Consider the following 56761-nt stretch of genomic DNA (forward strand, 5'->3'; position numbering starts at 1 on the left):
CATGACTTACCGCCGACTCGCAGACGGCGAAGGCGGAACCGGTCGCCGCGGCGGCCGTCCGCACGCTGGCGCTCGGCGTCGAGCGGTAGCCGGGCGGGGGGGGGCCCCCCCCCCCCCCGGCCCCCCGACCCCACCCCCGAACCTCCCGCGCCCCCACCGGGCGGCCGACCCCAAGCCGGCCCTCAGCCCCCAGCCCCCAGCCCCCTCAGAACCCCCGCACCGCCCGCGCCAGCCTCGTCCCCGCCCGAGCCCTCGGCCCGCTCCCGCCCTGCCTCCGCCGCGGATGCACCGTGTTCGCCAGCAGCACCAGAAACGTGTCCGTGACCCGGTCCACCACCAGCGACGTCCCCGTGAACCCCGTATGCCCCGCCGCCCCCCGCCCCGCCAACTCCCCCATGAACCACGCCTGATCGACCGCGAACCCCAACCCCGGCCGGTCCAACAGCAGGTCCACGAAGTCCGCGCCGAGGATCCGCGCCGTCCCGTACGACCCCCCGTTCAGCAGCGTCCGGCAGAACACGGCGAGGTCATGCCCCGTAGAGAACAACCCGGCATGACCGGCCACCCCGCCCAGCGCCCACGCGTTCTCGTCGTGCACCTCCCCCCGCAGCATCCCCCGGTCCACCTTCGCCCAAGGACGCCGCTGATCCTCGGTCGCCGCGGCCCCCGGACACGGCCCGAAGTCCGTCGCGGCCATCCCCAGCGGCCGGGTGATCCCTTCGTGGATCAGCACGTCGAGGGTCCGCCCGGTGATCCGCTCCAGCACCTGTTGCAGCACCAGCATGTTGAGGTCGGAGTAGATGTGAGTGCCGGGCTCGCTCACCGGCTCCTCCGCGCGCAGCGCCGCCAGCCGCTCGGCGTCATCGGCGTACGCGTACAGAGGGAGTTCGGGGCGTAGTCCCGACGTATGGGTGAGCAGTTGCCGCACCGTCGTCCCGTACCGCCGCAAGCCGCCGAACTCGGGAAGGTACGCGCTCACCAGGGCATCGATCCCGAGCCGCCCCCGCTCGATCTGCTGCACAGCGGCGACAGAGGTGAACAGCTTGGTGAGGGACGCGAGATCGAAGGGCGTGTCCAGCGCCATGGGCACCCGCTCGGCCACCGGTAACTCGACCTCGCGGCCCGAGACGTCGCCGCCCCGAGCGACCCCGCCACCCCCCTGACCGACGCCACCCCCCTGACCGACGACACCCCCTTGACCGACGCCACCCCCCTGACCGACGCCACCCCCTTGACCGACGCCACCCCCCTCACCGACGCCCCCGCCCCCCTCGTAGCCCCCGAACCGCACTGCCCACCCCACAGCCTCCCGCAGGGCGATCACCGGCCCCCGCCCGGCGTACACCACCACCCCCGCCGCCCACGGATGCGGCCCCGCGGTCAGCGCATGGACCTCGTCCCGCAGCAGGCTCAACTCCCCGGCGTCCAGGCAGGCCCGCGCGGCCGTGCCCGGACGGAGTCTCGGTGCGCTCAGCTGTCAGCTCCCTCGGCGTCGACGCGTCCCTTCCCCGGACGGCACATTGCCACGAAACACCCGAGCGCCACCACGGACGCGACCACCTGGACGACGGCCATCGGCACGGCGGTGTGCTCCCCGGCGACCCCCACCAGCGGCGAGGCGACGGCCCCGACCAGGAACGACGACGTCCCCAGCAGCGCGGACGCCGACCCGGCGGAGTGCTTCGTCCGCAGCAGCGCCAGCGTCTGCGCGTTCGGCAGGGCCAGCCCCATCGCGGACATGAGGACGAAGAGCGCGACGGCCACCGGCACGAGCCCCACCGACCCGAACACCCCGGACGTCATCAGCAGCAGCGCGACGGACGCGCCGGCGATCACCAGCAGCCCCACGAGCAGCGCCCGGTCCAGCCGCACCCGCCCGACCAGCACCTTCCCGTTGAACTGCCCGACGGCCATGAGCCCCACGGAGTTGATCCCGAAGAGCAGGCTGTACGTCTGCGGGGAGGCCCCGTAGATCTCCTGGACGACGAACGGCGACGCGGAGATGTACGCGAACAGCGCGGCGAACGCGAACCCGCCGGTCAGCATGTAACCGGAGAAAGCGGTATCAGCAAGAAGTCCCCGCATCGAGCGCAGCGCCTCACCGACCCCGCCCTCGTGCCGGTCGGCGGGCTCCAGCGTCTCCGGCAGCCGCGCCCACACCAGCGCGGTGAGCAGCACACCGACCCCGATGAGGACGACGAACACGCCCCGCCAGTCGGTGAACTGGAGGATCTGCCCGCCGATCAGCGGCGCGACGATCGGCGCGATCCCGGAGATCAGCATCAGCGTGGAGAAGAACCGCGCCATCGCGTCACCGTCGTACAGGTCACGTGTCACCGCCCGTGCGATGACGATCCCGGCGGCCCCCGCGAGCCCCTGGACGAGCCGGAAGGCGACCAGCGTCTCGACATTCGGAGCAACAGCGCAGAGAGCGGTTGCTACCACATACACGACGAGCCCGGCGAGCAGCGGACGCCGCCGCCCCCACCGGTCGCTCATCGGCCCCACGACGAGCTGGCCCAGCGCCATGCCCGCGAGGCACGCGGTCAGCGTGAGCTGCACGGTCGCCGCCGGCGCGTGCAGCGAGTCGGTGACCTCCGGGAGCGCCGGGAGGTACATGTCCATCGACAGCGGGGGAGTGGCGGTCAGCCCGCCGAGCAGCAGCGTGACCAGCAGCCCCGTACGGCGGCGGCCGACCAGGGTCGGCGACGCGGCAGCCCGCGTCGCCTGCGATATCGGTGCCCCACCTTCGGGCATGTGCCCCTCCCTCTTCTCCCGGTCCGCCACCTATGCTCTCAGCTCGTACGGAATGCTCGAACGTGATGTTCGCACTGTGGGACAGCGCGACATAAAACGGAAGCGTGGACGAGATGACGGCGGCGGACAGCGTGCGGTGGGGAATCCTGGCGACCGGCGGGATAGCCGCCGCCTTCACGGCGGACCTGATCGACCTGCCGGACGCGGAGGTCGTCGCGGTCGGCTCCCGCACGGAAACAGGTGCGCAAGCGTTTGCTGAAAGGTTCGGCATCCCGCGCGCGTACGGCGACTGGGCGTCGCTCGCCGCCGACGACGACATCGACGTCGTGTACGTCGCCACCCCGCACTCGGCGCACCGCGCCGCCGCCGGGCTCTGCCTGGAGGCCGGGCGGCACGTCCTGTGCGAGAAACCGTTCACGCTGAACGTGTGCGAGGCCGAGCAGCTGATCGCCCTCGCCCGCGACAACGACCGCTTCCTGATGGAGGCGATGTGGATGTACTGCAACCCGGTCATCCGCCGTATCAAGCAGGTCGTCGACGACGGGACGATCGGCGAAGTCCGCACCGTCCAGGCCGACTTCGGCTTCGTCGGCCCCTCCTCGCCCGCGCACCGGCTGCGCGACCCCGCCCAGGGCGGCGGCGCCCTCCTCGACCTCGGCGTCTACCCGGTCTCCCTCGCGCACCTCTTCCTCGGCGAGCCCTCCGGCGTCTCCGCGCGCGCCGTCCTCTCCCCGGAGGGCGTCGACCTCCAGACGGCGCTGGCCCTGTCCTGGGACTCCGGCGCGCTCGCCGCGCTGCACTGCTCCCTCGACGGCGGTACGTCCGTCGCCGCGTCCATCACCGGCACCAAGGGCCGCATCGACATCCCGTCCGGCTTCTTCCACGCCGACCGCTTCGTCCTGCACCGCGTCGGCCGCGACCCCGAGGAGTTCGCCCACGACCCCGCCGAGGGCCCGGCGGCGAGCTTCCGCCACGAGGCCCGCGAGGTCATGCGGGCGATCCGCGCGGGCGAGACCCAGTCCCCGCTGGTCCCCCTCGACGGCACCCTCGCCGTGATGCGCACCCTGGACGCGGCCCGCGAACAGATCGGCGTCCGGTACCCCGGCGAGGCCGCCTAACCTGAGCGCATGCCCAGCAGAACACCCGACGCCAGCCGGCGCAGCGAGACCTCCCGGCGCGCCATCTACGCGGCTGCCCTGAGCCTCGTTGCGGAAACCGGTTACACAAAAACGACGATCGAGGGCATCGCCGCCCGCGCCGGCGTCGGGAAGCAGACCATCTACCGGTGGTGGGGGTCGAAGGCGGACGTCCTCCTGGAGGCGTTCCTCGACCTAGGCGAGCAGCAGGCGGGCGCCGAGGCCGCCCCGGGCATCCCGGACACCGGCGACCTCGCCGCCGACCTGAAACTCGTCCTGCGCGCGACCATCGACAACCTCATGGACCCCCGCTTCGACGGCCCCGCGCGAGCGCTCAGCGCGGAGGGCCTCATCGACGAGAAACTCGGCCGGGCCGTCGTAGCCAAGTTGCTGGAACCGAATTTCGAGTTGTACGTCGAGAGGCTGCGATCCGCCGCCGACGCGGGCCAGTTGAGGCCGGCGGTCGACCCCCGGATCGCCCTCGAACTCTTCGTCGCCCCCCTCGCGCAACGCTGGCTCCAGCGCACGGGAGAGCTGTCGTACGCCTACACCGACACGATCGTCGAGTACGCGCTGTACGGCATCGCGGCCCGCTGAGCGCCCTCTGTCCCCGGGTGGTGCTTATGTCCCGACAAGGCACCCCGGTTCCGCACCCGGCGGGACCATGAGGCATGCTGTGCCCACCACAGCGACGCGAGGGGACAGATGAGCGCGGAGGCGATCGGCCGGACCGGCCTGAGGGTCAGACTCACCCAGTGGCTGCGTGGCGGCGCCCCCGGCACCGACGCCGACGGGGAGCGCGAAGCCCTCCTGCTGGCCGCCGCCGGAGCGGGCCTGCCGCTCGCGCCCGCCGCCCACCCGGCCCCCGGCTACCGCTGCTCCTGCGACCGCGTCGGCTGCCCCACCCCGGCCCGCCACCCCGTCTCCTTCGCCTGGCAGACCCAGTCCACCACCGACCGCGCCCAGGTCGAACGCTGGGTACGCCACCAGCCGCAGGCCAATTTCATCACCGCGACCGGCACCACCCACGACGTCCTCGACGTCCCCCGGCAGGCCGGCCGCGCCGCCCTCGACCGGCTCCTCGCGGCGGGTATCGACGTCGGCCCGGTCGCCGAGTCCGACGACGGCCGCGTCCTCTTCTTCACCCTCACCCGGGGCACGCCCGACGACGAGGACGAGTGGTGGCCCTGCGAACTCGACTGCCACCCCGAGACGATGGACGAACACCCCGGGCTGCGCTGGCACTGCCGGGGCTCCTACGTCCTGGTCCCGCCCGCGCGGCTGCCGGGCGACGACGGGCGGTCCGTGCACTGGGTACGAGGCCCCGAGTACGCGCTACCGGACCCGCTGAGCCTGCTGGAAGTCCTGACGGACGCGTGCGCGAGGTATGCGGAGACGGACGACGGAGAAGACGCGGCAACCGGTTCCTGGCCGTTGCGGACCTGAGGGGTACCCGGGTAGTACCTGAGAGGTACTGAAGGGGTCACTCCCCCTTCGCGCCGGTCAGCCCCTCCACCCGGCTCAGCAGCGCCACCTTCCCGTCCCCGACGCCCTTCATCGGGTCCACGGCGACCGCGTTCGACACGAACTCCATCGTCAGGGACTGCTTGATCTCGCCGGTCGTCAGCGCCTTCACGCTCGCGTTCGGGGTGGGTACGGCGGTCCCGGCGGCAGCCGTCTGCTTCGTGTAGTTGTGCCCGGAGAAGAAGACGAGGGCGCCCCCGTCGGCGGTGCGCAGCGCGACCGGGCGGTAGTCGCTGTCGTTCAGCGGCTCGTCGATGTACTGCGTCGCGAGCCCCGGCCGGGTGGCCTTGTCCCGGTTCGCGCGCAGCACGCTCGTGTACGCCCCGTCGGCGAACGCGCCCTGCCCGGTCCGCAGATAGTCGGCGTACGCGGCGCTCAACTTGTCGGTGGACACGGCGAGTTCGGGCGAGGCGGCGGGCACCTCCTCGGCGTACCCCTGCGCGTCCCGCTTGAGCGCGGGCAGCTTGCCCGGCGCGACCAGCGTGAGGAACGCGGCCTGCCACGGCTCGGCGACGTCGTTGCGCGTGAACACCATGAGCCAGCGCGCCGCCCCGCCCCGGTTGGCCTGCGAGTCGGCGACGAACCAGCGCGGCCAGCCCGCCTTCTTCGGGATCGTGACCTGCACGTCGGAGAGGGCCAGCGGCTGGTGGTTGGGGTTGCCGCCGGGGTCGGTGATCTTCCCGGCCTTCAGCCGCGCCGCGTCGATGACGCCGAGGGGGCCGGTCGTGTAGTCGGCGTCCAGCGAACTGTCGTACGCCTTGTCGGCCTTGTTGTAGGCCGCCGTGAACTCCTGGACCGCCTTGGCGGCTTCGGCCGGGGTGGTGGTCGGGACGACCTCGCGCTCCCCGTGGATCACCACACAACCACTGGCCGTGAGGGACACACCGGTCAGTACGACCGCTATGAGCGCGTTCCGGTCACGCCTGCGCAGCCTGATCATCAGGTGACTTCACCTTCCTCTTCCCGGAGGCGAACCCTACCGGGGCGAGGAAGAGAGCGAGCGTCGGGACCAGGTACAGGAGCCACACCGTGACCTGGAGCACGGTCGGGTCCGGCTGGAAGTTGAACACGCCCTTCAGCAGCGTCCCGTACCAGCTGTCCGGCTCGATCGTGTCACTGATGTCGAACGCCAGCTTGTTGAGGCCGGGCAGCCAACCCGCCTCCTGCAAGTCGTGGAACCCGTAGGCGAGTACGCCCGCCGCGACGACGACCAGCATCCCCCCGGTCCACGTGAAGAACTTGGCGAGATTGATCCGCAGCGCACCCCGGTAGAACAACCAGCCCAGCAGTACGGCGGTGGCGAGCCCAAGTCCCGCCCCGATCAAGGGCCTTGGCGTCCCGTCCCCGGCGGCGTGCACGGACGTCCAGATGAACAGGGCCGTCTCCAGGCCCTCCCGGCCGACGGCCAGGAACGCGGTCGCCACCAGCGCGCCCGTGCCCATCGCGAGCGCGGCGTCCAGCCTGCCGTGCAGCTCGGCCTTCAGATGCCGCGCGGTGCGCCGCATCCAGAACACCATCCACGTCACCAGCCCGACCGACACGACCGACAGCGACCCGCCGAGCGCCTCCTGCGCCTCGAACGTCAGCTCCTGCGACCCGAATTCAAGCGCGCACCCGAAGGCGAGCGCGATCACGACGGCCGTCCCGACGCCCAGCCAGATCGGCTTCAGCGCGTCCCTGCGGCCCGTCTTGACGAGGTACGCGATGAGGATGCAGACGACGAGACTGGCCTCAAGCCCTTCCCGCAGCCCGATCAAGTAGTTGGAGAACACCGGTCACTTCCCCTTCGCCTCGAACAGGGCGCGCCCCCACCAGTCGTCCGCGTCCCGGACCCCCGGCGGCACGGCGAACACCCCCGAACCCACGTGCTGGATGTACTCGTTGAGCGCGTCGGTCCCCAAGTGCCGCTGGATCTTGATGAATCCGTCCCGCACATCGCGCTGGTAGGCGAGGAAGAACAACCCCGCGTCCAGGCGCCCGAGTCCGTCGGTCCCGTCGGTGAACGAGTAGCCCCGGCGCAGGATCGTCGACCCGCCGTTGGAGTCGGGGTGCGCGAGCCGCACATGCGCGTCCGGCTTCATCGCCTTCAGGAACGGCGCGTCGTGCTCCTTCGCCTTGCCGACCGGAGCGCCCTCGCCCTTGTCCCGGCCGAACACATCCTCCTGCTCCTGCAAGGAAGTCCGGTCCCAGGTCTCGATGTGCATCCGGATCCGCCGGGCCACGAGATACGACCCGCCGGCCATCCACGCCGGCCCGTCCTTCTCGGACACCCACACGAACTTCTCCAGCCGGTCCGTCTCGGTCGCCGCGATGTTGCGGGTGCCGTCCTTGAACCCCATGAGATTCCGGGGGGTTTGCGCGTCCGGAGTCGTCGACGAGGTCTTCCCGAACCCGAGTTGGGACCACCGCACGACGACTTTCCCGAACCCGATCCGCGCGAGGTTGCGGATGGCGTGCACGGCAACTTGCGGATCATCGGCACACGCCTGCACACACAGATCCCCGTTCGACCGCGCCAAGTCCAGCGCCTCGCCCGGGAATTGAGGCAACTCGACCAACGCCTCGGGCCGCTGCCCGCCGAGCCCGAACTTCGCGAACAACGACGGCCCGAACCCGATCGTCAGCGTCAACCGCGACGGCTTCAGCCCCAGCGCCTCCCCGGTGTCGTCCGGCGGAGCCTCCGCGAGCCCCCCGAACGCCCCCTCCCCGACCGGCTTCCCGGCGGTCATCTTCCGCGCCGCGTCCGTCCAGTCCTTCAACAGCCGGACGAACTCGGCCCGTTCGCCCGTCGTCACATCGAACGCCGCGAAGTGCAGACGGTCCTGTACGGCGGTCGCGATACCGGCCTGGTGCTCGCCGTGGAACTCGACAGCCGTGGAGGGGTCACCGGATCCCGTGTCACCGGTGACCGCCACGGCGGTGCCGGCCGCCACCGCACCGAGCGCGAGCCCGGCGCCGCCCCACCCCAACAGGGCGCGCCGCGAAGGGGATTCAGTCATCGCCGTATCCCTTACTTGACCACGGCCGCGGCGAGCTTGGACAGCGGTTCCGCGAGCGCGTTCACCGCGTCCGACAGCTCCTTGCGCTGCGCCTCGGTCACCTTGTCGTAGGACACGAAGTCGTAGGACGCCTTGTCCGCACGGTACTTGTCGAGGAGCGCGTCCAGCGCGGCGAACTGCTTGTCCAACTCGGTGACCAGAGCGGGGTCGTTCTGCTGGGCGATCGGCCGCAGCAGCGTGAACGCCTCCTGGGCGCCCTCGACGTTCGCCTTGAAGTCGACGAGGTCCGTGTGCGAGTAGCGGTCCTCCTCGCCGGTGACCTTTCCGGTGGCGACCTCGTCCAGGAGTTCCTTGGCGCCGTTGGCCATCGACGTCGGGGTGATCTCGGCGGTGCCGACCCGCTTCCGCCAGTCCGTGAGGTCCTTGACGAGCTGCGCCGCGAGCGCCTTCTCCTCGGCGCCGATCTTCCTGTCCTGCCACAGGGACTTCTCCAGGCGGTGCCAGCCCGTCCACTTCTGGCCGGGGTCCAGGCCGTCCGCGCGGGTGTCGACCAGCGGGTCGATGTCGCCGAACGACTCCGCGACCGGCTCCGTGCGCTCCCAGCCGATGCGGGACGGGGCGTACGCGGCCTGGGCCGCCGCGAGGTCGCCCGCCTGGATCGCGTCCGTGAAGACCTTCACCTTCGGGAGCGTCGCGTCCGCCTGCTCCTGCGCGTACTCGCGGTATTCGGCCACCGCCTTGTCCAGGCGGGGGTCGCGCTTCGTGGCCGACTTGCCGGTCACCGAGAGGGGCTGGCGGATGCCCTTGCCCTTCATGCCCGGCTTGCACGCGATCTGGTAGTCGCCGGCCTTCACCTCCGCCGTCAGCCGCTGCTTCGTCCCCGCGCCGATGTTCTCCCGCTCCGAGACGATCCTGTCGTCCGGGAACAGCAGGTACACCTCCGTGACCTTCGAGCCCTTGTTCTCCACGGCCAGTTCGACGTGTCCCGCCGCCACCGACTTCTTCGACGTCTCGCACTTCTCGTCCGTCGCCGTCACCCTGATGACGTGGTCGCCGTCCTCCGCCTTGCTCTTCTCCGTGCAGCCCGTGACGGCGGTGATCGCCGCGAGGGTCGCGGCTGCGGTGGCGACGGTGAGTCTGGCGGGGCGCATACGGGGTCTCCCGAGTGGCTGAAAACGTGCGTGACGGGGCTCACAGGGTTCGGTGAGGCTCGCCTAACTTAGCTCAGGCTTACCTGGGGCATACCCCTACGTGCAGTGATTCACCTCTCAAAAATGGCGTACGGGTACGGGGAGGTTGCGAGTACCTAAAGCGGACGTAATGTCGGCGTCAAAGGAAATTCAAAGGGTTGGGGTGTCTCTGCGGGGGCTGACGAGGAGGGTGTCGGTCCTGGGGTGGGGGAGGACCTCGATCGGGTGGTCGTAGACCTTCGAGAGGAGGGCGTCGGTGAAGATCTCCGTCGGAGGGCCTTCCGCCGCGATCTCGCCGTTGTGCAGGACGGCGACTCTGTGCGCGTACGCCGCTGCCAGGCCGAGGTCGTGCAGGACTGTCACCACCGCGTCGCCCTGTGCGGCCCTGTCCCGGCAGATCCGCAGGACCAGTTCCTGGTGCTTGAGGTCCAGGGCTGCGGTCGGTTCGTCGAGGAGGAGCAGGGGTGCCTGCTGGGCCAAGACCCGGGCCAAGGCGACTCTTGCCCGTTCGCCGCCGCTGAGGGCGGAGAAGGGGCGGGTCGCGAAGGGTGTCACCTCCGTTGCCGCCATCGCCTCTCCGATGATCGCCTCGTCCTCCTCGGGGGACGTGCTGTGCGGGGCCCTTCCCATCCGTACGACCTCCTCGACCGGGAACGGGAACGACACGGTCGCCGCTTGTGGCAACACCGCGCGTCTCAGGGCCAGTTCGGGGGGTGTCCAGTCCTGTGCCGGGCGGCCGTGGATGTGTACGGCGCCCTTTGTGGCGGGGAGGTCGGCTGCGAGGGCTGCTAGGAGGGTGGACTTTCCGGCGCCGTTCGGGCCGACGAGGGCGAGTACTTCGCCGGCTCGGACGGGGAGGGTTATGCCGTGGAGGATGGGGTGAGGGCCCAGGGACAGGTGGAGGTCGTGAGCTTCGGCGAGGGTGTCGCCGGGGGTGGGAGGGGGAGGGGGGCTGGGGTGGGGGCGGAGGAGTTTCATGGGGGTCCTTGGAAGGGTGGGGTGGGTGGTGGGTTTTTTGCATTTACCCGGTGCAGGGGGGTGTTGGGGGGTGGGGCGGGGTTGCGACCGGGTCACGGCGTGCGGGGGGCCTGCGAGGGCGAGGGGCGGTGGGTTTTTGATGCCGGGGCGCTGTGTGTCTTTTAGGGGCGCGGGGAACTGCGCGACCAGCCACATCGAACCCGCACCCGGCAACGCAACCCTTAAACCCACCCCCCTTGCCGCTTGCGCGTCCGATGCAGCAGCCAGAAGAAGAACGGGCTCCCCAGCAACCCCGTGAGCACCCCCAACGGCAACTCGGCGGGCGCGGCCATCGTGCGGGACGCCAGATCGGCTGCCAGCAGGATGAACGCCCCCAGCAACGCGCTCGCCGGTACCAGGAAGCGGTGACCCGGCCCCGCGGCCATCCGCAGCAAGTGGGGAATCACCAACCCCACGAACCCGATGATCCCGGAGACACTGACCGCCGCGGCCGTGAGCAGCGCGATCACCAGAATCAGTACGACCCGGAGCCGCTCCACATCGACGCCGAGATGCCGGGCGGGCCGTTCCCCGAGGGAGAGGAGGTCGAGGCGCCGGGAGTAGAGGGGCGCGAGGGCGAGTCCGGCGACGGTGCACGGCAGTACGGCCAACACCTTGGGCCAGGTCGCTTGCGACAGGGAACCGAGTTGCCAGAACACGATCTGGTTCACGGCGGCGGTGTCCGCGAAGAACAGGAACAGCCCGATAAGGGCCCCGCCGAACGCGTTGACGGCGATCCCGGTGAGGATGAGGGTGACCACCTCGGCCTTCCCCTCGCTCCGGGACAACGCGTAAACCAGCAACGCGGTCCCCAACCCGCCCGCGAACGCGAACGCGGGAACAGTCCAGGTCCCCAGAAACCCCACGCCCAGGGAAATCGCCGCGACCGCCCCCACCGCGGCCCCGGAAGAAATCCCGATCACCCCGGGCTCGGCCAGCGGATTCCCGAACACCCCCTGCATCAGCGCCCCCGCACACCCCAAAGACGCCCCCACGAGCAACGCCAGCACGATCCGGGGAAACCGCACGTTCCACAGCACGGATTCGGCGACCCGATCCAACTCCCCGCCCCAGAGCCCCACCCGATGCCCCACGGACCCCAGCACATCCCCGAGCGGAATCGGATAGGCCCCGGTCCCGGCGGCCACCGGCACCAACACCACAAGCCCCACGACCAGCCCCACCCCGAGCCACCACTCCCGCCGCCGCCCACCCGCCTCCACCCTCTCGCCCCGCTCAACACCCGTCTCCAGCACAGCCATCCAACACCCTCCCCAGCAGATTCCGACCCCCAAATATTAGGTTAGCCTCACCTAATCAATCCACCTCGATGCCCCAAACTACCCCCATGCCAAGAGCCCACCGAGATCCTCTTGGCGAAGGTCGAACAGGCCAACCAGGGTGTCCACTTGACCCGCTTCGAGGGCTACACCTCCCCCCTCCCCCCGATCCCCGCAGCGCACCACCCCAACTGGCCCCACCAGTACGCAAGATGGCTGGAGGACTCCCCGAACACCCCCCTCCACCCCTCCCGTTGGCACCTCCACGCCCGCACCGCATTCCCGCCCTACGTCTGGCGCGCCCCCGACCTCGTCCGCACCTGGCCCGCCGCCCACCTCGACTGGTCCGCTCGCGGCTGGCACGGCATCGTCCCCCTCCGCCCCCTCTCTCCGCCGAACGCGCCCCGCGTGAAGGCGTACAGGAAGCGCGTCCGGGAGGGTGCCCTTCCCCCGGTGCTCCTCTGGTGGGTCACCGCGTTCGACGGCTGGCTCCTGCTGGACGGCCACGACAGGGCGGTCGCGGCGCTGGAGGAGGGGGGAACGCCGCCGTGCGTGGTGCTGGTGAGGGTGCCGGACGAGGAGGACTGGCGGAGAGATGCGGCGGAAATGACGGAGAGTCATGGGCGGGAAAATCAGGGCGACTTGACCCCTCGACCCCACCGGGACGCCCACCTCGCCCACGCCCTCGCGGCTCTCCCGTACGACGTCGCCCGTACCCGCTCCTGGCCCCTCCCCGGTGGAGCGGCGGCCTGGGATCGGGAGGCTGCCCGGGCGGTGTTTCAATTTCCGGGTGACTGATTACGACGTCCTCCGCGTTTTTTGTGCGCCCGGCGGAGGGTATGGCAACGAACTCGGGGTGATCCGCGACGGTTCGCGGATACCCGAGCGTGTGGAGCGGCAGGAGCTCGCCGCCAAACTCGGGTTCAGCGAGACCGTGTTCGTGGACGACCCCGAGCGCGGGGTCATCGACATCTACACGCCCACTCTCCGCCTCCCCTTCGCCGGCCACCCCTGTGTGGGGACCGCCTGGCTCCTCGACGTCCCCGAGCTGGTGACCCCGGCCGGTGAGGTCGGTGCCCGGCTGGACGGCGAGTTCAGCTGGATAGAGGCCCGCGCGGAGTGGGCGCCGCCCAGGACCCTCCGCCAGTACCGCAGCGCCGCCGAGGTGGACGATCTGCCGATTCCCCCGCCCGGCGAGTGGATCTACGCCTGGGCGTGGCTCGACGAGGCCGCCGGCCGCGTCCGCGCACGCGCCTTCCCCGGCCGCGGCGACGGCATCGACGAGGACGAGGCGACCGGCGCGGCGGCGATCCTCCTCACCGACCAACTGGGCCGCGCGCTGAACATCACGCAGGGCGCGGGCTCCCAGATCCTCACCGCCCCGCAGCCGTACGGCTGGGTGGAGATCGGGGGCCGCGTCCTCCTGGAACGCTGACCCGCCGTCGTACGAGATGACAAGCGAGGAACCGGTCCGTGATCGGGAGAAGGGCGGGATAATGGGGGTGACCGCCTGCCGGGAGTGAGGAGAGTCCATGGGTGCGCAACACGCCGAATCGGCCGGCGGGGAGCATTCCCCTGTGCCGTTGAGGACGATCGGTGACATCCGGGCCGCTCTGCGCGAGGGGCGCGGTTTTCCCGGGGACAGGGAGGATTTCGAGGCCGACCTCGTTCGCGCACTGGAGGCGTCCACGGAGACCGACCTCAGTACGGTCGCGGCGGTGATCGTCGACTACCGGGGGCGCATCCGCATCTACTCGGACCCCGGATTCGAGGACGCGCTCCAAGAGGGCCTCGAACTCGCCGCGAAGATCAAGAAGGGCGAGCTGGGTTGAGTCACGTGGTGGCCGTCGTGTCGGAGGTGGCGGCGCACCGGCTGGAGCTGCTCGGCCCGGCCGCCCGCCTGGCGATCGAGGGTCTGTTGAAGGAGCTGGAGGCCGCTCCGAGGCTCGGCGTCCTCCGTCATGTGGGCGCCGACGGGCGGCAGGAGGTCTACAAGACCAAGATCGAACCCCGGGAGGGGATGCCGGGTCTGGCGGTGGCGTACGTGTACCTGCCGAAGCCGCCTCCGGAAGCCGTCGTGATCATAAGCGTCACCCCCGACGACCCCGCCGACGAACCCTGGCTCTGATCCGCCCTCACGCGCTCGCCGCGAACTCCTCCCCGAGCCCCCGGAACACCCCCGTGTTCAGCGCGAACGCCCGCTTGCACTCGCCGACGATCCGCTGCTTCTCCAGCTCGTCGGCCGGCAGCGCGTCCAGCAGTTCCCGGTACCCCCGCTTGAACGCCGTCGGACTCCCGAGCCCCTCGAAGACGTAGAACCGCACCCCGTCCCCCTTCCGCTCGAACCCCCACGTCCGCTCGGCCCTGTCGCGGATGATCTGGCCGCCGGAGAGGTCGCCGAGGTACCGGGTGTAGTGGTGGGCGACGTACCCGCCGGGCCACTGGGCCGCGCACTCCCGGACTCGGTCCGCGTAGGCCCGGGTCGCCGGCAGCGCCGACAGTCCCGTACGCCACCGCGGCCCTCGCAGATGCGCGAGGTCGCGCTCCAGCGCGCGAAGCCGCAGCAGCTCCGGCCGGATGAAGGGTCCGGCGACCGGGTCGGACGCCAGCCGGTCCGCGCCCGCCTCCAACGCCTCGTACACGAACCAGAGTTGCTCGGTGTAGCGGGCGTACGCGTCGATGCCCAGGCGTCCGCCCAGCAGGTCGGACATGAACGTCGAGGTCTCGGCCTCCACGTGCTGCTCGTGGGACGCGGTGCGGATGACGGTCGAGAAGGAGTCCATGGCCCACATATTGTTAGGTAAGGCTTACCTGAGTCAATAGCTTTGTCGACGCCCCGTCGGGAAACTTGCCGACACGGTGTCGGTAAAAGCGTACAGAGAAAAACCCGGCCCCGACAGAGGAGGCCGGGTCCGGGAGACCGCTACGGCAGGGTCAGGATCTCCGCGCCGGTCTCCGTCACCACCAGCGTGTGCTCGAACTGCGCCGTCCGCCTGCGGTCCTTCGTGACGACCGTCCAGCCGTCGTCCCACAGGTCGTACTCGTGCGTCCCCAGCGTCAGCATCGGCTCGATCGTGAACGTCATCCCCGGCTGGATCACCGTCGTCGCGTGCGGACTGTCGTAGTGCGGGATGATCAGCCCCGAGTGGAACGACGAGTTGATGCCGTGCCCGGTGAAGTCCCGCACGACCCCGTACCCGAACCGCTTCGCGTACGACTCGATCACCCGGCCGATGATGTTGATCTGCCGGCCCGGACGGACGGCCTTGATCGCCCGGTTCAACGACTCCCGCGTCCGCTCCACCAGCAGCCGCGACTCCTCGTCCACCTCGCCGACCAGGTACGTCGCGTTGTTGTCGCCGTGCACGCCGCCGATGTACGCCGTCACGTCCAGGTTCACGATGTCGCCGTCGCGCAGCACCGTCGAGTCCGGGATGCCGTGGCAGATGACCTCGTTGACGCTGGTGCACAGCGACTTCGGGAAGCCCCGGTAACCCAGCGTCGAGGGGTACGCGCCGTGGTCGCACATGTAGTCGTGCGCCACCTTGTCGAGGAGGTCGGTCGTCACGCCCGGTGCGATGTGCTTCGCCGCCTCCTCCATCGCCCGCGCCGCGATCCGGCCGGCCAGGCGCATCGCCTCGACCGTCTCCGGTGTCTGCACCTCCGGACCGGTGTACGGCGTCGGCGCGGGCTTGCCGACGTACTCGGGGCGCCGGATGTTTCCGGGGACGGGGCGGGTGGGAGACAGCTCCCCTGGTACGAGCAGCGACTGGCCTGACATGACGACGAGTCTAACGAGCGGGGATGGGGGACCATGTCCGTGGTGAAAGGAGCCCCGTGATGGCCCTCTTCAAGAAGCGCACCGCCGGCAGGCCCGGCGAATGGTTCTACTGCCTGGAACACAAGAAGGTCGAGGAAGGCCCCGACTGCCCCGGCAAGGACCGCTTCGGCCCCTACCCCACCCGCAAGGAAGCGGAACACGCGATGGAGACCGCCCGCGAACGCAACCTGGAGTGGGAGAACGACGCGCGGTGGAACGACGGCGCGGGGAAGGGCGACGAGGCGAGCAACAGCGACTGAAACCGGTTACGCCGCTTTCGCCGCCGCCCGCTGATCCCGCACCCGCAGCGCGTGCACGTCCGTCCGCGCGTCGTACCGCATCAGCGCCGGCAGGCACAGCGCGAGCACCCCCACCGCGCCCACGCACAGCACCCCGCCCGACCACATCGACGTACGGATCCCGAACCACGCGGCGAACGAACCCGAGCGGACCTGGCCGAGGGTCGGGCCCGCCGAGTACGACAGGAGCTCGATCCCGGCGAGGCGGCCACGCAGCTCGTCGGGGACCGTCTGGTTCCAGATCGCCGAGCGGAAGATCCCGCTGACCATGTCGACCCCGCCGGCGACGGTCAGCAGGAGCAGCACCAGCCACACGTCGTGCACGAGCCCCGCGCCCGCGACGGCCACCCCGAACAGCGCGGCCATCAGCACGACGACCCGCCCGTGCCGGTGCACCCGCGAGGTCCAGCCGCTCGTCAGGCTCACCAGCAGCGACCCGAGCGGCAACGCCGCATACTCCCCCACTGCCCGAAAGGCGTGGGGGGACCCCCATGCCCCAGCGCCCACGGTGCCCCCAACTCGTCCGCCAGGAACGGCAGCAGCGCCAGCGGCATCGCGAAGAACATCGCCGCGAGGTCGACGGCGTACGTACCCAGCAGGTCCTCGCGGCCCCACGCGTACCGGGCGCCCTCCCTGATCGCGGCGAGGGAGGGTCGTACCGCCTCGTGCGACGCCGGGGACGCCGCGACGCCCGCCATCAGCAGCACCGACACCACGAACGTCACCAGGTCCGCGCCGTACGCCCAGCCCAGCCCCGCGTACGCCACGACGACCCCCGCCAGCGCGGGGCCCGCGACCCCGCCGATCGTGCGGCGCAGCGAACTCAGCGCCGCGGCGGCCGGGAGGTGCTCGTGGGCGACGATCCGGGGCCACAGGGAGTCCAGCGCGGGCCGCTGGATCGACGTCAGGGCGGCCGTCAGCGCGGCGATCACGTACAGCGGCCAGACCCGCGGCGTCGGCAGCAGCGCGTTGACCAGCAGACCCGCGCTCAGCACGCCCTGACCGGCCTCCGTCCACACGATCAGCGTCCGCTTGTCGACCGCGTCGGCCAGCGCACCCCCGTACAGCCCGAACACCACCAGCGGCACCAGCTCGGCCGCCCCGATCGCGCCCACGGCCGCCGCCGACCCCGTCAGCTCCTTCACCTGCACCGGCAGCGCGACGAACGTCAGGAAACTCCCGAACGCCGAGACCAGCCCCGACAGCCACAGCAGCCGGAAGTCACGGGAGGCGTGCCAGGGGCGCAGGTCGGGGAGGAGAGCGGCGGGAGTCACGAAGGGACATGGTCGGTGGGGGTGAGGCGGTGCGGCAAACGGTTTTCACCACGCTGGTGGCGGTGGAGCCGTCAGCGCCTCCGCCGCCCGGGAGAGACGGTCCAGAAACCGTTTACGGCCCCGTTGCTGCACGACCGCCTGCTCGCCGGCGCCCGCGCTCACCAGGTGCTGGACCGTGTCCAGGTCCAGCTCCGCGCCCTCCCGGACGTCCAGCGTCTCGTGGGCCATCGCGCCCAGCTCGCCGCCGCCCTGCCCGAGCGCGAGGACCGTCGCCCCGGCCCGCCGCGCCGTGTGGACGCGTTCGAGGAGCGCGGCCGGTTCCGTCGGGGCCACCACCAGGAGCGTCTCGCCGCGCCGGGCGGCCTCGATCCTGCCGGGGCCGACCGCCAGGTGCGCGGGGTCGGACGGGCGCGCGCCGTGCCGTACGAGGGTCGGCGCCAGCTCGGGCGTACCGGACCAGGCGGCCTCGTCGACGAGGTGCGCGGCGAGGTGCCACGGCTCGTACTCCGGGGTGCCGACGAGGAGCAGCCCGCCCCCGTGCGTCACCACCGAGCCGCGTAACACCTGCGCGAACCTCCGCGTCGAGGTCAGCCACTGGGTCCCGGCGAGCACTTCACGCAGCAAGGCGACACGTACGGCGTCCATGGGGCGCAGCCTGCCGCAGGGGGCGGGGGTCGGTCCTGGGTACTACGGGTATTCACCCGTCCGGGAAGGGGGCGGGGGCGGCGCCGACGTAAGGTCGGCCCATGACCTCTACGGACAGTGCAGACAAGCCCGCCCCCAAGGACCCCTGGGACCTCCCCGACGTATCCGGACTGGTCGTCGGCGTGCTGGGCGGGACCGGGCCGCAGGGCAAGGGGCTCGCGTACCGGCTCGCGAAGGCCGGGCAGAAGGTGATCATCGGCTCGCGGGCCGCCGAGCGCGCGCAGGAGGCGGCGGCCGAGCTGGGGCACGGCGTCGAGGGCGCGGACAACGCGGAGACCGCGCGCCGCAGCGACGTCGTCATCGTCGCGGTGCCGTGGGACGGGCACGGCAAGACGCTGGAGTCCCTGCGCGAGGAACTCGCCGGGAAGCTCGTCGTCGACTGCGTCAACCCGCTCGGGTTCGACAAGAAGGGCGCCTACGCGCTGAAGCCGGAGGAGGGCAGCGCCGCCGAGCAGGCCGCCGCGCTGCTGCCGGACTCGCGGGTCGCCGCCGCGTTCCACCACCTCTCCGCCGTGCTGCTCATGGACCGGGAGATCGCGGAGATCGACACGGACGTCATGGTGCTCGGGGAGGCGCGGGCCGACGTCGAGATCGTGCAGGCGCTCGCCGGGCGCATCCCCGGCATGCGGGGCGTCTTCGCGGGGCGGCTGCGCAACGCGCATCAGGTGGAGTCGCTCGTCGCCAACCTGATCTCCGTCAACCGGCGGTACAAGGCGCACGCCGGGCTGCGGGTCACGGACGTCTGAGCCGATGGGGGACACTGGTCGTCGTCGTACCCCGGTGTCCCCCGATCAGGAGCCCATGGCCATGCCCCGCCTCGCCCTCTACGCCCTCGTCGTCTGCCTGCTCGCGGTGGCGGCGGCCGTCGTCTCGTTCGTCCAGGGGAGTTTCCTGGGGGTCGTGTGGGTGCTGATCGCGGGCGTGTCGTCCAACATGACCTGGTACTACTGGCGGCGCGCGAAGGCTAGTTGACCGAGCAGAACTCGTTCTCGCCCTGCCAGAAGCGGTACAGCTCCTGACCGCAGTACGTCGAGACGTCGTTGATCCCCAGGCTGCGCAGGATCGCGTCGATCACGTCGAAGAAGCCGTTGTTGATCGACGGGACCCACAGCACCGCGAACACGAACAGCAGGCCGAACGGCGCGAACGGCTCCACCTGGCGCTTCACGCTGTACGGCAGCCAGGGCTCGATCACGCCGTACCCGTCGAGCCCCGGCACCGGCAGGAAGTTCAGCAGCGCGGCCGTCACCTGGAGGAGCGCGAGGAACGCCAGCGCGAACCGGAAGCCCGCCGGCACACCGTCGAGGGCGTCCAGCCAGAAGGGCGCGGTGCACACGACGGCGAACAGGACGTTCGTCAGGGGCCCCGCCGCCGAGATCAGACTGTGCTTCCAGCGCCCCCGGATGCGGTCGCGCTCGATGAACACCGCGCCGCCGGGCAGCCCGATCCCGCCCATGATCACGAAGATCACGGGGAGGACGATGCTGAGCAGCGCGTGCGTGTACTTCAGCGGATTCAGCGTGAGGTACCCCTTGGCGCCGACCGTGATGTCCCCGCCGTGCAACGCCGTCCGAGCGTGCGCGTACTCGTGCAGACACAGCGACACGATCCACGCGGCGGTCACGAACAGGAACACCGCGACCCCGGGGGTCTCCGCGAACCCCGTCCAGGTGGCCCACCCGGTGACCGCCGTGACGGCGAGGATGCCCAGGAAGACCGGGCTGATCCGCCGGTCGCTGTGGCGGGAGGTGGTGCTGGTCATGGGGGCGGGCTCCTGGGTCGGGCGGGATGTACGCGTAGACCGTACAGGTGATGTGCGACAAACGGTCCGGGGGTGGGCGGGGTTCCTGTCAGGGTGGGGTCATGGACTTCGAGTGGGTCGCGGATGCCATGGACAGCGTGCGGGTCCCCAGGAACGCGCGGCTGAGGCTGACGCGCCGGGGGCTGACCGTCGTCCCGGTCACCCACGCCCACCGGACGACCGCGCGGCGTATCGCGAACCAGATCGAGGCGCGGCTGCCCGGCTGGACGCCGGTGGGGGGCTTCGCGGTGGTTCCGTCACGGGAGGGGTGTACGCCGGAGCCCGATGCGGGGGCGCTTCCGCTGGGGCGGGTGCGGGCGGGGGAGAGCGAGGTCGGCGAGTCGCTGCTGCCGTTCGTGGTCGAGGTCGCGTCGCCCGAGGGAGGGCAGGAGCACACCACCTCGCCGGATCACTATGCCCGGCGCGGCATTCCCGCGTACCTCGTCGTCGACGTCCGCGCCGCCCGGTGGACCCTGCTGACGCGGCCCGCCGAGGGGGAGTACCGGCATGCCGAGAGCGGTTTCTTCGGGGAGCGGATCGGGATTCCCGTCGCCGGGCGGGTGCTCGTGCTCGACTCCTCCGAGTTCCAGAGGATCTGAAGCTTGCGAAACCCGGAGGCGCGTCGGGGGCGTCCACAAGGACAATGGAACCCGTGCGTTACTGCGTCCTCGGCTCCACTCAGGTTCTGCGTCCCGACGGCACCGTGTTGGCGGTGGGCGGGGCGCGGTTGCGTGCGTTGTTGACGGTGTTGGTGTTGCGGGCGGGGCGGACGGTGTCCGTGGGGTCGCTGGTGGAGGAGGTGTGGGCGGGGGAGCCCCCGGCGGACGCGCAGGGCGCGTTGCAGGCGCTGGTCGGGAGGCTGCGCAGGACGCTGGGCGCGGGGGCGATCGTCTCCGTGGACGGCGGTTACCGGCTCGCCGTGAACTCCGACGACGTCGACGTGTACCGCTTCGAACGCCTCACCGGCGACGGCATCCGCGCCCTCGCCGACGGCGACCCCGCGAAGGCGGCCGTCCTCCTCGAAGACGCCCTCGCCCTGTGGCGGGGCCCCGCCCTCGCCGACCTCCCCGACCGCTCGGCGGAAGCGGCCCGCTGGGAGGTGCACCGCCTCGACGCGGTCCGCGCCCGCCACGCCGCGGCACTCTCCCTCGGCCAGGCCGAACAGATCCTCCCGGAACTGACCGCCCTGTGCGACACGCATCCCCTCGACGAACCCCTCCAGGCCCTCCGCCTGCGCGCACTGCGCGACGCGGGCCGCACGGCGGAGGCGCTGGCCGCCTACGACGAGGTACGGGGCGTCCTGGCAGACCGCCTGGGGACGGACCCCGGTGCTGAACTCCGGTCCCTGCACATGGAGTTGCTGAACCCCGGCGACGCCGTGCGGCGGGCTGCGGCGACGGGGCGGGACGGCGCGGGGGGCTGGGCGACGGGGGCGCACAGCGGGACCTTGTCCGGGCCTGGGGGGCAGGGGGGCGCGGGGATGCCGGGCCGCCCCGGAACGCCGGGCGGTGCGGGGACGCTGGGTGGTGCGGGGACGCCGGGCGGCGCGGGGGCGCCGGGCAGTGCGGGGACGCCGGGCGGTGCTGGGGTGTCGGGCAGTGGTGGGGCGTCTGGCAGTCCTGAGACGCCCGGCGCCGCTCCCGAGCCTTCGGGGCATCCCGGTCACGTAGTCCCTGAGGGCTACCCGGGTAGCCCCGGCGCTCCCGTCCCCCCGACCTCTCCCGGTCACGTAGTCCCTCCGGCCTACCCGGGTACTACCTCGACGCCTCTCGTCCCCCCAGCCTCTCCCGGCCACCTGGTCCCTGAGACCTACCCCGGTACCCCCGACCACCTCGTGCCCCCGGCACCCCCCGGCCACCGAGTCCCCACCCCCCACCCCGTCCCCTCCGCCGCCCCCGGCGACCACCAGCCGCCCCCGCCCGGCAACCTCCGTGCCCGGCTGACCTCCTTCGTGGGCCGTGAGGCCGACATCGAGGCCATCCGCACCGACCTGGCCGCCGCCCGCCTCGTCACCCTCCTCGGCCCCGGCGGCGCCGGGAAGACCCGGCTCTCGCAGGAGGCCGCCGAGACGGTGGCGGCCAGGGACGGCGTGTGGCTCGCAGAGCTCGCCCCCGTGTCCGACCCGACCGCCGTACCCCAGGCCGTGGTCACGGCGGTCGGCGCCCGGGAGACGGTCCTGTACGGCGCCGGCGCGGAGGAGTTCCGCGCGGTGGGGGAGCGGCACGACGACCCGGTCGAGCGGCTCGTGGACCACTGTTCGCGGCGCCGGATGCTGATCATCCTGGACAACTGCGAGCACGTCGTCGAGGCGGCGGCCCACCTCGCGGAGGAACTCCTCGCCCGCTGCCCGGAGTTGACGATCCTGGCGACGAGCCGCGAACCCCTGGGCGTACCGGGCGAGTTGCTGCGCCCGGTGGAACCCCTCCCGGAACCGGTGGCGTTGCGCCTGCTGCGGGACCGGGGCGCCGCGGCCCGCCCGGGCTTCCGCACCGCCGACGACCCGGACGCCTGCGCGGAGATCTGCCGCAGACTGGACGGCCTCCCCCTGGCGATCGAGCTCGCGGCGGCCAGGCTGAGGATCTTGACGCCCCGTCAGATAGCCGACCGCCTCGACGACCGCTTCCGCCTCCTCACCTCGGGAAGCCGCACGGTCCTGCCCCGCCAGCAGACGCTGCGGGCGGTCGTCGACTGGTCGTGGGACCTGCTGGACGAGGACGAACGGGACGTCCTGGGCCGCCTGTCGGTCTTCGCGGGCGGCTGCGACCTCCCCGCCGCGGAGTCGGTCTGCGGCCCGGCGGCCCTGGACGCGCTGGCCTCCCTCGTGGACAAGTCCCTCGTCGTGGCGGCCCCTTCACCGGACGGCGCGATGCGCTACCGCCTCCTGGAGACGGTCGCGGAGTACGCGGGCGAACGCCTCACGGAGTCGGGCCGCCGCCCCGAGGCGGAGCGCGCGCACCTGACGTACTACCGCGAACTTGCCCGCACCACCGAGCCGTTGCTGCGCGGCGCGCGGCAGGTCACGGCGATCCAACGGTTCCAGGCGGAGTACGAGAACCTGCGCACGGCGCTGCGCAGAGCCGTCGACACCTCCGACGAACAGGAGGCGCTGAGCCTCGCCCACTGCCTGCTCTGGTACTGGCAGATGCGCGACATGCGCATCGAGGCCAGGAACTGGTTCAAGGAGGTGATGGAGCTGGCCCCGGACCCCTTCGCGGGCCCCGAACCGCGGCCCGCCGAGCCGGTGTGGCAGCGGGTCTCGGCCCTGCCCCCGCCGTTCACCGGCGAGTTCCTCGCCGAGGCGAGACGCGGCACGCACCTCACCCACCTCGCCTACATGGATACGGAGCTGGAGCTCTGGCAGACCCCGGAGGCGGAGCGCAAGCTGGCCCTCATCAAGGACAGCTACCGCCCCGGCCTGCCCCAGCTCTGCTGGATCCCGGGCCTGCACGCGTTCTACGCCGTGATGCTGAGCGGCGACATGCCGATGGTCCGCGAGATCCTGGACGCCAACATCCGGATCTGCCGTGAACACCCGGCGCTGGAGTGGGACTTGGCGTTCTGCCTCCAGCTGCGCGGCAACTTCCTCGCCAACCGCAGCGACTGGGCCGGGGACGGCGCCCGCGACGCGGACGAGGCGCTGGACATCTTCCGCCGGTACGGCGACTCCTGGGGCGCCGCCGAGTCCCTGTCGGCGCGCGCGGAGGCGTACGAGCGCCTCGGCCTGCACGAGAAGGCCGCCGCCGACTACCGCGAGGCGATGGTGCACGCCGAGAACCTGGGCGCCCGCGCCCAGTTGACGATCCTGCGGGTGCGGTTCGCGAACGTCCTCATGGAGGGCGGCGACCCCGCCGAGAGCGCGCAGGGCGAGGCGATCCTCCGGGAGGCCATCACCGACGCCGAGGGCTACGTCAACGAGGCCCGCCCGGCCGCCCGCCTCTTCCTCGCCTCCTGGCTCGGCGAGACCGGCCGCCGGGACGAGGCCCGCGACCAACTCCGGCAACTGCGCCAGGACTTCGCGCTGGCCCAGTTCATGGTCTTCGAGGCGTTCATCGACGGCGTCGAGGCCTGGCTGGACGCCCAGGACGGCCACGTCGACCGGGCCCTGATCACCGTACGGCGGGCCCTGACCGCCTCCGCCGCGCCGCTGTCGATGGTCATCGCGCCGCACATGCGCGCCCTGTACCTCGGTACGGCCGCGTACATCATGTCCTGCGAAGGCGACCGGGCCCGCGCGCTGGACGCGGCCCGCTGCCTGGGCGCCGGCGACGCGATGCTCCCGCCGGGCCACATCGCGCTGCGCCAGGAGCGCAGGCAGCGCGCGGAGGCGGAGGCGCAGGCACGACGCCAACTCGGGGACGCGGCCTACGAGTCGGCGTACGCCGAGGGCGGCGGCCTCGGTTACGAGGAGGCCGCCGCCCTGGTCTGACATGCCGTCAACCTCAGGTCTTCGTGCGGAACTTGTGGATCGCGACCGGTGCCATGACGGCGGTGATCGCCGCCGACCAGCCGAGCGTGATCCACAGGTCGTGCGCGACCGGGCCGCCGACCATCAGCCCGCGCGCCGCGTCGGCGAGCGTGGACAGCGGGTTGTACTCGGTGAACTTCTGGAGCCAGCCCGGCATGTCGCCGGTCGGCGTGAAGATCGAGGAGCCGAACTGGAGCGGGAACAGCACCAGGAAGCCCATCGCCTGCACGGACTGCGCGTTCTTCATGATCACGCCGAGGGTGAGGAACACCCACATGATCGACGAGGCGAACACGGTCGCCAGACCCACGGCGGCCAGCAGCCCGCCCCAGCTGGTGATGTCGAAGCCGACCAGCACCGCGACGATCATCAGGACGGCCGTCGCGAACAGCATACGGACCAGTTCGACGGCGATCTTCGCGAAGAGCACCGAGCCCCGGCCGATCGGCAGCGACCGGAAGCGGTCCATGACACCGGAGTTGAAGTCCTGGCTGAAGCCCGTGCCGACGCCCTGCGAGAGCGTCATCGACATCATCGCGATCATGCCGGGGATGACGTACTGCACGTACTGGTCCTGGCCGCCGCCGAGGGCCTGGCCGATCGAGCCGCCGAAGACGTACACGAACAGCAGGGTGAAGATCACCGGCATCAGCAGCGCGTCGGCCATCGACTCCGGGTCCTGGCGTATCCACAGCAGGTTGCGGCGGATCAGGGCGCCCGTGTGCCGCAGGTGGGACCTCAGCGGGATGCGGTCGTCGGTGAGTTGAACGGTGGCGGCGCTCATACGGCGACCTCCTCGCGGGGTTCGGCGGGCGTGGCGTCCTGGGCGGCACTGGCGCGGTGGCCGGTGAGCGACAGGAACACCTCGTCCAGGCTGGGGAGTTCGGTGGCGATGGACGAGATGGTGATGCCGCGCGCGGTCACCGCGCCGACGACGGCGGTGAGTTGCTCGTCGCTGAGGATCGGCACCAGCAGCGTGCCGCTCTGCGCGTCGACCGTCGTCTGCGCGAGGCCGGTGATGCCGAGGTCGTCGAGCATCCGCGCGAGCGGGTCCAACTCGGCGGACTCCAGGGGCTTCACGCGCAGGGTCCGGCCGCCGACCTTCGCCTTCAGCTCGTCCACCCGGCCCTCCGCGACGACCTTGCCCCGGTCGACGACGGTCAGCTCGGACGCCAACTGCTCGGCCTCCTCCATGTACTGGGTGGTGAGCAGGACGGTGACGCCGTCGCCGACCATCCGCTTCACCTCGTCCCACACCTCGTTGCGGGTGCGCGGGTCGAGGCCCGTCGTCGGCTCGTCGAGGAACAGGACCGCCGGGGAGCCGATCATCGAGGCGGCGAGGTCGAGGCGGCGGCGCATCCCGCCGGAGTAGGTCTTCGCCGGGCGCCTGGCGGCCTCGGTGAGCGAGAAACGCTCCAGCAGCTCGTCCGCCCGCGCGCGGGCGTCCTTGCGGGACAGGTCGAGCAGGCGCCCGATCAGGTACAGGTTCTCCCAGCCGGGCAGCTTCTCGTCCACGGACGCGTACTGCCCGGTGAGACCTATCACCCGGCGCAGCTGCCGGGGCTGGCGGAGCACGTCGTACCCGGCGACCGTCGCGTCCCCCGCGTCGGGCCGCAGCAGCGTGGAGAGGATCCGCACGAGGGTGGTCTTCCCGGCGCCGTTCGGCCCCAGGACGCCCCGCACGGTTCCTTCCCTGACCTCCAGATCGACCCCGTCCAGCGCCTTGGTCTCGCCGTAGTGCTTGACCAGCCCCCGTACGGTGACGGCGCTTCCCCCGCCGTTGAGGTTGATGTCGGTTCGCTTCATGTCCCCCACCCTGACAGGGGGTACCGACAAAGCACCGACAGACGACCGACAGCCCGCCGACGGCGGGTACTACCCGCGCACGTACCGCGTGAGAGTTACCCCGTTCGTGAACGCCGTCCGCTCCGCCGCCGTGAACACGGTCGGGTCGAAGGCCCCCTCGAACGCCGGGACACCCGCCCCGGCGACCACCGGATAGCTCTTGATCACCAGCTCGTCGATCTCCGGCAGCAGCTGCCCGGCGAGCTTCCCGCCCCCGCACAGCCAGATGTCCAACCCCGTCTCCTCCTGCTTCAACTCCCGTACGAGAGCCAGGGGTTCACCCGGCACGACGGTGACGTCCGGGTACGCGGCCGGGTCCAGGGTGCTGGAGACGACGTACTGCCGCAGATGGGCGTACGGGCTCGTGATCCCGGCGTCCAGGGCCGGCCGGTAGGTCCCGAGGCCCATCAGGACCGTGTCGTAGCGCTTGTTGGGTACGCCGGTGAGGCCCGCGCTCTCGCGCAGCGCCGTGGGGACCGTGTCGGGGTACAGGGCGTTGGTACCTGAGGTGTACGCGGCGGCCTGCTCGGCGTCGCCGAAGGGGTAGAAGTCGTACTCGCCGCCGGGTCCGGCGATCCGGCCGTCGAGGCTGAGACCGACGTAGTACGAGAGCTTGCGCAAGCTGGTCAACTCCAGTCGTAGTACTCTGGGTGTAGTGGTTTCTGGTGCTGGACGAAGTTAGTACTACACATGGAGTGGTGTCAATGGCGAGACGGAACGACGAACGGCGCGTCGCCCTCATAGACGCCGCGCTGGAGGTCCTCGCGAGGGAAGGCGCACGCGGGCTCACCTTCCGCGCGGTCGACAAGGAGGCCGCCGTACCCCCCGGCACGACCTCCAACTACTTCCTCAACCGCGACGACCTCCTCATCCAGTCCGGAGCCCGCGTCTACCAACGCCTCCAGCCGGACGAGGCGACGATCACGCGCCAGCGCGAGGCCGGCAGGGACCGCGAGACGTACGCCGCCCTGATGCGCGAACTGGTCACCCGTGTCTCCTCCTTCCGCACCGGCTACCTGGCCCTCCTCGAACTCCGCCTCGAAGCCACCCGCCGCCCGGCCCTGCGCGCCCTCCTCACGGACCGCGTCCGCGCGGACGTCGACGCGAACATCGCCTACCACGAGGCCTCCGGCCTCCCCGGCGACGCGACCGCCGTCAAACTCCTGATCCTCACGCTCAACTGGCTGATCGTCGAACAGCTCACCCTGCCGGACGTGTTCGGCGAGCAGGAGCGGGAGGCGTTGGTGACGGCGGCGGTCGAACGGATCGTGGGAGCCGCCGGTTCTTGAGAAACCCCGCGCCCGGGTACGTCCCGATCATGCCGAGACTGATCGACACCCCCGGATACCCCCGCTTCTGGACCGCCTTCGCCGTCTCCGCCTTCGGCTCCCAGATCACCGGGCTCGCCCTCCGGATCCTCGTGGCCGTCACCCTGAGCGCCAGCGCCACCGAGGTGGGGGTCGTCAACGCCGTCCGGTGGCTGCCGTATCTGCTGTTCGGGCTGGTGGCCGGGTTCCTGGTGGACAGGTGGCGGCGCAAACCCGTCATGGTGGGCGCGGACTTGGCGCGCGGCGCCGTGCTGGCGCTGGTACCCGTGCTGTACGGCCTCGACCTGCTGACCCTCACGACCCTGTGCGTGATCGTCTTCGCGTCCGGCGTCCTGAGTCTGCTGTTCGACGCGGCGAGCCAGTCCTTCGTGCCCCGCCTCGTCCCCGAGGCGCGGCTCAACTCCGCGTACGCGCGCACCGAGCAGGCGTCCGCGGTCGCCGGATCGGCGGGGCCGCTGATCGCCGGGGCGCTGGTGCGGTGGCTGGGCGCGCCGCTCGCCGTCCTGGTGGACGCGGCCAGTTACGTCGTGTCCGGCCTCCTCCTCGCCACGCTCAAAGCCACCGACCCCGTTCCCGAGAAGAGTGAACGGCGCGGTCTGGCGGGGGAGTTGAAGGAGGGCGTCCGATGGGTCTACCGGCACCGGACCCTCGCGCCCATCGCGCTCACCTCACACGCGATGCTGCTGTTCAACTCCATGGTGTCGACGGTGTTCGTGGTCTTCGCGCTGCGTGAACTCCGCGTCGGAGGCTTCGGGTTGGGGGATGGGGGTCCCCCACGCCTTTCAGGCAGCGGGGGAGTACGCGTGCGCCGCGGTCGGGTCGGTGCTGGGCGGCGCGGTGTCCGGCAGGGTCGCGCGACGGCTCGACATAGGACCGACGCTGGTCGCCTTCCGTCTCGTGGCCGCCGTCGGCTGGCTCCCGATCCCCCTGGCCCAGCAGGGGAGTTGGGCCCTCCCGGCCGTCTGCCTCGCCTTCTTCGCCGTCTCCTTCGCGATCTCCGTGGAGTCCCCGGTGGAGATGGCCTACCGCCAGTCGGCGACCCCGGACCGGCTGAGGGGAAGGATGAACGCCACCATCCGCTCGTTCAACTGGGGGATGGTGGCGGTGGGAGCGCCGGTCGGGGGCTTGCTGGCGGACGGGGTGAGCTACCGGTCCGCGCTGTGGGTGGGCATCGCGGGGGCGGTCGCCCAAGGGATCGCGCTGGCGTTCTCTCCCACCCGGGAGGCGAAGGAGACGGCGTACGTCGGCTGAGTCAGTGCCGTACGGCTTCCACCTGCTCCGGCATGTGACCGGCCACCACCCGCTCGTGCCCGACCCGCGGCCCCCGCCGCACATCCACCCCGTACGCGACCCCCGCGACTCCCAGCCCCAGCACGGCAAGCGCGGCCCCCGCCACCGCCGGAGACGTCACCCCGAAGCCGGCCGCCAGAGCCAGCCCCCCGATCCAAGCGCCCCCGGCATTGGCCAAGTTGAACGCCGCCTGGTTCGCGGAGGACGCCAGCGAAGGACCCGCGGACGCCTTCTCCATCACCATCATCTGAAGCGGCGACCCCGTGACGAACGCGGCGACGCCCAGCAGCGTCACGGCGAGTGCCGCGCTCCACTGCGCCGACATCAGCACCGGGAACAGGGCCAGCACACCGGCGAGGGACGCCATGCCGCCGAACAGCGTCCGCCGCAGCGAGTGGTCCGCGAGGCGTCCACCCACCAGGTTCCCGACCGTCGCCCCGACCCCGAACAGCGCCAGCAGCAGCGTCACGCTGGACTCGGCGAACCCGGCGGAGTCCGTCAGCATCGGCGTGACGTAGCTGTACGCGGAGAACAGCGCCCCGAACCCGGCGACGGTCGTGCCGAGCGCGAGCCAGACGGGGAGCGACTTGAGCGCCGCCAGCTCACCGCGGAGCCCGGCGGAGGGAACGGGCGCCTCACGGTCGTACGGAATCAGCGCCGCCAGCGACGCGATCGCCACCAGGCCGATCACGCTGACGCCGAGGAACGTGGCCCGCCAGCCGAGATGCTGGCCGATGAGGGTCGCGACGGGGACGCCCGCGATGTTGGCGATCGTGAGGCCCAGGAACATCAGGGAGACGGAGCGGGCCTTGCGCTCGGGGGCGACCAGGGTCGTCGCGACGACCGCGCCGACGCCGAAGAACGCCCCGTGCGGCAGGCCGCTCAGGAAGCGCGCGGCGAGCAGCGAGTCGTACCCGGGCGCGAACGCGGACAGCGCGTTGCCCGCCACGAAGAGGACCATCAGGCCGATCAGGACCTTGCGGCGGGCCATCCGGGCCGTGACCGCCGCGAGCAGCGGCGCGCCGATGACGACGCCGAGCGCGTACGCGGAGACGAGGTGACCGGCGCTGGGGACGGAGATACCGAGGTCGTCGGCGACGTCGGGCAGCAGGCCCATCATCACGAACTCGGTGGTGCCGATGCCGAACGCGCCGATGGCGAGTGCGAGCAGGGCGAGGGGCATGGCGGAGCAACCTTTTCGGCAGAGGGCACGGGGGCGCACGGGAGCGGTACATTCATCGTACCGTTCTTTTGTTCACCTAAGAAACAAAGCCCCCGGCGCCGTTGTTCCTGCGCGGCCCCGCCCCGCTAGCTCCTGGTCAGATCCACCCGCGCCGCCACCGGCAGGTGATCGCTCCCCGTCTGCGGCAGCGTCCACGACGTCACCGGCTCCACCCCCTGCACCATGATCTGGTCGATCCGCGCCATCGGGAACGACGCCGGCCAGCTGAACCCGAACCCGCTCCCCGCCGCCCCCTGCGTCGACCGCATCTGCGACGTCACCGCGTTCAACGACCGGTCGTTCATGGTCCCGTTGAGATCGCCGAGCAGGATCTTGCGCGGCAACCGCTCGTCCGAGATGGCCTCCCCGAGCGCGTCGGCGCTCTTGTCCCGCTGCCGGGCCGTGAACCCGGCCTTCAACTTCACGCGTACGGACGGCAGATGGGCGACGAAGACGGCGATCTCCCCCTCGGGCGTCCGCACGGTCGCCCGCATCGCCCGCGTCCACCCCAACTTGATGTCCACGGCGGACACTTGACTGATCGGATACTTGCTCCAGAGCCCGACCGTGCCCTCGACGGCGTGATAGCGGTACGTCGTCGACAGCGCCTTCTCGTACGTCGGCACCGCCGACGCCTTCAGCTCCTCCAGGGCGAGGACGTCCGCCCCGGACGCGGCGACGTCCCGCGCCGTGCCCGCCGGGTCCGCGTTGTCCGCGTTCACGTTGTGCGTCGCGACCGTGAGGTCACCGCCCGCACCCGTACGGTCGACGACCAGGCCGCCGAAGAGGTTCAGCCACACGGCGACCGGCAGGACCGTCGCGAGCAGCGCCGTGGCCGACCTGCGGACCAGCGCCAGCACCAGCAGCACCGGCACGAACACGCCGATCCACGGCAGGAACGTGTCGAGGAGGCTGCCGAGGTTGCCGTACCGGTTCGGGACGTGCGAGTGCAGCCCCATCACAGCGGCGATGAACACCGCGAACACGGCGAGCACGATCCCCCGCCGCCAGATCCGCCGGTCCCCGCGCCAGCCGGAGGTGAAGCGGCTCACCAGGCGCCGGATACGGTCTCCTCGACGTTCGGGCCCCGACCCGCCGTCCGCCGTCTCCGTCAAGTACGCCTGCTGCGCCATACCGTGTCGCCTCACTGCCTGCCGTGCACACCGTCCGTCCCCCGTGTGTATGACCCTAGGGGATGATCGGCTCCGATCCCGCCGTCCCATGACGGCCGTGTGGAGACTTGGACGAGGGCGGGGGCGTCCGGAGTTCCGTTCCCGCTGCTCGCGGCGGGGTCTGTGACGGAATACGGACATTCCGAATTCTGCCGGGGGTCAGACGGGACGTGTCCCTGTGTGCGGGCCGTTTTCCGGTCGTTTCTCCGGTGTGCTGACGGGTCGTACGGGTGGTGCCGGTCGTAGCCCTTCGAGCAGAGTGTCCACGACGTCCTCCGCCAAACCCTCCGGGAGGTCCGCGTCGGGGCGCAGGATCGAGCGGGTCAGGAGCGGGCCGACGAACAGGTCGTTGATCAGGTTCAGGTCGAGGTCGGTGCGGAGTTCGCCGTTCTCCCGGCCCCTGCGCAGGACTTCGAGGCCCAGGCGGCGACGGGGCTCGATGACGACGCTGTGGTAGAACGCCCAGAGTTTCGGGCTGCTCTTCATCTGCGCGTGCACGCTGTAGAGGATCGCCGAGGAACGGTTCGCGAGCCCCCGCCTGCGCAGGGCCTCCAGCAGGGCGACCAGGTCGTCCCGCATGGACGTGCCGGGGAGTTCGGGGTCCACCGGCTCCGTCGCGCGGATCACGTCGACGAAGAGTTCCTCCTTGTTGCTCCAGCGCCGGTAGATTGCGGCCTTGCCGACACCGGCCGTACGGGCGATGCGCTCGATCGACAACTCGGCGAGGGAGACGCCGTCTTCGAGGAGCTTCATCGTGCCCTCGATGATGGCGCGCTCGACCGCCTCGCTGCGGGGACGGCCTCGGGGCGGGGGAGCGTTGCCGATGTCAGTGGTCATCCGGGGATTTTCGTTCATGCGGGGGGACGGGGCCGATCTTGGGTACGCCTCAGCTCCTGCGCGTCAACTCCTCCGCCCTTTCCTCCCCTTGGGCGTCCGCCTTCGGCTTCCCCGGCAGGAACAGCGCCACGACCACCGCGCCGATCACCGCCACCCCCGCCCCCCACACGGCGGTGACATGCATCGCGTGCAGGAACGCGTCGTCCGCCGGACCCACCAACTCCCGCCCCCGGGGCCCGAGTTTCGCCGCCACACCGAGCGTCGCCTCGATCGACTCGCCCGCCGTCCCCCGCAGCCCGGCGGGGACGGCCGCCAGATGGTCCTCGATCCCGTCCCGGTACGACGTCGACAGCACCGAGCCGAGTACGGCGATCCCGAGCGCGCCGCCGACCTGCCGGAACGTGTTGCTGAGGGCCGACGCGGAGCCCGCCTTCTCGCGCGGCAGCGCCTGCATGATCACCACGGACGTCGGCGTCATGATGTGCGCCATGCCGGTGCCCATGAGGAAGAACACGACCTCCAGCAGCCAGATCGGCGTGTCCTCGTCGAACGTCGCGAACGCGAGCAGCGTCCCGGCGATCACGACGAGCCCGCCGGTCGTCGTCGCCTTGTTCCCGAACCGCTCGACCACCAGCCGGGCGCGCGGCGCGAAGACCATCTGCGCGGCGGCCAGCGGCAGCATCAGCAGGCCCGTCTCCAGCGGGGAGTAGCCGCGCACGCTCTGCGTGTAGAACACCGAGAAGAACGTCACACCCATCAGCGCGAAGAAGACGAGCGCGATGGCCGCGATGGCCGCCGAGAACACCTTGTTCTTGAAGTACGTGATGTCGATCGACGGATGGTCGCTGCGCTTCTCGTGCAGCACGAACCCGGTCAGCACCGCGAGCCCCGCGACGATCGTCACCAGCACGGTCGTATCGGTGAAGTCGGCCAGCTCGCCGCCCTTGATGATCCCGTACACCAGGAGTACGAGACCGACCACCGAAAGTACTACCCCCACCGGGTCGATCCGGCCGGGGTTCGGGTCGCGCGAGTCCGGGACCAGCCACACCATCAGCGCCACCGCCACGAGCACGATCGGGACGTTGATCAGGAACACCGAGCCCCACCAGAAGTGGTCCAGCAGGACCCCGCCCGTGATCGGCCCGATCGCGATGGCGAGACCCACGCCGCCCGCCCAGATCCCGATCGCCTTCGGCTGCTCCTCGCGCTCGAAGACGTTCATCAGGACGGCCAGCGTCGCCGGCATCACGAACGCCGCGCCCAGCGCCATCAGCGCCCGGAACGCGATGAGTTGACCCGGCGAGCCGGACTCCGCGGCCAGCGCGGAACCGATCCCGAACACCGCGAGCCCGCCGAGCAGCACCTTCTTGCGGCCGATCCGGTCGCCCAACAGCCCGGCGGAGAACAGGAGTCCGGCGAAGACGAGGGTGTAGGCGTTGATCGCCCACTCCAACTCGCTCTGCGTCGCGCCGAGTCCGACCGGGGCCGGGGTGGAGATGGTCTTGATCGCGACGTTCAGGATCGAATTGTCGAGCACGACGATCAGCAGGCTCAGCATCAGGACACCGAGGATCGCCCAGCGCCGTCTGTGGACGGCTTCCGGTATGCGGGGCCCTGCGGGGGCGGCGGGAGTGGTCATACTCCGAGCGTAGGCCCATTCCGATACGGCACCGATCCGTATCGTTAATCCTTACCCGCCTTTTACCCGCCGGGGGCGCTCTGGCCCCCGTAGTCCTCAGGTGCGACCATGGGAGTGATCCGGGGACGCCGTGAGGGCGCCTCGAGATGACAGAAGGAGCCGTTGCCATGACGCAGCTTTCGGCTGCCCAGACCAAGCCCTCCGACGGCAGCAAAGCGCTGTACGGGGGGAAGGGCACCCGCCGCATCACGGTCCGCGACATCGCCCTCGCCAAGGAGCGCGGCGAGAAGTGGCCCATGCTCACCGCGTACGACGCGATGACCGCGTCCGTCTTCGACGAGGCCGGCATCCCCGTGATCCTCGTCGGCGACTCGGCGGGCAACTGCCACCTCGGCTACGAGACGACCGTACCCGTCACCCTCGACGAGATGACCATGCTCTCGGCGGCCGTCGTGCGCGGGACGACGCGGTCGCTGATCGTCGGCGACCTGCCCTTCGGGTCGTACCAGGAGGGCCCCGTCCAGGCGCTGCGCTCGGCGACCCGGCTGGTCAAGGAGGCCGGGGTGGGGGCGGTCAAGCTGGAGGGGGGTGAGCGGTCCCACGAGCAGATCCGTCTGCTGGTCGAGTCCGGCATCCCCGTCATGGCCCACATCGGCCTGACCCCCCAGTCCGTCAACGCGATGGGCTACCGCGTCCAGGGCCGGGGCGAGGAGGCCGCCGCCCAGCTCCTGCGCGACGCCAAGGCCGTCCAGGACGCGGGCGCCTTCGCCGTCGTCCTCGAACTGGTCCCGGCGCAGCTCGCCGCCGAGGTCACGCGGGTCCTGCACATCCCGACGGTGGGCATCGGCGCGGGCCCCTCCACCGACGCGCAGGTCCTCGTCTGGACCGACATGCTCGGCCTGACCTCCGGCCGCGTCCCCAAGTTCGTCAAGCAGTACGCCGACCTCCGCAAGGTCATGACCGACGCGGCGAAGGCGTACGCGGAGGATGTGGTGGGCGGAACGTTCCCGCGGGAGGAGCACTCGGTGCACTGAGGCTGGGTGGACGAGTGGCCGGGTGGCCGGGTGGTCGAGTGGTCGGGTGGCCGGGTGGTCGAGTGGCTGAGCCACTGAACCACCGATCCGCTGAGCCACCGATCCACCGATCCACCGATCCACCGAGCCACTGAACCACCGATCCGCCGAGTGGCTGAGCCAGTGCGTGGCTGAGCCACTCGGCCACCGAACCACTCCCGGCACAACAGCGCAGCCCGCCGATCGTCCCCCGTCGGCGGGCTGCGTCGTGCGCGGCTGCTCGGCGTTGCCTACACCGACTCCCGCCACCCGTTCGTGATCGGCAGCCTGCGGTCCTTGCCGAAGCCCTTCGCCGAGATCTTCGTGCCCGGCGGGTACTGGCGCCGCTTGTACTCGGCCGTGTCGACCATCCGCAGCGTCCTGACGACCAGCTCGCGGTCGTACCCGGCGGCGGTGATCGCGTCGGCGCCCTGGTCGCGGTCCACGTACAGCTCCAGGATCGCGTCCAGGACCGGGTAGTCGGGGAGGGAGTCCGTGTCGACCTGGCCGGGGCGGAGTTCCGCGCTCGGGGGCTTGGTGATGGAGTTCTCCGGGATCGGCGGGGTCTGGCCGCGCTCGGCGGCAGCCCGGTTGCGCCACTCCGCGAGGCGGAAGATCGACGTCTTGTAGACGTCCTTGATCGGCCCGTACGCGCCCACCGAGTCGCCGTACAGCGTCGAGTACCCCACCGCCAGCTCGGACTTGTTGCCGGGGGCGAGGACGATGTGGCCCTCCTGGTTGGAGATGGCCATCAGGAGCGTGCCGCGCAGCCGGGACTGGAGGTTCTCCTCGGCGAGGCCGGTCAGCTCGGTCGACGCCATGTACGCGTCGAACATCGGCGCGATCGGCACCGTGCGGAAGTTGAGGCCGGTCCGCCGCGCCAGCTCCGCCGCGTCCCCCTTGGAGTGGTCCGAGGAGTACTTGGACGGCATGGAGACGCCGTACACGTTGGCCGCGCCGACCGCGTCGCAGGCGATGGCCGCGACGAGCGCGGAGTCGATGCCGCCGGAGAGGCCGATGAGGACCGACGTGAAGCCGTTCTTCTCGACGTACGCCCTGAGACCTACCACCAATGCCGAGTACACCTCCTCGTCGTCGTCGAGGCGCTCGGCGTACGCGCCGTGCATCGTCGGCTCGTACGGTGCGACGGGATCCCCCGAGAGGACTACGCGGTCGATGCGCAGCCCGTCGTCGACCACACCCTCCGGAGCGTCGGAAGAGGCGGCGGGCAGATCGAGGTCCAGGACCACACAGCCCTCGGAGAACTGGGGCGCCCGCGCGATGACCTCCCCGCTCGCGTCGACCACGATCGAGTCGCCGTCGAAGACCAGCTCGTCCTGGCCGCCCATCATCGCGAGGTAGGCGGTCGTGCACCCGGCCTCCTGCGCCCGCTTGCGGACCAGTTCGAGCCGGGTGTCGTCCTTGTCCCGCTCGTACGGCGAGGCGTTGATGGACAGCAGCAGCCCCGCCCCGGCGGAGCGCGCGGCGGGCACCCGGCCGCCGTCCTGCCAGAGGTCCTCGCAGATCGCGAGGGCGACGTCGATCCCGCGCACCCGGATCACCGGCATCGTGTCGCCGGGCACGAAGTAGCGGAACTCGTCGAAGACGCCGTAGTTGGGCAGGTGGTGCTTGGCGTACGACAGCGCCACCTCGCCCCCGTACAGCACCGCGCCCGCGTTGCGCGGGGCGCCCGCCGGCTGGCCGAACCTCGGCTGCGCGGCGTCGGAGCGGTCCAAGTAGCCGACGACGACCGGGAGTTCACCGAAGCCCTCGTCGGCGAGGCGGGCGGCGAGGGAGCGCAGCGCCGCGCGGGACGCCTCCACGAAGGAGGAGCGCAGGGCGAGGTCCTCGACGGGGTAGCCGGTCAGCACCATCTCCGGGAACGCCACGAGATGCGCACCCTGCTCGGCGGAGTGCCGGGTCCAGCGGAGGACCGCCTCGGCGTTGCCGGTGAGGTCGCCGACGCGGGAGTCGATCTGGTTCAGAGCGAGACGAAGTTGAGGCACGTCCTCCAGTGTAATCGTCAGAGCGACGCGATGGGGTGGCGCGAGGTGTCACCCACCTCACGCCACCCCATCCCCGGTACTGGAGCTCTACCCCTGGAGAGCTACTTCTTCTTGTACGACTCCACGTAGCCCTTCGCGGGCGAGCCCACGCCGGTCACGTCGTCGTACCCCTTCACGGCCGACAGCGAGCTGTCCTTGCCGAGGGTGCGGACGGACGTCGTGACGCCGCCCGTCGCGTCGTACCCGTTGACGAAGTCCAGGCGGGCGACCGCGAGGCCCTTGCCGGTCGGGTTGTCGGTGACGTCGTGGTACACCTTCGTGCCGTACTTCGCGTAGATCTGCGGGTTCGCGAAGCCGATCGCCTTGCCGCCGCGCGCCTGCTGGGCGAGCGCCTGGACGGCCGCGATGACGGGCGCCGCGAGCGAGGTGCCGCCGATGCGGTACTCGGCGTACTGCTGCGAGCCGTCCGGGAAGGTCTGCGTCTGGCCGACCTTGAAGCCGGTGTTCGGGTCGGCGATCGCGGCGATGTCCGGGAGGACCCGGTTGCCGTCGGCGCTGTTGGCCTTGGCGAGCGCGTCCGGCACGATGCCCTTCTGGTAGAAGGGCTGGGGGACGGTCTTGCTGGTGCCGCCGCCCGCGCCGGAGGTGTACGCGCCCGGGAACCCGTCCCAGCTCTTGCCGTCGGCCGCGAGGGTCGCCTTCTCGGTGCCCCAGCCGGTCTCCCACAGGTACGTGTCGCCCTTGCCGACCGCCAGCGAGGTCCCGCCGACCGCCGTCACCCACGCCGAGTTGGCCGGAGTGTCGACCTGTTTGGTGCCCGTGTTGACGACCTCGTCCCCGTCGTCACCCGACGAGAAGTAGAAGCCGATGCCCTCGACCGCGCCGAGCTGGAACGTCTGGTCGTACGCGGCGGCCAGGTCCGGCGTCTGGTTGGCCTCGACGTCGCCCCAGGAGTTGGAGACGATGTCGGCGAGGTGGTTGTCGACGACCTTGTTCAGCGCGTCGAGCAGGTCGGGGTCGTTGCAGGAGGCGCTGCCGACGTACGTCACGTCCGCGTCCGGCGCGACCGCGTGCGCGGCCTCGACGTCGAGGGTCTCCTCGCCGTACCAGTTGGCCGCCTTGCATTTCGTCGTGTCCGTGTACGTCTTCGGCAGCACCTGCGTCAGCTGGCCGGTCTTCCACTTCGCGTCGCCGTGCGCCTTGGCGTAGGTCTGCGCGTCGAAGGCGATCGTCGGGGAGGCGTAGGCGTCCGTGATGGCGATGCGCACGCCCTTGCCGGTGTACTTGCCGGCGCCGTACGCGGCGCGCAGCTGCTTGCCGGTGTAACCCTGCACGGCGTACGGGATCTTCGCGCCGTACGCGTCCGGCAGGGTCTTCGCGAGGGTGGAGCCGTAGTACGAGGAGAACGGGCCCGCGTTCTTGAACACCGTTTCCGGGGCCGGAAGTTGGTCCTTGGCCTCGGCCTGGTGCGGTGCGTTGTCGAGACCGGTGACGGTCAGGACGGCGTCGTTCAGGGTCGCCGGGACGGAGGCCGCCTTGGCGGGGGCGCGGTAAGTGCGCCCGCTCTTCGTGTAGTTGTGCAGCTGGGTGCCGAACGCCCGCTCGGCGGACGCGACATCGCCGCTCACCGACACGTAGTGCTGTGTCGTACCGGTCACTTGGAGGCCGGCCTGGGACAGCCACGCCGTCACCGCGGCCACCTGCGCCGGGGTCGCGCCGAAGCGGGACTGCGCCTGCTGGGCGCTCAAGTAGGCGCCGTACGACGCGGAGTTCGGGTCGGAGACGGACTTCGCGAGGGTGGCGAGCCCCTTCGCGTCCCGCCCGGCGAGGTAGACGCGGGCGTTGACCTGGGCGCTGTCCGCGGTGGCGCCCCGGTCGGCCCGCGGGGTCGCCCACGCCGGCTTGGTCCCGGCCAGCGTGTCACGGGCCGGGGTGTCCGCGGCGTGGGCCGCGGGTATCCCGAGCGCCAGCGCGCCGGCGATCATCGGCAGCGTCGCCGCCAGGCTCACTCCGGCGCGCAGCGCGGCACGGTTGGATCTCATGAGACCCCCTGTCATGTGGTTCGACGAGAGCGGATCACTCGACGTGCCGGTCACTCTCGCGATGAACGGTTCATGTCAGGGGAATACGGGGACCAAGAGGGAGCCAAGTGGCGTCCTTCTGGGGTGATTTGACGGATATCTCCGTGAACTGTAGGGAAAACCCTACGGCCTGGCCGCCGCACCCCGTTCCTTGAGCATGTCCGCCATCAGTCCGATCTCCGACTCCTGCGCCGCGACCATGCCCTGGGCCAGCCGTTTCTCCACGCCGACCGCGCACTTGGAGACACAGCCCTCGGCCATGTGCACCCCGCCCTTGTGGTGGTCGGTCATCAGCTGGAGGAAGAACACCTCGGCCTGCTTGCCGCTGAGCGAACGCAGCTTGTCCAGCTCGGAGTTGGTGGCCATCCCGGGCATCAGCGCGCCGTCCTTGCCGGACGCGAGGTTGCCCATGCCCATCCATGTCATCGGCGCCTGCGCGGACACCTTCGGCAGCCCCCACAGGTCCAACCAGCCGATGAGCATGCCCCGTTGGTTCGCCTGCGTCTGCGCGATGTCGTAAGCGAGCCTGCGCACCTCCTCGTTCGAGGTCCGGTCCCGCACGATGTACGACATCTCCACGGCCTGCTGGTGGTGCACGGCCATGTCCCGCGCGAACCCGGCGTCCGCCGAGTCCGCCGCGGGCACCGACAGCGTCTTCTCCGCGCCGTCGTCCTGCGTCACCGCGTACGCGATACCGCCGGCCGCGAGCAGCGCGGTCACCGCCGCGCCGGTCAGGATGGGTGCGAGCCTCACTTCGCCAGCCCGCCCGTGCACGCGGCGCCCGGCTCCGGGGTCTGCTCGCCCTGGACGTACTTCTCGAAGAACTTGTCCACGTCCGGGTCGCTCGCCGCGGTCACCGTCCGCTGGTGGCCCCACGCCGTCAGCATGATCGGGTCCGCCTGCTTGTCGTCCGGGCTCATCAGCGTGTACGGCGTCTTCTTGACCTTCTCGGCCAGCGCGTCGACGTCGGCCTTCGCGGCCTTCGCGTTGTACGTCACCCACACCGCGCCGTGCTCCAGCGAGTGCACGGCGTTCATGTCGTTCAGCGGCTTGGTGTAGACGTCGCCGTTGCAGTTCATCCACACCGCGGCGTGATCCCCGCCGACCGGGGGCACGGTCGGGTACGTCACCTTCTTCGTCACGTGGGTCCGCCCCAGCGTGCCCTTCCACGTCTTGACGCCGTCCGACCCGACCTCGAACTTCCCCGACGCCTTGGCGTCCGCGACGGCCTTCGCGTCGTTGTCGTCCTTGGTCTTCTGGATGACGAAGACCCCGCCGACCACCAGCCCGGCGACGACCACGACACTCCCGGCGACCATCAGCAGCCGGTTGCGCCGCTCCCGAGCCTGCTCGGCCCGCCGCATCTCCTCTATGCGCGCCTTGCGCTCGGCACTGCCGGTCTTCTTCGCGGATCCCATGGATGTCTGTCCTTCTCGGGGCAGGGGCGGTGGGGGGTGTTCGAGGCGTTCGAGTGGGCTGATCGTAATGCGGGGGGAGGGGGGTGGTGTAGGGCGGGCGTGGCCAAGAGACGTACGGCCGAAAACCGACGTACGAAATACCCACATACATACGATTCACCCGCTAGAGAACCACACATCCCCACCCACCCCACGCACGACGGCCTCCCACCGGGGCACCGCGACGTCCTCCCGCCGGAACTCGGCACACCGCAACGGCACACCGAGCACGCCCCGATAGAACCGCCGCGCCTCCTCGGGCCCCCCGCCCCCCAGCACCATCCCGACCGGCACCCCCGCCCCCGCCTCCGTCGGCCCCCACCCCTCGGCCCCCTCCCACAGCGAGAACGCGGCCCCCACGGGATCGACCAGCGTGGCGATCCGCCCGCGCCCCCCCCAGCGTGAACGGCTCCACAACGACCCGCCCACCCCCGGCCACGGCGGCCCCGACCAGCTCCTCGACCCGCTCGACGGCGATGTAGTACGCCACATGCTCGGGCGTCCCCGCGGGATAGACCGGATCCGCGAGATCGCTCACCCCGCCGACCGCCCGCCCCCGCACGCCGACCCGCCGCCCCTCGGCCTCCCACCCGAACTCCGCGGAGAGCCGCGCGGCGGTCCCCTGAGGGTCCCGTGTCTTGATGTCCATCCAGCAGAACTCGCCGAGGTCTCCGAGCCGTCCGTCCATGAGCCCGTTGCTACGGGAGGGGTGGACGGCGGCACAAGCGGTTTTCCCCGAACCCGGACGGACGCCCTGCGGGCATTACGGATACCGGTTCGAGCAGGCAAGATGGGTTGCGGAGTCGTACACCTGGCGTATGTGAGGCGTTCAGGTCCGGGTCGGGCGGGCGATCATGGTCTGCAACGCGCATGAAATGGTGTTGTGGTGTGATGCTCGGGTGCCCGACCGCCTCCCGAAGGGACGAGGGGCCGGCGGCCTGACCAGCAAGGATGGGGAAGCGGAAGATGGACAAGCAGCAGGAGTTCGTGCTCCGGACGTTGGAGGAGCGCGACATCCGGTTCGTACGCCTGTGGTTCACGGACGTGCTGGGCTTCCTCAAGTCCGTGGCCGTGGCCCCGGCCGAGCTTGAGCAGGCGTTCGACGAGGGCATCGGATTCGACGGCTCGGCGATCGAGGGCTTCGCCCGCGTGTACGAGTCCGACATGATCGCCAAGCCGGACCCGTCCACGTTCCAGGTCCTGCCCTGGCGCGCCGAGGCGCCCGGCACGGCCCGGATGTTCTGCGACATCCTCATGCCCGACGGCTCGCCGTCCTTCGCGGACCCCCGGTACGTCCTCAAGCGCGCCCTCGCCCGCGCCTCCGACCTGGGCTTCACCTTCTACACCCACCCCGAGATCGAGTTCTTCCTCCTGAAGGACCGCCCCCTCGACGGGTCCCGCCCCACCCCCGCCGACAACTCCGGCTACTTCGACCACACGCCCCAGAACATCGGCATGGACTTCCGCCGCCAGGCGATCACCATGCTGGAGTCGATGGGCATCTCCGTCGAGTTCTCCCACCACGAGGGTGCGCCCGGGCAGCAGGAGATCGACCTGCGGTACGCCGACGCGCTCTCCACCGCCGACAACATCATGACGTTCCGCCTGGTCATGAAGCAGGTCGCGCTGGAGCAGGGCGTGCAGGCGACGTTCATGCCGAAGCCGTTCTCCGAGCACCCCGGCTCGGGCATGCACACGCACCTCTCGCTCTTCGAGGGCGACCGCAACGCGTTCTACGAGTCCGGCTCCGAGTACCAGCTCTCCAAGGTCGGCCGCTCCTTCATCGCGGGCCTCCTCAAGCACGCGGCGGAGGTCTCCGCCGTCACGAACCAGTGGGTCAACAGCTACAAGCGCATCTGGGGCGGCACCGAGCGCACCGCCGGCGCCGGCGGCGAGGCCCCCTCGTACATCTGCTGGGGCCACAACAACCGTTCCGCCCTGGTCCGCGTCCCCATGTACAAGCCCGGCAAGACCGGCTCCGCCCGCATCGAGGTCCGCTCCCTGGACTCCGGCGCGAACCCGTACCTGGCGTACGCCCTGCTCCTCGCGGCCGGCCTGAAGGGCGTGGAGGAGGGCTACGAACTCCCCGCGGGCGCCGAGGACGACGTCTGGGCCCTCTCCGACGCCGAACGCCGCGCCATGGGCATCGAACCCCTCCCCCAGAACCTCGGCGAGGCCCTCTCCCTGATGGAACGCAGCGACCTGGTCGCCGAGACCCTCGGCGAACACGTCTTCGACTTCTTCCTCCGCAACAAGCGGCAGGAGTGGGAGGAGTACCGCAGCGAGGTCACGGCGTTCGAGCTGCGGAAGAACTTGCCGGTGCTGTAAGCGGTGCCTGACGCGCGAGAGGGGCCCACCGCATCGTGCGGTGGGCCCCTCTCGGGGTCTCAGGACGGACCGGGGTCGAAGATCTCGTGTCCGCCGACCCGGCGCCAGATGACGTGCGGTTCGCCCTTGCGGAGCTCGTCGCCGTACTGCCAGGTGGCACGTCCGTCAGGCGCCCACGTCATTTCCATGACGGGGTGTTCGCCGACCGGGAGCCGCACTCCCTGGACCGGTTTGACCCGGAGACCGGGCCGGAATTGCCCGGTGGCCACGTCCGGTACGAACTTGTTCCGGACGGTGTCCTCGAACCGCGCCCTTTCCTGGGGGGTGAGCTTTCGGAAGTCGCGGACGAACCGGGCGGTCGTCTCGAAGGTGGGCAACGGGTCAGTTCTCCTCGCCGAGGTGCGCGAACATGTCGTCCACGTCCTCGTGCCGGACCGTGCGCCCGGCCGCGATGTCCTCGCTCGCTTCGCGCTCTCCCGCCTGCCAACGCTCCGTCCAGAACCATGCCTGGTCGGTGCGGATCTTCCTCAGTCCGTGAACCTCGACGACACCCGCGTCGTTGATCTCGAACTCCAGCTCGTCACCTGGGGAGACCCCCAGCGCCTCACGCACGCCGGCGGGCAGTGTCAGCTGCCCCTTCTCGCGGACGCTGGCCTGGAACGTCACTGTAGCCATGGGTGACCTCCTCTCCTCCTTCGAAGATACACCAGAAATCCAACTTTCCAACTCTCCAACTTTCCTACTTGATGGATGCCGGAGACCCCGCCGCCCCGCTGACCGGACTCGGCCTCGTGCGCAGGTTCAGGACGTACAGGCGCCACGGTGCGTCCTCGGAGAGGCCGGGGCGCGTTTGTTGGAGGAGACGCGGCCTCCGGACCGGCGTCGGTCTCCCCCCTGAGGGTTAGTCTCGAAGGCGTACGACCTTGATCCCCAAGGAGTACGACCTCGATCAGACGGAGGAGGCCGAGGATGACGGCGCCGGGGCGCAGGAGCAGTACCTTCTCCCGTCTGCTGCGGCACGGGTTCACCGACCCCTCCGCCGCCGAACGCCTCCTGGACGGCGCCGAACTCGCCGGCGTCCGCAACGACCCGGTCCTCCTCGAAGCGCTCGGCGCCACCGCCGACCCCGACCTCGCCCTGCACGGCCTCGTCCGGCTCCTGGAGGCGCAGCCCGGCCCCACGGCCCGCCGCGGACTGCTGGACACGGTGATAGCGGCCAAGCCCCTGCGCGACCGCCTCCTCGGCGTGCTCGGCGCCTCCGCCGCCCTCGCCGACCACCTCGCCCGCCACCCCCGCGACTGGGAGGCCCTGGTCACCTACGAGCCCCGGGATCTCCACCCGGGGGTGGAGGAGTTCGAGCGCGGCCTCGCGGAGGCCGCCGACCCCGTCTCCCTGCGCGTCGCCTACCGCCGCTGCCTCCTGTCGATCGCCGCCAGGGACGTCTGCGGCACGACCGACATCACCGAGACGGCCGCCGAACTCGCCGACCTCGCCACCGCGACCCTGCGCGCGGCCCTCGCCCTCGCCTGCGCCGCCGCCCCCGGCGACGCCGCCGCCTGCCGCCTCGCGGTCATCGCGATGGGCAAGTGCGGCGGCCACGAGCTGAACTACGTCTCGGACGTGGACGTCATCTTCGTCGGCGAGGCCGCCGACGGCGCCGACGAGGGCAAGGCCATCCGGTCCGCCACCAGACTCGCCGCGCACATGATGCGGATCTGCTCCGAGACCACCGTCGAGGGCACGATCTGGCCGGTCGACGCGAACCTCCGCCCCGAGGGCCGCAACGGCCCCCTCGTCCGCACCCTCAGCAGCCACCTCGCCTACTACCAACGCTGGGCGAAGACCTGGGAGTTCCAGGCCCTCCTGAAGGCCCGCCCGGTCGCCGGCGACCTCGACCTCGGACAGCAGTACGTCGACGCGCTCGCCCCGATGGTCTGGCAGGCCTCCGAGCGCGACAACTTCGTCACCGACGTCCAGAAGATGCGCCGCCGCGTCGTCGAGAACATCCCCGCCGCCGAGGTCGACCGCGAGCTGAAGCTCGGCCCCGGCGGCCTCAGGGACGTCGAATTCGCCGTCCAGATGCTCCAGTTGGTGCACGGCAGGGCGGACGCGTCGCTGCGCAGCGGCACGACGCTGGACGCGCTGCGGGCCCTCGCCGAGGGCGGGTACGTCGGCCGCGCGGACGCCGTACAGCTCGACGAGGCGTACCGCTTCCTGCGTTCCATGGAGCACCGCATCCAGCTCTACCGGCTGCGCCGCACGCACCTCATGCCCGAAAGCGAGGAGGACCAGCGGCGGTTGGGCCGCTCGCTCGGCATGAGGTCCGAGCCGGTCACCGAGCTGAACCAGGAGTGGAAGCGCCACTCCGGGGTCGTCCGGCGCCTGCACGAGAAGCTGTTCTACCGCCCGTTGCTCGACGCGTACGCCGGGCTCGGGCCCGGCGAAGCCCGGTTGAGCCCCGAGGCGGCCCGCGAGCGGATGGTGGCCCTCGGCTACGCCGACCCGGCGGCGGCCCTCAGGCACCTGGAGGCGCTGGCGTCCGGCGTCTCCCGCAAGGCGGCCATCCAACGCACGCTGCTGCCCGTCCTGTTGGGCTGGTTCGCCGACTCCGCCGACCCGGACGCCGGACTCCTCAACTTCCGCAAGGTCTCCGACGCGCTCGGCAAGACCCCTTGGTATCTGCGCCTGTTGCGGGACGAGGGCGCCGCCGCCGAGAACCTCGCCCGCGTCCTGTCCGCCGGGCGCCTCGCCCCCGACCTCCTCCTGCGCGCCCCCGAAGCGGTCGCCCTCCTCGGCGACGGCGACGACCTGGAGCCGCGCGGACGCGCCCAGTTGGAGCAGGAGGTGCTGGCCGCCGTCGGCCGCGCCGAGAGCGGCGAGGCCGGGGTGTACGCGGCGCGCGGCGTCCGCCGCCGGGAACTGTTCCGTACGGCCGCCGCCGACATCGTCGACTCCTACGGCACCGAGACCAAGCCCGCCGAGGCCGACCAGGGCGCGTTGGTCGACCGGGTCGGCGCCGCCGTCTCCGACCTCACCGCCGCGACCCTCGCCGGCACCCTGCGCTCGGTCGTGCGGGACGGCTGGGGCGACACCCTGCCGACCAGGTTCGCCGTCATCGGAATGGGCCGCTTCGGCGGACACGAACTCGGCTACGGCTCCGACGCCGACGTCGTCTTCGTCCACGAACCCCGCGAGGGAGTCGACGAGCGCGAAGCCTCCGAGGCCGCCAACCGGGTCGTCTCCGAGATGCGCCGGCTCCTCCAAGTGCCCAGCGCCGACCCGCCGTTGCTCATCGACGCCGACCTGCGGCCGGAGGGCAGGTCGGGGCCGCTGGTCCGGACGCTCACGTCGTACGAGGCGTACTACCGCCGCTGGTCGCTGGTCTGGGAGTCGCAGGCCCTGCTGAGGGCCGAACCCGTCGCCGGTGACGAGGAGTTGGGCCGCAGGTTCATCGACCTGATCGACCCGCTGCGCTACCCCGCCGAGGGGCTCGGCGACGACGCCGTGCGCGAGATCCGGCGCCTCAAGGCCCGGATGGAGTCCGAACGCCTGCCGCGCGGCGCCGACCCCAAGCTCCACGCCAAGCTCGGGCCCGGCGGCCTCTCCGACGTCGAATGGACCGTGCAGCTCCTCCAGATGCGGCACGGCTGGGCCGAGCCGGGCCTCAGGACGACCCGCACCCGCGAGGCCCTCGCCGCGGCCCGCGCCGCCGGACTCCTCGGCACGGAGGAGGCCGAGATCCTCGACGAGGCATGGGTGCTGGCGTCCCGGGTGCGCAACGCGGTGATGCTGGTACGGGGGCGGGCCGGAGACACGTTCCCCACCGAGGCCAGGGAACTCGCCGCTGTGGGGCGGTACTTGGGGTACGCGGCCGGTCATGTGGGGGACATGCTGGACGCCTACCGGCGAACCACGCGGCGCGCGAGGGGAGTCGTGGAGGAGCTGTTCTACGGCGGGTGAGGGCCACTCCTGTGAGGATCACGGCCGTCCCCGCCAACACCCTTGGCGCCAGCGGCTCGTTCAGCGGCAGCGCGCCCGCGCCCCGGAGCCGGGACACCTCGCCGAGCCTCACGCCCGGCCCGGGACACGCCGCAGACGCGTACCCCGGCGGTGCGCCCAGGGCGCGGTGGAGCCTCAGGGGCGGAAAACCAAGCTCAGAGCCGGGCCGCCGCCGACCCCTCGCCCCGGGCCGCCGTCGATTCCTCGGGCCGGGCCCCGGCAGGGCTCCCGCCCCGGGCCGCCGCCGAGTCGCCGCCCCGGGTCGTGGTCTCCGGAGGTGTCTCCGTCCTGGACGCCGTTCCGGTCGCGTCGTCGGACGGCTCGCGAGCACCGGAATCCGCCCCCGGCCGCCCCGAGAGCCTCGCTGTGACGCTCTTGAGGATGTCCCACGCGGGAGCGCCCGCCGCGACCGTCTGCGGCAGCCGGTACGGCGACGCCCCGTACACCGCCCACGCCACGAGGAACCCGAAGGCCAGGCAGAGGATGCCGCCGACGGCGTCCAGCCAGAAGTGGTTGGCCGTCGAGACGATCACGATCAGGGTGGCCGTCGGGTAGAGGAGCCCGAGGATGCGCACCCACGGCAGGCGGGCCAGGAAGAAGATCGTCAGCCCGCACCACAGCGACCACCCGATGTGCATGGACGGCATCGCGGCGTACTGGTTGGACATGTTCTTCAGGTCGCCGGAGGCCATCGAACCCCAGGTCTCGTGCACGACGACCGTGTCGATGAAGTCGCCGCCGTTCATGAGGCGGGGCGGGGCGAGGGGGTACAGGTAGTACCCCACGAGAGCTACGGCGGTGGTCGCGAACAGGACGAGCCGCGTGGCCGCGTACCGGCCGGGATGGCTGCGGTAGAGCCAGACCAGCACCCCGAGCGTGACGACGAAGTGCAGGGTCGCGTAGTAGTAGTTCATGCCCACGATCAGCCAAGTCACCGAGTTCACGGCGTGGTTGACCGACTCCTCGACGGCGATGCCGAGGTCTTGCTCCATCCGCCAGATCCAGTCGGCGTTGCGCAGCGCCTGCGACTTCTGCTCCGGGACCGCGTTGCGGATCAGCGAGTACGTCCAGTAACTCACCGCGATCAGCAGGATCTCGAACCAGAGACGAGGGCGCCGGGGCCTGCGCACGCGTCGTCGGGACTTGGCCGTGACGGAGGCGGGAACGGCCGTCTCCCGGCCTTCCGAAGATGTCACGGTTACGTCACCCATAGACATAAAGTCTGCCAGAAAAGCGCTGCCCCCCGATCATCCCCTGGGCTGGTCGGACCCGCACGTTCTACGGCGCGTGTACGGGGTCGGCCTCCCCCTCAGGTACGAGCCGCACGCTCCCCCGGTACCGACGCGGTGGAGCCGCGTACGACGAGTTCCGGCATGAACACGAACTCGCTGTGCGGCGCGGGGGTGCCGCCGATCTCCTCCAGGAGTGTACGCACCGCGGCCTGCCCCATCGCCGGGACCGGCTTGCGGATCGTGGTGAGCGGCGGATCGGTGAACGCGATCAGCACGGAGTCGTCGAACCCGACCACGGAGACGTCCCCGGGGACGGTCAGACCGAGCTGCCGGGCGGCCCGGATCGCGCCGAGCGCCATCATGTCGCTGGCGCACACCACGGCCGTACAGGACCGCTCGATGAGCGCGGTCGCCGCCGCCTGTCCGCCCTCCAGCGTGTACAGCGAGTGCTGGACGAGGTCGGTCTCGACGGTCTGCGCGGGTAGTCCCAAGGTCTCATGCATCGCGCGCACGAACCCCTCGATCTTCCGCTGCACCGGCACGAACCGCTTGGGCCCGAGCGCGAGCCCGATCCGGGTGTGCCCCAGCGAGGTGAGGTGGCTGACGGCGAGGCTCATCGCGGCCCGGTCGTCCGGCGAGATGAACGGCGCCTGCACCTTGGGCGAGAACCCGTCCACGAGCACGAACGGCACGCCCTGCGCGCGGAGTTGCTCGTAGCGCTGCATGTCGGCGGTGGTGTCCGCGTGCAGCCCCGAGACGTAGATGATCCCGGCGACGCCCCGGTCGACGAGCATCTCCGTCAGCTCGTCCTCGGTGGAGCCGCCCGGCGTCTGCGTCGCGAGGACGGGGGTGTACCCCTGGCGGGTGAGGGCCTGCCCGATGACCTGCGCCAGCGCCGGGAAGATCGGGTTCTCCAGCTCGGGGGTGATGAGGCCGACGAGACCGGCGCTGCGCTGCCGCAGCCGTACCGGACGCTCGTAGCCGAGGACGTCGAGCGCGGCGAGCACGGATTCGCGGGTGGTGGCGGCGACGCCCGGCTTCCCGTTCAGGACCCGGCTGACCGTCGCTTCGCTCACCCCCGCCTGCGCGGCGATGTCGGCCAGCCGTGTGGTCACAGGGGTGGACTGTACCGGGCGGCCCGGAGGACGCCCGCGTCCCGGCTGCTGTGTCATCGCGTCCCCTCGGGAAAGTGTCAGCAAGAGCTTGCAGAGTCTTACATACGCCAGAACGGCCCATCCAACCCCTGGAAACAACGGTCTCACAGAGATCCGCCCCAGGTCACGCGCGGATAACGTCGACAGTTTCTTGCACTTTTTTGCTGCAAGACCTTTCGTAACGCTTGCAGCCTTGTTACGTTCCCTGACGCCCGGCAGGCACGGGCTTCGACCCAAGGAGAGACTCATGCGGCGTGGCATAGCGGCCACCGCGCTGGTGGCGTCCGTCGCCCTGACGGCGACGGCGTGCGGCGGGGACGACAGCGGCAGCGACAATTCGGGGCCGACCACCATCACCTGGTGGGACACCTCCAACGCCACGAACGAGGCGCCCACCTACCAGGCGCTGATCAAGGAGTTCGAGGCCGCGCACAAGGACGTCAAGGTCAAGTACGTCAACGTCCCCTTCGACCAGGCGCAGAACAAGTTCGACACCGCCGCCGGCGCCTCCGGCGCCCCGGACGTCCTGCGCTCCGAGGTCGGCTGGACCCCCGCGTTCGCCAAGAAGGGCTACTTCCTGCCCCTCGACGGCACCGAAGCCCTCGCGGACCAGGCCAAGTTCAAGCCCAACCTGATCGAACAGGCCAAGTACGACGGCAAGACGTACGGCGTCCCGCTGGTCACCGACACGCTCGCGCTCGTCTACAACAAGTCCCTCTTCGCCAAGGCAGGCGTCGCCGCCCCCAAGACCTGGGACGAGCTGAAGGCCGCCGCCGCGACGATCAAGGACAAGACCGGCGTGGACGGCTACTGGGGCTCCACCCAGGCCTACTACGCCCAGTCCTTCCTGTACGGCGAGGGCACCGACACCGTCGACGCCTCCGCCAAGAAGATCACCGTCGACTCGGCGCCCGCCAAGAAGGCGTACGGCACCTGGCTCTCCCTCTTCGACGGCAAGGGCCTGCACAAGGCCGACACCACCGCCGACGCCTACGCCCACATCCAGGACGCGTTCGTCAACGGCAAGGTCGCCGCGATCATCCAGGGCCCGTGGGAGATCACCAACTTCTACAAGGGCAGCGCCTTCAAGGACAAGGCCAACCTCGGCATCGCCACCGTCCCGGCGGGCTCCAGCGGCAAGGCGGGCGCCCCGACCGGCGGCCACAACCTGTCCGTGTACGCGGGCTCCGACAAGTCGCACCAGAGCGCCGCGCTGAAGTTCGTCAACTTCATGACGTCCGCCACGTCCCAGGCCACGATCGCGCTGAAGAACTCGACGCTGCCGACCCGGGACGACGCGTACACCGCCGAGGTCAAGGCCGACCCGGGCATCGCCGGCTACCAGACGGTCCTGGCCGCCGCCCAGCCCCGGCCCGCGCTCCCCGAGTACAGCTCCCTGTGGGGCCCCCTCGACACCGAACTGCCCAAGATCGCGGGCGGCAAGGAGTCCCTCGACTCGGGCCTGTCCACCGCCGAGACCGCCATCGCCAAACTGGTCCCCGACTTCAGCAAGTGAGCCCCGCGTGGCCGCCGGATTCCCGCGAGAAGCGGGGGAGGGATCCGGCGGCCACCGGTCTGCCGTAACTCTCCGGTCGTAGTACCCCACTCTCTGGTCGTAGTACCCCTGAACCGTCAGAAGGTGTCGCAATGACAGTCGCCATCGACCGAGCCACCGGCCGCAAGAGGCCCGGCGAACGGGAGCCGCGGCCCGGGCTGGGCAGGCGGCTGAAACGGAGCTACGACCGGTACTGGTACGCGTACGCCATGATCGCCCCCGTCGCGATCGTCCTCGGCGTCCTCGTCGTCTACCCCTTGGTCTACGGCTTCTACCTCACCCTGACCGACGCCAACAGCCTCAACACCGCGCGCACGATCGGCGTCAACCACATCGACGCCACCTACAAGTTCATCGGCCTCGACAACTACGCCGACATCCTCTGGGGCGACACCGCCTACGACCGCTTCTGGTCCCACTTCATCTGGACGATCGTCTGGACGGCCCTGTGCGTCGCCCTCCACTACACGATCGGCCTCGGCCTCGCGCTGCTCCTCAACCAGAAGCGCCGCGGACGCACCCTCTACCGCCTCCTGCTTGTCCTGCCCTGGGCGGTCCCGACGTTCGTCACCGTCTTCGGCTGGCGCTTCATGCTCGCGGACAGCGGCATCATCAACTCCGCCCTGGACGCACTCCACCTGCCGCAACCCCAGTGGCTGGAGGACACCTTCTGGCAGCGGTTCGCCGCCATCATGGTCAACACCTGGTGCGGCGTCCCCTTCATGATGATCTCCCTCCTCGGCGGCCTCCAGTCCATCGACCGCTCCCTCTACGAGGCCGCCGAGATGGACGGCGCGAGCCCCTGGCAGCGCTTCCGGTACGTCACCCTGCCCGGCCTGCGCTCGGTGAGCTCCACCGTCGTACTCCTCGGCGTCATCTGGACGTTCAACCAGTTCGCCGTCATCTTCCTGCTGTTCGGCAACACCGCGCCCGACGCGCAGATCCTCGTCACCTGGGCCTACTACCTCGGCTTCGGACAACAGCCGCGCGACTTCGCCCAGTCGGCCGCGTACGGCATCCTCCTGCTCGGCATCCTCGTCGTGTTCACCTCGTTCTACCGACGCTGGCTGAACCGCAACGACCCGCAAGCCGCGCTCTAGCGAAGGGAGTTACCCCGTGACCACCGCTGCAAGCACCCCCGTCAGGCAGCGCGGCCGAAGCGGCCCGCTGGCCTCCCTCGCCTCGCACGGCATCCTGATCGTGGCGAGCCTGATCGCCCTCTTCCCGGTCGCCTGGCTGGTGTTCCTGTCGCTCGGCCCCGACAAGGACGACTACCTCCACCCCGGCGCCATCTGGTCGAAGATGTCCTTCGACAACTACAGCTTCGTCCTTCAACACACCAGTTTCTTCGACTGGTTGAAGAGCTCCCTCATCGTCTCCCTGGGCACGACCGCCCTGGGCGTCTTCGTCGCCGCCACCACCGGGTACGCCGTCTCCCGCATGCGCTTCCCCGGCTACCGCAAGTTCATGTGGCTGCTGCTGGTCACCCAGATGTTCCCGGTCACCGTCCTCATGGTGCCGATGTACCAGATCCTCGCCGACCTCCAGCTCATCGACACCTACCTCGGCCTGATCCTCGTCTACTGCACAACCGCCGTCCCGTACTCCGCCTGGCTGCTCAAGGGCTACTTCGACACCATCCCCTTCGAGATCGACGAGGCGGGACGCGTCGACGGACTCAGCCCCTTCGGCACCTTCGCGCGGCTGATCCTGCCACTCGCCCGGCCAGGACTGGCGGTTGCCGCCTTCTACAGCTTCATCACCGCGTTCGGCGAGGTCGCCTTCGCGACGACGTTCATGCTCGACGACAAGAAGTACACCCTCGCCGTCGGCCTCCAGAGCTTCGTCAGCGAACACGACGCCCAGCGCAACCTGATGGCCGCCACCGCCGTCCTCATCGCGATCCCGGTCTCGGCGTTCTTCTATCTCGTCCAGAAGAACCTGGTCACCGGTCTCACAGCGGGCGGTACAAAGGGCTGATCCTCAGCGACAAAACCCGCTGATTTCCCGAAACTCCCGCTCGTGGCCTGCCGGTTGTTGATACCCATGGTCACGAGCGGGGAGGCGGCCGTGGCGTCCTTCCGACCCCGCTGACACCACGGCCGCCCCTTGAACCATCCGTACGACGACCCCTCCGCCCGATCGACCAGCACAAGGACGCCATGAGCCAGCAGCACTCCGCAGCCGACCAGGCCCAGGTCACCGCCACCGTCGAGGCGAGCCGCCCCGACTGGTGGCGCGAGGCCGTGATCTACCAGGTCTATCCGCGCAGCTTCGCCGACGGCAACGGCGACGGCATGGGCGACCTGGCCGGCGTGCGCGCCCGCCTCCCGTACCTGCGCGAGCTGGGCGTGGACGCCGTGTGGCTCAGCCCCTTCTACGCCTCCCCGCAGGCCGACGCCGGCTACGACGTCGCCGACTACCGCGCCGTCGACCCCATGTTCGGCACGCTCCTCGACGCCGACGCGCTGATCCGCGACGCGCACGGACTCGGCCTCAGGGTCATCGTCGACCTCGTCCCCAACCACTCCTCCGACCAGCACGAGTGGTTCAAGCGGGCCGTCGAGGAGGGCCCCGGCTCGCCGCTGCGGGAGCGCTACCACTTCCGGCCCGGCAAGGGCGCGGACGGTGAACTCCCCCCCAACGACTGGGAGTCCATCTTCGGCGGGCCCGCCTGGACCCGGCTCCCGGACGGCGAGTGGTACCTCCACCTCTTCGCGCCCGAGCAGCCCGACTTCAACTGGGAACACCCCGCCGTCGGCGACGAGTTCCGCTCCATCCTGCGCTTCTGGCTCGACATGGGCGTCGACGGCTTCCGCATCGACGTCGCCCACGGCATGGTGAAGGCCGCCGGACTCCCCGACATCGGCGGCAGCGATCAGGTCAAGCTCCTGGGCAACGATGTCATGCCGTTCTTCGACCAGGACGGCGTCCACGACATCTACCGGGCCTGGCGCAAGGTCCTCGACGAGTACGCGGGGGAGCGCATCTTCGTCGCCGAGGCGTGGACCCCGACCGTCGAGCGCACCGCCAACTACGTCCGCCCCGACGAACTGCACCAGGCGTTCAACTTCCAGTACCTGGCCACCGATTGGGACGCCGCGAAGCTCCGCGAGGTCATCGACCTCACGCTGGAGTCGATGCGTCCCGTCGGCGCCCCGGCGACGTGGGTGTTGTCGAACCATGACGTCACCCGCCACGCCACCCGCTTCGCCAACGCGCCCGGCCTCGGCACCCAGATCCGCCTCGCCGGGGACCGCGAACTCGGCCTGCGCCGCGCCCGTGCGGCCACGCTCCTCATGCTGGCCCTCCCCGGCTCCGCCTACCTCTACCAGGGCGAGGAGCTGGGCCTCCCGGACGTCGTCGACCTGCCCGACGAGGTCCGCCAGGACCCCGCCTACTTCCGGGGCGCCGGCCAGGACGGGTTCCGCGACGGCTGCCGGGTGCCGATCCCGTGGAGCCGCGAGGGCGAGTCGTACGGCTTCGGCGCGGGCGGCAGCTGGCTTCCGCAGCCCGCGAGTTGGGGCCCGCTGAGCGTCGAGGCGCAGACCGGCGCGGCCGGGTCGACGCTGGAGCTGTACCGGTCGGCGCTGGCCGTCCGGCACGAGCACGCCGACCTCGGGGCGGGGGAGTCCGTCGAGTGGCTGCCGTCGCCGGAGGGCGTACTCGCCTTCCGGCGGGGGGAGTTCGTGGCGTTCGCCAACACCACCGGGGAGGCGGTGAGTGTTCCCGAGTACGGGCAAGTCCTGCTCGCCAGCGGGGAGTTCGACGGGGTGAGCGTCCCGGCGGACACGACCGTGTGGTTCACGGCGAGCTGAGGGTACGCCGATGGCCCGGACCTCCTCGCGGGGGTCCGGGCCTCTGCTGTGCCGTCAGGCGTTACTTCCAGGTGTCACTGATCGTGTAGCCGCTCGAACTCCCGGTCGTGTACGACCTGTTGGTGCCCGACTCCCACGTCACCGTCCCCGAGGCGTCCTTCTTCAGGTACTTGTACTCGAAGGCGGTGCTCTTCGGGACGATCACCCGCTTCGACCAGGTCGGGTAGGCGGCCGAGGAGAGCGGGATCGCGTCCGCCGTGTTCCAACTCCCCAGCGAGGGGAGGGAACCGACGACGTACACGTTCGTGCCGGACGTCGTCGTCGCCGTCTCGTTGAACGTCACGTCCGTCGCGTTCGCGTCGGCCACGTTCCACGAGTTGTTCAGGGTGAGCGCCGAAGTCCCGGCCGTGCCCGCCCTGTTGGCGTTGGACTCCCAGGTGACCGCGCCGGAGGCGTCCTTCTTGAGGTACTTGTACTCGAAGGACGTGCCCGCCGGGACGGGCACCGTGCCCGACCACACCGGGTAGCCGCCCGAGGAGAGGGCGACGGCCTTGGACGTGTCCCAACCGCCCAGCGCCGCAAGGGAACCGACGACATAGACGTTCGTCCCGGAAGACGTGGGCGCGTACGCGTTGAAGGTCGCGTTCACGGTCGTCGAACCGCCACCGCCACCACCCCCGCCGCCCGTGCACGAGGAGATCGGGCACGTGTACGACGCGTTGTAGAACGCGACCGCGTTCTTCGCCGGGATCGTCAGGGTCGCGTTGCCGCCCGAGACGGTGACCGTGCCGGCCCCGCCGTCGATGACGTTCTTGTACGTCCCGTCGGCCATCCCCGTGGCGAACGTGTACGTCGCCGCCGAGGAACCGTTGTTGAGCGCGAAGAACCCGGCGCCGCCGCGCCCGAAACCGATCACGGACGACGACTTGGTCTGCCAGTCGGAGACGGCGGCGGAGTTCGCGGCGTTGTGCCAGGACACCATGCCGACGACGGCCGGGTCGCGGTTCAGGCAGTACCAGCCGTTGGAGCAGTCCGTGTCGGTGACGAACCCGCCCGAGTTCGGCGGCGCCTGGTCGCTCTGCGTGAACTGCCAGCCCGCGTACACGGTCGGCGTCGACCACTTGTAGGCGAGCTGGAAGAGGTTCGCGAGCCGGTAGGCGTCGCCGTCCTTGTACGACAGGTGCAGGCCGTTGCGCTCGGTGTCGTGGTTCGTCACGAACGACACGGAGTTGTCGGCGGGCAGGATGCCGGACGAGGGCAGCGAGGCCAGGTCGGACACGTTGCCCTGGAACGCCGACTTCAGCTTGCTCGCGTACGTGAAGTCGAGGACGTCGCCGGAGGCGTAGTAGTCGGCCGGCTGCGGAGTCGTACCCGGGTACACCTCCTGGAAGACGTACGGATCGGCACCCGCCTTCGTGTCGGTCAGCTTCGACTCGATCGCCGCGAGGTCGGCCTCGGGGATGTGCTTCGCCGCGTCCACCCGGAACCCGTCGACGCCCAGGGCGAGCTGTGAGTTCAGGAAGTTCGCGATACCGGTGCGGACGTGGTCCGAGCCGGTCTTCAGGTCGGGCAGGCCCAGCAGCTCGCAGTTCTGCACCTGGGTGAGGTTGCCGTAGTCCTGGACGGTGAGGTCGGCGGTGGGGCAGCTCGACGCGTCGTGGTAGTCGGCCCGGTCCCACTCAGGGGTGTCGTACTTGTTGGTGACGGTGGTCCCGTTGTACCCCGTACCGGTCTGCGCGGCCGTGTGGTTGATGACCGCGTCGGTGTAGACCTTTACCCCTGCGGTATGACAGGCGTTGATCATCGCCTGGAACTTCGCGGCGCTGCCGAACCGGCTGTTGAGGTTGTACGAGTACGGCTGATAGACGTCCCACCAGTAGAACGACGCCTGCTTGAGCGACTCGGAGGGCGGCGCGACCTGCACGGCCCCGTACCCGGCGGGCCCGAGCACGTTCGTGCACTCGGACGCGACCGAGTCCCAGTTCCACTCCCACAGGTTGGCGATGACATCGCCCTTCCTGGTGGTGTCGGCCTGGGCGGAGGCGGCGGGGAGAGCGACCGTACCGGCGAGAGCGAGAACGCTCGCGGCGGTGAGGCGCAGGGCGCGGGGGAGGACACCCGGGGGGTGGTGTCGGGTCATGTTGCGGCTCCGGAACATGAGGGATCACAGTTCAACAATTCGTGAGAGTGGGGCAGTTGGGACGGGCGCGTCAAGGCACGGGATGCAAATTCTTTCTGTCGGTTGCAAGCATCTTGCTGTAAACCTTGCGTGAGCGATACGGTCACGCGGGGTCGGACCCGCAGTAACCGCCGTAACCGCAAGGCAATCGCTAGGAGTTCCCGCCCGTGACACCGAGATGGCCCCGGCGGATCGCCGCCGTCGCAGTCGCCGCACTCGCCGCCGCGCTCACCCCGCCTGTCGCCGCGCAGGCCGCCACCCCGCCCCCGCCGCCCTCGGACGCGAAGCTCGCCGCCG

General features: G+C 70.7%; 50 protein-coding genes and 2 pseudogenes (1 of these 52 cut by a window edge). 22 read left to right on the forward strand and 30 right to left on the reverse strand.

Features of this window, described 5'->3' with window-relative positions; all coding sequences use genetic code 11:
* Positions 1–205 precede the first annotated feature (205 nt).
* Both PV682_RS06315 and PV682_RS06320 read right to left on the reverse strand, forming a co-directional pair.
* A complete protein-coding gene (locus PV682_RS06315) occupies positions 206–1408 on the reverse strand; it encodes a serine hydrolase domain-containing protein (RefSeq protein WP_319725594.1) in 1203 nt (400 codons plus the stop codon).
* Between the two features lie 62 nt (positions 1409–1470).
* A complete protein-coding gene (locus PV682_RS06320; RefSeq protein ID WP_319724894.1) occupies positions 1471–2757 on the reverse strand; it encodes a multidrug effflux MFS transporter in 1287 nt (428 codons plus the stop codon).
* A 113-nt stretch (positions 2758–2870) separates the two neighbouring features.
* On the opposite strand from PV682_RS06320, the gene PV682_RS06325 reads away from it, so the two are divergent.
* The 3 genes from PV682_RS06325 to PV682_RS06335 all read left to right on the forward strand — a co-directional run bounded on the left by PV682_RS06325 (position 2871) and on the right by PV682_RS06335 (position 5339).
* Entirely contained in the window at positions 2871–3875 is a 1005-nt protein-coding gene (locus PV682_RS06325) for a Gfo/Idh/MocA family protein (RefSeq protein WP_319725597.1), read from the forward strand.
* A gap of 9 nt (positions 3876–3884) precedes the next feature.
* The gene (locus PV682_RS06330; RefSeq protein WP_319724896.1) at positions 3885–4490 is read left to right on the forward strand and encodes a TetR/AcrR family transcriptional regulator; all 606 of its coding nucleotides are present in this window, start codon (positions 3885–3887) and stop codon (positions 4488–4490) included.
* Between the two features lie 108 nt (positions 4491–4598).
* Positions 4599–5339, forward strand: a complete 741-nt coding sequence (locus PV682_RS06335) for a bifunctional DNA primase/polymerase (RefSeq protein WP_319724898.1) — start codon at positions 4599–4601, stop codon at positions 5337–5339.
* Between the two features lie 37 nt (positions 5340–5376).
* Here PV682_RS06335 and PV682_RS06340 read toward each other — a convergent pair whose 3' ends face one another.
* From PV682_RS06340 to PV682_RS06365, 6 genes are all read right to left on the reverse strand, one after another.
* Complete coding sequence (locus PV682_RS06340; RefSeq protein ID WP_319724900.1) at positions 5377–6357, reverse strand: hypothetical protein; 981 nt, start codon at positions 6355–6357, stop codon at positions 5377–5379.
* Entirely contained in the window at positions 6335–7189 is an 855-nt protein-coding gene (gene efeU / locus PV682_RS06345) for an iron uptake transporter permease EfeU (RefSeq protein ID WP_055721561.1), read from the reverse strand. Before efeU ends, PV682_RS06340 begins: the two co-directional genes overlap by 23 nt.
* Before the next feature lie 3 nt (positions 7190–7192).
* Entirely contained in the window at positions 7193–8416 is a 1224-nt protein-coding gene (efeB, locus tag PV682_RS06350) for an iron uptake transporter deferrochelatase/peroxidase subunit (protein WP_319724903.1), read from the reverse strand.
* Positions 8417–8427: 11 nt separating this feature from the next.
* Complete coding sequence (gene efeO / locus PV682_RS06355) at positions 8428–9567, reverse strand: iron uptake system protein EfeO (protein WP_319724904.1); 1140 nt, start codon at positions 9565–9567, stop codon at positions 8428–8430.
* 189 nt (positions 9568–9756) lie between these two features.
* Positions 9757–10584 carry a heme ABC transporter ATP-binding protein gene (locus tag PV682_RS06360; protein ID WP_319724905.1) on the reverse strand — a complete coding sequence of 276 codons (828 nt, stop codon included), beginning with the start codon at positions 10582–10584 and terminating at the stop codon, positions 9757–9759.
* A 221-nt stretch (positions 10585–10805) separates the two neighbouring features.
* A complete protein-coding gene (locus tag PV682_RS06365; RefSeq protein WP_319724907.1) occupies positions 10806–11885 on the reverse strand; it encodes a FecCD family ABC transporter permease in 1080 nt (359 codons plus the stop codon).
* Between the two features lie 111 nt (positions 11886–11996).
* On the opposite strand from PV682_RS06365, the gene PV682_RS06370 reads away from it, so the two are divergent.
* The 4 genes from PV682_RS06370 (at position 11997) to PV682_RS06385 (ending at position 14031) form a co-directional block, all read left to right on the forward strand.
* Positions 11997–12701: a hypothetical protein gene (locus PV682_RS06370; protein ID WP_319724909.1), complete on the forward strand. Its 705-nt coding sequence runs from the start codon at positions 11997–11999 to the stop codon at positions 12699–12701.
* The gene (locus PV682_RS06375) at positions 12694–13338 is read left to right on the forward strand and encodes a PhzF family phenazine biosynthesis protein (protein ID WP_319724911.1); all 645 of its coding nucleotides are present in this window, start codon (positions 12694–12696) and stop codon (positions 13336–13338) included. Before PV682_RS06370 ends, PV682_RS06375 begins: the two co-directional genes overlap by 8 nt.
* A 97-nt stretch (positions 13339–13435) precedes the next feature.
* On the forward strand, positions 13436–13735 hold the full coding sequence (locus tag PV682_RS06380) for a DUF6247 family protein (RefSeq protein WP_319724913.1): 300 nt from the start codon (positions 13436–13438) through the stop codon (positions 13733–13735).
* 8 nt (positions 13736–13743) lie between these two features.
* The gene (locus tag PV682_RS06385; RefSeq protein ID WP_319724914.1) at positions 13744–14031 is read left to right on the forward strand and encodes a hypothetical protein; all 288 of its coding nucleotides are present in this window, start codon (positions 13744–13746) and stop codon (positions 14029–14031) included.
* A 7-nt stretch (positions 14032–14038) separates the two neighbouring features.
* On the opposite strand, the gene PV682_RS06390 is transcribed toward PV682_RS06385, so the two are convergent.
* Both PV682_RS06390 and map read right to left on the reverse strand, forming a co-directional pair.
* Positions 14039–14686 (reverse strand): biliverdin-producing heme oxygenase, encoded by a 648-nt coding sequence (locus tag PV682_RS06390; RefSeq protein ID WP_319724915.1) that lies wholly within the window; start codon positions 14684–14686, stop codon positions 14039–14041.
* A gap of 140 nt (positions 14687–14826) precedes the next feature.
* The gene (gene map / locus PV682_RS06395) at positions 14827–15684 is read right to left on the reverse strand and encodes a type I methionyl aminopeptidase (protein WP_319724917.1); all 858 of its coding nucleotides are present in this window, start codon (positions 15682–15684) and stop codon (positions 14827–14829) included.
* A 59-nt stretch (positions 15685–15743) separates the two neighbouring features.
* Between map and PV682_RS06400 the strand changes: the two genes are divergently transcribed.
* The gene (locus tag PV682_RS06400) at positions 15744–15983 is read left to right on the forward strand and encodes a hypothetical protein (protein WP_319724919.1); all 240 of its coding nucleotides are present in this window, start codon (positions 15744–15746) and stop codon (positions 15981–15983) included.
* A 6-nt stretch (positions 15984–15989) separates the two neighbouring features.
* Here the strand turns inward: PV682_RS06400 and PV682_RS06405 are convergent.
* Positions 15990–17296 (reverse strand): annotated as a pseudogene (locus PV682_RS06405) (MFS transporter).
* A gap of 45 nt (positions 17297–17341) precedes the next feature.
* The gene (locus PV682_RS06410; RefSeq protein ID WP_319724921.1) at positions 17342–17941 is read right to left on the reverse strand and encodes a hypothetical protein; all 600 of its coding nucleotides are present in this window, start codon (positions 17939–17941) and stop codon (positions 17342–17344) included.
* 101 nt (positions 17942–18042) lie between these two features.
* Between PV682_RS06410 and npdG the strand changes: the two genes are divergently transcribed.
* Entirely contained in the window at positions 18043–18747 is a 705-nt protein-coding gene (gene npdG, locus PV682_RS06415; protein ID WP_055722552.1) for an NADPH-dependent F420 reductase, read from the forward strand.
* A 4-nt stretch (positions 18748–18751) separates the two neighbouring features.
* Positions 18752–18973: a hypothetical protein gene (locus PV682_RS06420; RefSeq protein ID WP_193555499.1), complete on the forward strand. Its 222-nt coding sequence runs from the start codon at positions 18752–18754 to the stop codon at positions 18971–18973.
* Here PV682_RS06420 and PV682_RS06425 read toward each other — a convergent pair.
* A complete protein-coding gene (locus PV682_RS06425) occupies positions 18966–19763 on the reverse strand; it encodes a site-2 protease family protein (protein WP_319724927.1) in 798 nt (265 codons plus the stop codon). The genes PV682_RS06420 and PV682_RS06425 overlap by 8 nt on opposite strands.
* Positions 19764–19864: 101 nt before the next feature.
* Here PV682_RS06425 and PV682_RS06430 point away from each other — a divergent pair, with 101 nt between their 5' ends.
* Positions 19865–20401, forward strand: a complete 537-nt coding sequence (locus tag PV682_RS06430; RefSeq protein ID WP_319724929.1) for a Uma2 family endonuclease — start codon at positions 19865–19867, stop codon at positions 20399–20401.
* Between the two features lie 44 nt (positions 20402–20445).
* Positions 20446–24228 carry a BTAD domain-containing putative transcriptional regulator gene (locus tag PV682_RS06435; protein ID WP_319724931.1) on the forward strand — a complete coding sequence of 1261 codons (3783 nt, stop codon included), beginning with the start codon at positions 20446–20448 and terminating at the stop codon, positions 24226–24228.
* A 13-nt stretch (positions 24229–24241) separates the two neighbouring features.
* Here PV682_RS06435 and PV682_RS06440 read toward each other — a convergent pair whose 3' ends face one another.
* From PV682_RS06440 to PV682_RS06450, 3 genes are all read right to left on the reverse strand, one after another.
* On the reverse strand, positions 24242–25051 hold the full coding sequence (locus tag PV682_RS06440) for an ABC transporter permease (RefSeq protein ID WP_319724932.1): 810 nt from the start codon (positions 25049–25051) through the stop codon (positions 24242–24244).
* Positions 25048–26073: an ATP-binding cassette domain-containing protein gene (locus PV682_RS06445; protein ID WP_319724934.1), complete on the reverse strand. Its 1026-nt coding sequence runs from the start codon at positions 26071–26073 to the stop codon at positions 25048–25050. The genes PV682_RS06440 and PV682_RS06445 overlap by 4 nt, the downstream gene beginning before the upstream one ends.
* Positions 26074–26142: 69 nt before the next feature.
* Complete coding sequence (locus tag PV682_RS06450) at positions 26143–26733, reverse strand: dihydrofolate reductase family protein (protein WP_319724936.1); 591 nt, start codon at positions 26731–26733, stop codon at positions 26143–26145.
* 83 nt (positions 26734–26816) lie between these two features.
* Between PV682_RS06450 and PV682_RS06455 the strand changes: the two genes are divergently transcribed.
* Together PV682_RS06455 and PV682_RS06460 are read left to right on the forward strand one after the other, a co-directional pair.
* Positions 26817–27401 (forward strand): TetR/AcrR family transcriptional regulator, encoded by a 585-nt coding sequence (locus tag PV682_RS06455; RefSeq protein ID WP_319724938.1) that lies wholly within the window; start codon positions 26817–26819, stop codon positions 27399–27401.
* A 29-nt stretch (positions 27402–27430) separates the two neighbouring features.
* Positions 27431–28691 (forward strand): annotated as a pseudogene (locus PV682_RS06460) (MFS transporter).
* A 1-nt stretch (position 28692) separates the two neighbouring features.
* On the opposite strand, the gene PV682_RS06465 reads toward PV682_RS06460, so the two are convergent.
* From PV682_RS06465 to PV682_RS06480, 4 genes are all read right to left on the reverse strand, one after another.
* Positions 28693–29913 carry an MFS transporter gene (locus PV682_RS06465; protein ID WP_319724940.1) on the reverse strand — a complete coding sequence of 407 codons (1221 nt, stop codon included), beginning with the start codon at positions 29911–29913 and terminating at the stop codon, positions 28693–28695.
* Positions 29914–30038: 125 nt separating this feature from the next.
* Positions 30039–31085, reverse strand: coding sequence for an endonuclease/exonuclease/phosphatase family protein (locus tag PV682_RS06470; RefSeq protein WP_319724942.1), 1047 nt, complete (start codon positions 31083–31085; stop codon positions 30039–30041).
* 198 nt (positions 31086–31283) lie between these two features.
* Complete coding sequence (locus PV682_RS06475; RefSeq protein WP_319724944.1) at positions 31284–31961, reverse strand: TetR/AcrR family transcriptional regulator; 678 nt, start codon at positions 31959–31961, stop codon at positions 31284–31286.
* A 49-nt stretch (positions 31962–32010) separates the two neighbouring features.
* A complete protein-coding gene (locus PV682_RS06480) occupies positions 32011–33603 on the reverse strand; it encodes an MFS transporter (protein WP_319724946.1) in 1593 nt (530 codons plus the stop codon).
* Positions 33604–33770: 167 nt separating this feature from the next.
* On the opposite strand from PV682_RS06480, the gene panB reads away from it, so the two are divergent.
* Positions 33771–34637 (forward strand): 3-methyl-2-oxobutanoate hydroxymethyltransferase, encoded by an 867-nt coding sequence (gene panB / locus PV682_RS06485; RefSeq protein WP_319724948.1) that lies wholly within the window; start codon positions 33771–33773, stop codon positions 34635–34637.
* Positions 34638–34906: 269 nt separating this feature from the next.
* Here the strand turns inward: panB and PV682_RS06490 are convergent, their stop codons facing one another.
* The 5 genes from PV682_RS06490 to PV682_RS06510 form a co-directional block, all read right to left on the reverse strand.
* Positions 34907–36661 (reverse strand): NAD+ synthase, encoded by a 1755-nt coding sequence (locus PV682_RS06490; RefSeq protein WP_319724950.1) that lies wholly within the window; start codon positions 36659–36661, stop codon positions 34907–34909.
* Positions 36662–36762: 101 nt separating this feature from the next.
* Positions 36763–38703, reverse strand: a complete 1941-nt coding sequence (locus PV682_RS06495) for a S53 family peptidase (protein WP_319724952.1) — start codon at positions 38701–38703, stop codon at positions 36763–36765.
* Positions 38704–38865: 162 nt separating this feature from the next.
* Positions 38866–39495, reverse strand: coding sequence for a DUF305 domain-containing protein (locus tag PV682_RS06500; RefSeq protein ID WP_319724954.1), 630 nt, complete (start codon positions 39493–39495; stop codon positions 38866–38868).
* Positions 39492–40160 (reverse strand): DUF3105 domain-containing protein, encoded by a 669-nt coding sequence (locus PV682_RS06505; protein ID WP_319724955.1) that lies wholly within the window; start codon positions 40158–40160, stop codon positions 39492–39494. Before PV682_RS06505 ends, PV682_RS06500 begins: the two co-directional genes overlap by 4 nt.
* Positions 40161–40316: 156 nt before the next feature.
* Positions 40317–40691, reverse strand: coding sequence for a hypothetical protein (locus tag PV682_RS06510; RefSeq protein WP_319724957.1), 375 nt, complete (start codon positions 40689–40691; stop codon positions 40317–40319).
* A gap of 474 nt (positions 40692–41165) precedes the next feature.
* Between PV682_RS06510 and glnA the strand changes: the two genes are divergently transcribed.
* The gene (glnA, locus tag PV682_RS06515; RefSeq protein WP_109362637.1) at positions 41166–42527 is read left to right on the forward strand and encodes a type I glutamate--ammonia ligase; all 1362 of its coding nucleotides are present in this window, start codon (positions 41166–41168) and stop codon (positions 42525–42527) included.
* 59 nt (positions 42528–42586) lie between these two features.
* Here glnA and PV682_RS06520 read toward each other — a convergent pair whose 3' ends face one another.
* The gene (locus PV682_RS06520) at positions 42587–42904 is read right to left on the reverse strand and encodes a hypothetical protein (RefSeq protein WP_319724960.1); all 318 of its coding nucleotides are present in this window, start codon (positions 42902–42904) and stop codon (positions 42587–42589) included.
* 4 nt (positions 42905–42908) lie between these two features.
* Positions 42909–43202 (reverse strand): AbrB/MazE/SpoVT family DNA-binding domain-containing protein, encoded by a 294-nt coding sequence (locus tag PV682_RS06525; RefSeq protein ID WP_319724962.1) that lies wholly within the window; start codon positions 43200–43202, stop codon positions 42909–42911.
* Between the two features lie 294 nt (positions 43203–43496).
* On the opposite strand from PV682_RS06525, the gene PV682_RS06530 reads away from it, so the two are divergent.
* Entirely contained in the window at positions 43497–46487 is a 2991-nt protein-coding gene (locus tag PV682_RS06530; RefSeq protein ID WP_319724964.1) for a bifunctional [glutamine synthetase] adenylyltransferase/[glutamine synthetase]-adenylyl-L-tyrosine phosphorylase, read from the forward strand.
* Between the two features lie 194 nt (positions 46488–46681).
* On the opposite strand, the gene PV682_RS06535 is transcribed toward PV682_RS06530, so the two are convergent.
* Both PV682_RS06535 and PV682_RS06540 read right to left on the reverse strand, forming a co-directional pair.
* Entirely contained in the window at positions 46682–47737 is a 1056-nt protein-coding gene (locus PV682_RS06535; RefSeq protein WP_319724966.1) for a phosphatase PAP2 family protein, read from the reverse strand.
* Between the two features lie 98 nt (positions 47738–47835).
* A complete protein-coding gene (locus PV682_RS06540) occupies positions 47836–48873 on the reverse strand; it encodes a LacI family DNA-binding transcriptional regulator (RefSeq protein WP_319724968.1) in 1038 nt (345 codons plus the stop codon).
* 286 nt (positions 48874–49159) lie between these two features.
* Between PV682_RS06540 and PV682_RS06545 the strand changes: the two genes are divergently transcribed.
* The 4 genes from PV682_RS06545 to PV682_RS06560 all read left to right on the forward strand — a co-directional run bounded on the left by PV682_RS06545 (position 49160) and on the right by PV682_RS06560 (position 54285).
* Positions 49160–50428, forward strand: coding sequence for an extracellular solute-binding protein (locus PV682_RS06545; protein ID WP_319724970.1), 1269 nt, complete (start codon positions 49160–49162; stop codon positions 50426–50428).
* A gap of 131 nt (positions 50429–50559) precedes the next feature.
* The gene (locus PV682_RS06550) at positions 50560–51567 is read left to right on the forward strand and encodes a carbohydrate ABC transporter permease (protein WP_319724972.1); all 1008 of its coding nucleotides are present in this window, start codon (positions 50560–50562) and stop codon (positions 51565–51567) included.
* A 16-nt stretch (positions 51568–51583) separates the two neighbouring features.
* Entirely contained in the window at positions 51584–52447 is an 864-nt protein-coding gene (locus PV682_RS06555) for a sugar ABC transporter permease (RefSeq protein ID WP_319724974.1), read from the forward strand.
* Positions 52448–52629: 182 nt separating this feature from the next.
* Positions 52630–54285 (forward strand): glycoside hydrolase family 13 protein, encoded by a 1656-nt coding sequence (locus PV682_RS06560; protein WP_319724976.1) that lies wholly within the window; start codon positions 52630–52632, stop codon positions 54283–54285.
* A gap of 61 nt (positions 54286–54346) precedes the next feature.
* On the opposite strand, the gene PV682_RS06565 is transcribed toward PV682_RS06560, so the two are convergent.
* A complete protein-coding gene (locus PV682_RS06565; RefSeq protein ID WP_319724977.1) occupies positions 54347–56425 on the reverse strand; it encodes a carbohydrate-binding module family 20 domain-containing protein in 2079 nt (692 codons plus the stop codon).
* Between the two features lie 206 nt (positions 56426–56631).
* On the opposite strand from PV682_RS06565, the gene pulA reads away from it, so the two are divergent.
* Positions 56632–56761, forward strand: the 5' portion of a protein-coding gene (pulA, locus tag PV682_RS06570) for a pullulanase-type alpha-1,6-glucosidase (protein ID WP_319724979.1). The gene runs 5228 nt beyond the window's last position; only the first 130 of its 5358 coding nucleotides appear in the window; its start codon is at positions 56632–56634; its stop codon lies beyond the right edge, outside the window.

Origin of the sequence: Streptomyces niveiscabiei (assembly GCF_033794345.1) — a bacterium.
In the GTDB taxonomy this organism is placed as follows: domain Bacteria; phylum Actinomycetota; class Actinomycetes; order Streptomycetales; family Streptomycetaceae; genus Streptomyces; species Streptomyces niveiscabiei.

Excerpts from the sequence above, each read along its gene's own strand:
- PV682_RS06320 (WP_319724894.1), bottom strand. The coding sequence starts at position 2,757 with ATGCCCGAAGGTGGGGCACCGATATCGCAGGCGACGCGGGCTGCCGCG.
- PV682_RS06505 (WP_319724955.1), bottom strand. The coding sequence starts at position 40,160 with ATGGGATCCGCGAAGAAGACCGGCAGTGCCGAGCGCAAGGCGCGCATA.
- PV682_RS06360 (WP_319724905.1), bottom strand. The coding sequence starts at position 10,584 with ATGAAACTCCTCCGCCCCCACCCCAGCCCCCCTCCCCCTCCCACCCCC.
- PV682_RS06390 (WP_319724915.1), bottom strand. The coding sequence starts at position 14,686 with ATGGACTCCTTCTCGACCGTCATCCGCACCGCGTCCCACGAGCAGCAC.
- PV682_RS06495 (WP_319724952.1), bottom strand. The coding sequence starts at position 38,703 with ATGAGATCCAACCGTGCCGCGCTGCGCGCCGGAGTGAGCCTGGCGGCG.
- PV682_RS06440 (WP_319724932.1), bottom strand. The coding sequence starts at position 25,051 with ATGAGCGCCGCCACCGTTCAACTCACCGACGACCGCATCCCGCTGAGG.
- panB (WP_319724948.1), top strand. The coding sequence starts at position 33,771 with ATGACGCAGCTTTCGGCTGCCCAGACCAAGCCCTCCGACGGCAGCAAA.
- npdG (WP_055722552.1), top strand. The coding sequence starts at position 18,043 with ATGACCTCTACGGACAGTGCAGACAAGCCCGCCCCCAAGGACCCCTGG.
- PV682_RS06475 (WP_319724944.1), bottom strand. The coding sequence starts at position 31,961 with ATGACCACTGACATCGGCAACGCTCCCCCGCCCCGAGGCCGTCCCCGC.
- efeO (WP_319724904.1), bottom strand. The coding sequence starts at position 9,567 with ATGCGCCCCGCCAGACTCACCGTCGCCACCGCAGCCGCGACCCTCGCG.
- PV682_RS06470 (WP_319724942.1), bottom strand. The coding sequence starts at position 31,085 with ATGGCGCAGCAGGCGTACTTGACGGAGACGGCGGACGGCGGGTCGGGG.
- PV682_RS06530 (WP_319724964.1), top strand. The coding sequence starts at position 43,497 with ATGACGGCGCCGGGGCGCAGGAGCAGTACCTTCTCCCGTCTGCTGCGG.
- PV682_RS06380 (WP_319724913.1), top strand. The coding sequence starts at position 13,436 with ATGGGTGCGCAACACGCCGAATCGGCCGGCGGGGAGCATTCCCCTGTG.
- PV682_RS06435 (WP_319724931.1), top strand. The coding sequence starts at position 20,446 with ATGGAACCCGTGCGTTACTGCGTCCTCGGCTCCACTCAGGTTCTGCGT.
- PV682_RS06455 (WP_319724938.1), top strand. The coding sequence starts at position 26,817 with ATGGCGAGACGGAACGACGAACGGCGCGTCGCCCTCATAGACGCCGCG.
- PV682_RS06335 (WP_319724898.1), top strand. The coding sequence starts at position 4,599 with ATGAGCGCGGAGGCGATCGGCCGGACCGGCCTGAGGGTCAGACTCACC.
- PV682_RS06340 (WP_319724900.1), bottom strand. The coding sequence starts at position 6,357 with ATGATCAGGCTGCGCAGGCGTGACCGGAACGCGCTCATAGCGGTCGTA.
- efeB (WP_319724903.1), bottom strand. The coding sequence starts at position 8,416 with ATGACTGAATCCCCTTCGCGGCGCGCCCTGTTGGGGTGGGGCGGCGCC.
- PV682_RS06535 (WP_319724966.1), bottom strand. The coding sequence starts at position 47,737 with ATGGGTGACGTAACCGTGACATCTTCGGAAGGCCGGGAGACGGCCGTT.
- PV682_RS06550 (WP_319724972.1), top strand. The coding sequence starts at position 50,560 with ATGACAGTCGCCATCGACCGAGCCACCGGCCGCAAGAGGCCCGGCGAA.
- PV682_RS06400 (WP_319724919.1), top strand. The coding sequence starts at position 15,744 with ATGGCCCTCTTCAAGAAGCGCACCGCCGGCAGGCCCGGCGAATGGTTC.
- map (WP_319724917.1), bottom strand. The coding sequence starts at position 15,684 with ATGTCAGGCCAGTCGCTGCTCGTACCAGGGGAGCTGTCTCCCACCCGC.
- PV682_RS06425 (WP_319724927.1), bottom strand. The coding sequence starts at position 19,763 with ATGACCAGCACCACCTCCCGCCACAGCGACCGGCGGATCAGCCCGGTC.
- PV682_RS06545 (WP_319724970.1), top strand. The coding sequence starts at position 49,160 with ATGCGGCGTGGCATAGCGGCCACCGCGCTGGTGGCGTCCGTCGCCCTG.
- glnA (WP_109362637.1), top strand. The coding sequence starts at position 41,166 with ATGGACAAGCAGCAGGAGTTCGTGCTCCGGACGTTGGAGGAGCGCGAC.
- PV682_RS06565 (WP_319724977.1), bottom strand. The coding sequence starts at position 56,425 with ATGACCCGACACCACCCCCCGGGTGTCCTCCCCCGCGCCCTGCGCCTC.
- PV682_RS06510 (WP_319724957.1), bottom strand. The coding sequence starts at position 40,691 with ATGTGGCGTACTACATCGCCGTCGAGCGGGTCGAGGAGCTGGTCGGGG.
- PV682_RS06560 (WP_319724976.1), top strand. The coding sequence starts at position 52,630 with ATGAGCCAGCAGCACTCCGCAGCCGACCAGGCCCAGGTCACCGCCACC.
- PV682_RS06465 (WP_319724940.1), bottom strand. The coding sequence starts at position 29,913 with ATGCCCCTCGCCCTGCTCGCACTCGCCATCGGCGCGTTCGGCATCGGC.
- PV682_RS06420 (WP_193555499.1), top strand. The coding sequence starts at position 18,752 with ATGGGGGACACTGGTCGTCGTCGTACCCCGGTGTCCCCCGATCAGGAG.
- PV682_RS06445 (WP_319724934.1), bottom strand. The coding sequence starts at position 26,073 with ATGAAGCGAACCGACATCAACCTCAACGGCGGGGGAAGCGCCGTCACC.
- PV682_RS06365 (WP_319724907.1), bottom strand. The coding sequence starts at position 11,885 with ATGGCTGTGCTGGAGACGGGTGTTGAGCGGGGCGAGAGGGTGGAGGCG.
- PV682_RS06325 (WP_319725597.1), top strand. The coding sequence starts at position 2,871 with ATGACGGCGGCGGACAGCGTGCGGTGGGGAATCCTGGCGACCGGCGGG.
- PV682_RS06430 (WP_319724929.1), top strand. The coding sequence starts at position 19,865 with ATGGACTTCGAGTGGGTCGCGGATGCCATGGACAGCGTGCGGGTCCCC.
- PV682_RS06480 (WP_319724946.1), bottom strand. The coding sequence starts at position 33,603 with ATGACCACTCCCGCCGCCCCCGCAGGGCCCCGCATACCGGAAGCCGTC.
- PV682_RS06330 (WP_319724896.1), top strand. The coding sequence starts at position 3,885 with ATGCCCAGCAGAACACCCGACGCCAGCCGGCGCAGCGAGACCTCCCGG.
- PV682_RS06525 (WP_319724962.1), bottom strand. The coding sequence starts at position 43,202 with ATGGCTACAGTGACGTTCCAGGCCAGCGTCCGCGAGAAGGGGCAGCTG.
- PV682_RS06410 (WP_319724921.1), bottom strand. The coding sequence starts at position 17,941 with ATGGACGCCGTACGTGTCGCCTTGCTGCGTGAAGTGCTCGCCGGGACC.